Source organism: Chloroflexota bacterium (assembly GCA_016219275.1).
GTDB lineage: Bacteria > Chloroflexota > Anaerolineae > UBA4142 > UBA4142 > JACRBM01.
In genome coordinates, this window is record JACRBM010000052.1 from 57,672 (window position 1) to 115,342 (window position 57,671).

Sequence of the window (57,671 nt, forward strand, 5' to 3'; positions counted from 1 at the left end):
TCGAACGGAATCACATCGCGCATCGCATCGCCGACCGCGTTCAACTTGCCCGGCTTGCCGGTCAGTTCCTTGTGCAAGGATGCTTCAACGCCGGACGAGGGCTTGCGCTCGACGTTCACAAACCCAACGACCGGTCCCGCCAGCGCGCCGGCTGGATAATAGCGCGTGAGGCGCGTCTCGATTTCCAGATTCGTCAGTTTGTATTTTTCTTTGAGCGCGATGATCGCTTCGCCCACCGGCGCGGTCACGTCGCGCGCGAGCCAGTCCGGTTTATCGGACTGGAGTTTGCCCACCACCGTGCCGATCGGTTGACCGAGCACCGCCGCCAACTCGCCCGCGATTTTGATTTGATCTTGCGGGTCGCGCGTCATTTTGTACGTCACGCGAACCGAATACAAGTACCGATCCGCCGCGAGCAACAATCCATCGCTCGTGCGAATACTACCGCGATGCGGCGGAATTTCTGTATTGATCGTTTGTTGTTTGATCGCAAGCGCGTTCAGTTTATCCCATTCGATGATCTGCCAATAGAATAAACGCCCGGCGAGGATGACCCCCACCGCGGCGAGAACGTAAAGCGCCAAGCGCATGCGCGCTGGTGCGCGGGGCAACGTTTGTGCGGACATCCAAACCTCACGGACCGGTTAAAGTCGGTGGACGCGGCGACAAGCCCAGGTTGACGCGCACCGCTTCCAACCAGGTAGTCGAGCGCGCAACCGGCAAGGTCTGCCAACTCGTCAACGGTTGCGGATTCTCGGTCGGAAAATCCTTGATGACCATGTACTGAACCTGGGACGGCAGCGTCGGACGCAAGCCCAACGCCCGCGCGCGTTCCGCAATGCGCGCTGGCGCGGTCAACGCGGCGATGTCAATTTCCAATTGCATATTTTCGCGCTTGATGCGCTCGGTCTCTTGTTGAATTTCGTACGCGCGTTGCCCGGTCAAGGTCGTCTGACTCGCCTGTCGCACGTACATCACCCAAAAGAACGCAAGCACAATCGCGCCGATCATCGCCAGGCGCGCGCTGGTCAAACCAAATGGATTCGGATTCGTTTGTTCGTCGTGCCGTTGAATCGGTTCAGGCATACAACTATTCCCCCTCCCCTGTTGCAAAGCAACGGGGGAGGGCTAGGGTGGGGGTCTTCGCTCCGCCACACGCAACTTGGCGCTGCGACTGCGCGGATTTGCGAGTTCTTCTTCGCGCGTCGCTTGCAACGGATGCTTGGTCAGCACATGCAGTTGCGCGCACGAGCGAAAATAGTTTTTAACGATGCGATCTTCGAGCGAATGGAACGCGATCAATGCGATGCGCCCGCCGACCGCGAGCACATCCACGATTTGCGGTAAAACATGTTCGAGCACTTGCAACTCACGATTCACCGCGATCCGCAACGCTTGGAACGTGCGCGTTGCCGGGTGAATGCCGCCGCGTCGCCCAATGGATTTTTCGATGACCGCCGCGAGTTGCGCCGCGGTCGTGATCGGTCGTGCGTACACAATCGCGCGGGCGATGCGCCGCGAAGCGTGCTCCTCGCCGTACTCGAAAATCAAATCGGCGAGTTCGGCTTCGTCGAGCGAGTTGACCAGGTCGGCGGCAGTCGTTTCGAGATCGGGATTGAAACGCATGTCGAGCGCGCCTTCGCTCGCGAACGAAAAACCGCGCGCCGCATCCGCCAACTGCATTGACGATAATCCAATATCGAGTACAATACCGTCCGCCGGAATAAAATCGTGCGCCGCCGCGACCTCGCGCAAATGTTCAAAGTTCGAATGCACGAACATCACGCGTTCGCCAAAGCGCGCCAGGTTTTCTCGCGCGATAGACAACGCGGCAGGGTCAGCATCCAGACCGAGCAATCGCCCGTCCGGCGCTGACGCATCGAGGATGCCTGCCGCGTGTCCGCCCGCACCCAACGTCGCGTCAATGTAGCGACCGCCGGGATGCGGGGCGAGGTACTCGATGATGGGCTGGTAAAGTACAGGTACGTGCGCCATCGCGACTAGGACTGCGCCGCGCGGTGCATGATGTGCCCCATCCGCTCGGCGACGACCGCCGCATTCGATTCGACCGACAGATTGTTTTCGCGATACTTGGCGGGATTCCAAATCTCGATGCGACTCACGACACCGAGCACGACAACTTCACCGTTCAACTTCGCAAACTGACGCAGATTTTCCGGCAGCAAAATGCGCCCTTGCTTGTCCACTTCGATTTGTTCCGCCATCCCGGCAAGATAACGCGCCCACGCGCGAGCATCCGCAAACTCGATGCCCGCCTGATCAATCTCGGCGGCGATACTTTCAAACTTGGCTTGGGGGAAAACAAAGAGACACTCGTCCAACCCGCGCGTGACGACCACACCGGACGCGAGTTCAGCCCGCCATTTGGCAGGCAACGTCAAGCGACCTTTGTCGTCAATCGTGTGGTGATTCAGACCTAAGAACATACGTTCGGTTTCCCACCGGGCGAACGAAACGCGTGTTCTAGAACTCTATGCGCCCCACTTCGCCCCATTTTTTCCCACTTTCGTGCCCGCATTATCCCACACCATAACCACGATTGTCAAGGGGGGTGAGGAAAGTTTCGGCAAAGTTTAAGGTATTGTAAATTGAACGATAGTGAGTGATTTCGCGCTCCCAGGTGAACACAATGAACCGAATTGCCCTACTCGCCCAGCTCCACACACTCGACCACGAACACGATGAGGCAACCGCGCGCGTCCGCGCGATTGCCGCCGCGCTTGCCGGCGATCCGCTCGCCGCGACGCGCGCCGAACGCGACGCCACCCACAAAAAACTGGGGGAACTCGCCGCCGCGTTGCGCGATCGCGACCTGGAAGCGCAAACGCTCGACGCGAAAATCCGCGAGGTGGAGCAACGGCTCTACAGCGGACGCGTGACAATTCCCAAGGAACTCGACAGCATCGAAAAGGATTTGCAAATGCACCGGCGGCAACGTGGTGCGCTCGACGAAACGCGCTTGGAGTTGATGGACGCGGTCGAGCAAGCGCAAACGCGCGCAGACGAAACCGCGCGCGCGTTCGCACAAGCCGAGCAAACGCGCGCGAACGAAGTTGAGCGGCTCACGCGCGAACGCGATACGCTGAATGCGCGCATCATCGTCGTGAGCACCTCGCGCGAACACACGCGCGCGTCGCTCGATGCGGACGCGTTGCGGCAGTACGATCAACTGCGGCGCGCCAAAGCCGGGCGCGCGGTCGCGCAACTTGTCCGCGATGCGTGCGGAATGTGCGGTGTCACCGTGCCGACTGGCTTGGCTTCGCGCGTGCGGTCGGGGAGCGAACTTGTTTTGTGTCCCAGTTGCGGGCGAATTTTGGCGATGTGATGAAGACGACGGAGGACGGAGGACAAACGACGAGGAACCGGAGTCCAAGCACGTGGAAACGAAATTGCCGCGATTGGTTTCCCGCACCAAGGAGTGCGGGAAGCAAGGCAACGTGAGCATAAACACCCGTGATTCCCGCACTCGTGAGTTCGTGAAAGATAAGTTTGGCGACATTCCATTCCCATTCGAGTTACATCACAGACAGCAGCTGCCAAAGATATAGAGTTGATTGAATATGCCAAGATTCTTTAGTGTACGTCATAATTTCTTTCACACAAGGGGATTCCCCTGGATACGAAGTCTGATAGAAGGTTTTGGTCAAACTTCTTACTGCAAGATCGAAGGACGAACACTTCATTACGCGAGTGGCGACATAGTAGCCTTACTTGAGCGCGACAAAGGTTCAAGGTGGTCAGACGTGTTAGGATGTGGTGCATTCCCGTTTCTCATTGTTTCAGAAAAAACAATCGAGTGCTGGGAGAAAGATGGCGTTGGCACTTTTCCAATTCACAAAGTAAAAATTGCTAACCCATTGCCCAAGAAACTAATGGAAACAACTGCACCAAATTATTTTTGGATTGATGGGATGGAACTCAGGGGAGCATTGATTGAGTTTGAAGCAAGTGGCTTTATGGGAGTGAAGTTTTGCCCAGAATGCGGCACGCGTACCGACAATATATCAGAAACGTTCAACCATCAGTATGCCCGAGGAGTAACATTCTCTTATGTGTTTCGAGAGAATACCTGGAACGGCTTAAATCTCTTCACCACCGATATTTCTCCCACAGCTTTTTTCTGCACGGATTTAGTTGTCGAGTGTGCACGAAAATATAAACTCACAAATTTTCGATTCATCCCAGTCGAAGAAGCAATACCTTCGCCAATCAAAAACTGAATGCAAAATCGTGGGGCAATTTTCCAAAATTGCCAAACAGAATCCGCGTTTGGCGAAGGTGTTGAGAAGGACACGGAATTGGTAAAGGTCTAAAATATTTGTGACGTTGGGGGACGAAACGAGAACTTGCTGAACGCCGCCAAACACACGCTTGCTGATTCCGCCCGGGCGCGCAATTTTTGGCGTCGTAGTTTTTCATCCGCAATGTACGTTCGGCGGAATCAGCAAGCGTTAGCGTTCTACCAACATCTCATTCTGAATACTGACTTCTGGCTTCTGGCTTCTGAATTCTGACTACCGATTCCAACCATGTCCCGTCCTCTCCTCCTCATCGTCACCGGTCCACCGGGCGCGGGCAAGACAACGCTCGCGCGGAAAATCGCACGCGAGTTTCGCTTGCCACTCATCGCCAAAGACGACATCAAAGAAACGTTGTTCGACACACTCGGCTGGAAGGATCGCGAATGGTCGAAGCAGTTGGGCGGCGCAACGTACGAACTGATCTACTATTTCGTCGAGACTCTGCTGTCCGCCGGGCAATCGCTCATCGTCGAGAGCAATTTTTCGGAAGGCGCGACGCCGCGATTCCGTGCGTGGCAAACCAAGTACGATTTGGCGATTTTGCGAATTCTGCTACAATGTGACCGCGCGATTCTGCTCGAACGCTTCAAATCGCGCTGGTCATCCGGCGAACGGCATCCCGGACACGTGGATCACGAGTCGAGCGACGCCGAGATTGCAGCGATCCTCGAACGCAACGAACGCGCACTCGACCTCGACAGTATGTTGATCGAGATTGATACGACGAATTTCGAGGCGATTGATTACGCGGGATTGTTTGATGCGGTGCGACGCGCAATGCTGAGTTAGCAATCTACTGCGGACGGTGCAATATGGAACTCACCTTTGAATGGGACGCCGCCAAAGCGCAAGAGAATCTCGCCAAACACAAAATCAGTTTTTAGGAAGCCAAGACGATTTTCAACGACCCTTTTCTGTGGATGTTCCCTGACCCGGATCATTCTGACGCGGAACAACGTTTCATCAGCATCGGTTATTCTTCACGCAGACGCGTCTTGGTTGTGAGCCACACCGAGCGGGGCAAGAATATTCGAATGAGTAGTTGCCGCAAGGCGACTGCAACTGAACGGAGAGCGTATGAAGAAGGAAATTAAAACCACTCACCCAGCCCGTGACGACATGCGTCCAGAATATGATTTCAAAAACATGCGCAGAGGCGTGCGCGGCAAGTACTACAAGGACTATCGCGCTGGGCATACCGTCAAGATTCATCGCACCGATGGAACGACGCTCGTTCAACACTTCCAACTTGAAGAGGGCGCAGTCTTGCTGGAACCGGATGTACGCAAATACTTTCCTGATTCCCAGGCAGTGAACCAAGCTTTGCGCGGACTCATCGCGTTACTACCCAAAAAACCAAGCCCTAAAACAAAAGCATGAGCCGTTTGTATATTCGCTTTGGGAAACACGCTCGATGAAACTACTCACCCTGTTTCTTTTGCTAACGATGCCCATGCGCATCTACAAAGATACGACGTTGCCGCCGAACGGCGAGTACCGCCAACCCGTCATTATCATGGCGGATAACGTCACGCTCAATTGCCAGAACTCGGCGATCATCGGCGACACGGTGGGCGTGGGTATTTTGATCCAGAATCGGCGGAACGTGACGATTCGCAATTGTCGCGTGCGCGGCTGGGATGTGGGGATGTACGTCGTGCGCGGGAACGGTTTCCGATTCGAGAACAATGATTTCAGCGGCAACTATCTCGACGATAATTCCAACATCGAACACCTCAAACCGATTCCACACGGCGGCATGATCTTGAACGGCATCCAGAATTCACGCGTCGTCGGCAACACGGCGAACGGCAACATCGCGGGCATTCAAATCATCAACTCGCGACAAATTCTCGTGCAGAGCAACACGACGAGTCGCAATCGCGGCTGGGGGATTTTTCTCTACAGCACCACGGTGAGCCAGGTCTACTCGAACACCGTGGACTATAACAATCGCAGTTGTCCCGAATGGGGCAAGGACGCGGGATGCGGCGCGGCGGGCATCGTCCTGACGAACAAAGCGGACCGCAACAAGATCGCGTGGAACTCGCTCAACTATAATGGCGACGGCATTTATCAAGGCAATCTGCCGGAGACCGCGAGCAGTGATCTCGAAATTTTTGGCAACTATATTTCGCACAGTGTCGCGAACGGCATCGAAGCGACGTTTAGTTTTCGCAATTACATTCACCACAATCAAATGATCGAAGACAATTACGGCGGCTGGTTTGGGTACGCGCAACAATTACGCTTTGAGTACAACACCGTCAAAGACGCGAAGGTAAAAGGCGTGCAGTCGGATAACGCGCAAGGTCATCGCTATGTCGGCAACCTGTTCGACGGCAACGGCGTGTTGCTGCAACCGGTCGAAAATGGCACATGCCAGGGAAACACGTTTGAAAAGAACGAACTTAAAGGCGGCGCGATTACCGAGACTCCGGATTGCAAATGAAACGTGAATTACTAGTTACGTTGATAGTCTTTGGCATCCTGGGTCTGTTATTCTGGCTGGGACGCGCGCCCACATCACCAACCCAGGCGCAGGGCGAAGAGCCGACCAAAGCGCCGTACGTTTTTCCAACGCCGATTTTCATCCCGACATTTCCGCCCGACCCTGCCGCAACGACAAGCGCACCCGCACCGACCAGCGCGCCCGCAGCGGCGAACAACCCCACACCCGCCCGCGCCGCCGACCCAGGATCGAGTGATCGCACGTATACGATTGTGTCCGGCGACAGCCCGTGGATCATCGCGCAAAAAATGTACAACGACGGGACCAAGTACAAGATCATTCTCGATGCGAACAACCTCACGACGAGTTCCAAGTTAAAGGTTGGGAGCACGTTGATTATTCCACCGCTTGCCGGAACACCTCGCCCGTCCGCCCCAACCGCGACCAGCGCCGCGCCAACGCTTGCGCCGATTGCGACCGCGCCGACCATTGCGCCCACGATTGCGGCAACAGGTACGCTGACCGCGACGGTCCCGATTACCACAACCGTCGCAACAACGCGCACCGCGACAGGTTTACTTCCGCCCGGCGTCGTATCATTCGCCGCTTCGGCATTCAACGTATTGAGCGTTGTCGCGTTCATCGGCTCGCTCGCGACTGCCGTGCTGGCGCTCCTCGCGTTCGAACGCTCGCGGCGATTCGCGGTCGTCGAATCGCGCAAGGGACGCTTGACGCGACGATTGAGCCGGTAAAAAGGAAGGGACGTTCGATTGAACGTCCCTACAATTTTTCTTCAACCTGCTGCACCGTCGCGCCGCGCACGCGAATCACTTTGCGCCGCGAAGTTTCTCCCACAATGATTTCGACGTTCGAACGCGGCACACCCAGTTTTTCCGCGAGGAACGCGATGAGCGCGTCGTTCGCTTTGCCTTCGACCGGCGGCGCGTTCAAACGAATCTTGACCGCGTCGCCTTCAATGCCCACGATTTGATTCTTGCTTGCGCGCGGGATCACCTTGACCGCGAACGTGACCGCGCCTTTCGATTCGGAAATCATTTGAACAACGCGCCCGTTCCGAAACGGACGACGAGTCCTGCCGCGAGAATCATGCCCCAGCCGATTTGCCCCGTCAACAAAACGAAAATCGCGGCATAGACCGATGCGAACGTCACATAGATCGCGTGCGTGCCGAGCAAAAATGGACGCGGCGTCGTGGATGCCGCGATTTTTTTCAAGCCAAAAACCATGATCGGAATTTCCGCGCCGGCGAACGCGACCAGGATCAAGCCAATGACAACAATGCCAATTGGATGCGCGACGAGCGTGGGAATCTGGGCGCTCGCCGAACTCGCGAGGTAATAGATGCCCGCGCCCATCAGCAGACCAATCGCCCCGGCAATCGCCACGTCGAGTTTCATGGTTTCGTTTCGCGCTCAAACGATTTGAGAATGACGCGGCGCGTCAGGTTGGGCACATCGTACTTGAGCAGTTCATCGCGCGTGACCCAGCGCGCATCCGTCACGTCGCTGTCCGCGTGCAACTCGCCGCGCGTGTGCTGCGCGGCGAAATCCACGACGACATAGTGATACTGCACGCGATTCTCCGCGTCGCGCGTGACAATGTCTACCACCTCGACCACTTCGCCGAGCGCAATCTCGATGCCACACTCTTCACGTACTTCGCGCGCCGCCGCCTCGCGCAACGATTCGCCCAACTCGATTGCGCCGCCGGGCAAGCCCCACATTCCCACATTCGGCGGCTTGCCGCGCTGAATCAACAGCACGCGGTCGTCGTGCCACACAATGACACCGACGCCGCAAATCGGACGGGCGGGGTATTCGCGCGAATCAGTCATGATCAGTATTCAGTATCCAGTGTTCAGTGTTCAGTATTCCGTACTGAATACTGAAGACTGAATACTGTTTCACTGCTCCCCAGGTATCTTGATGTCCTTGACGTTCAACTGCAATTTCGTATCGCCGTTCCACACGCGCGCTTCGAGTTGGTACGCCACGTCAATCGTCTTGGGTAACGAACCAAGCCAGCTCCCCTGCCGAAACGCGATCGCATCCCACACGGCTTGCCCGTCGGTCAACATCAAACGCAAGTGCTCCGCGCCGACGAGCCGCGCATCGCGCACCATGACATTGCGGCTCACAAACACTGGTTCGCGATTACCAAAGCCGAACGGCGCAAGTTGCTCCAACACTTTTTGCAGGTTCCAATTCATCTCACCTAGCCCGGCTTCGGCATCCACGTTCAAGGTCGGCGCGAGATCGGTCGCGCCCAGTTCACGTGCGGCGATCACTTTGAGGCGCGCTTCGAGCGCGGGCAGGTTTTCGTTCCGCACCGTGAACCCCGCCGCCATCGCGTGACCACCGTGACGCACGAGCAAATCGCGGCATTGATCGAGCGCGGACACAATGTTGAACTCGCTGATACTGCGCGCCGAGCCGCGACTTTCCTCCGCGCCAAAATGCACCGCGACCGCCGGACGATAGTATTCGTCGGTTAACCGGCTCGCGACCAAACCGACAATGCCTTCGAGAAATTCCGGCGCGGTCACAAACAACAAGTGTTCGTGCTCCGTCGAACCCGCCACCGCGTCGCGCGCGCGTTGCGCCATTTCGTTCGTCAAGCGTTGGCGTTCGCGATTCGTCTCTTCGAGTTTGCGCGCGAGATTGTCCGCTTCGCCGGGATACTGGGTCGTCAACACATCGTACGCCATCAACGCGTGTTCGAGTCGCCCCGCCGCGTTGAGTCGCGGACCGAGCGTAAAACCGATCGAGCCAGTATCGAGTGTTTCCGGGCGCACGCCCGCTTGACGCAGCAATGCCTGAATCCCAGGTCGTTCCGATTGGCGCAATTTTTCCAAGCCGCGTTTGACGAGCAAACGATTCTCGCCGGTCACCGGCACGAGATCGGCGACCGTGCCAAGCGCGACGAGATCGTACAAATCGCTCTCGGAAATTTCGGCAGGCGATTTGTTGATCGGCGCGCGTTCTTCGACGCGCATCAACGCTTGCGCGAGTTTGAACGCGACGCCCACGCCGGACAATTCTTTCGACGGATACGGGCACCCAGGTTGTTTCGGATTGACGACCGCGAACGCGTCCGGCAATTCGTCGCTCGGGGCGTGATGATCGGTCACGATCATATCGAGTCCGATCTGTTTGCCGAACGCGACTTCGGGCAGCGAACGCACGCCGCAGTCCACCGTTACGACGACGCCGACGCCTTGTTCTTTCAACTGCGCGAGCGCGTCCTTGTTCAAACCGTACCCTTCGTCAATGCGATGCGGGATGTACGGCTTGACGACCGCGCCGAGCGCCTCGAGTGTTTGCACGAGCAACGCCGTGGCGGTCACGCCATCCACATCGAAATCGCCGTAGACCGCGATCGGTTCGTGCGCGCGCATCGCGCGGCGCAAACGTTCGACCGTTTCGTTCATTCCGCGCAGCGTGAACGGATTGCCGACGAGCGAATCGGGAGCGAGGAACACGTCTACCTGTTCGGGGGTGGTGATGTTACGATTATGCAGAACTTGGACGAGCAGAGGATTGAGTTGCGGAAAGCGCGCGAGTGTCAGCGATGACACGCGCGGCGCAATTAGCCAACGTTTTGGTTTGGGCGGCACATCGTCTCCGTTGTGGTTGATTGAAAGCATTGCAAGGCGTCGTGCTGCCCTGCAAGTTGCAGCGGATTTTACCACGATGCGCGTCAAGACGCAAAAAAGTAAAGACCCTTCGGGTTTCGTAAACCCGAAGGGTCTAACGCGAGAATCAAAACAATCCGCGCACCGTGAGCACCAGACCGAACAACGCGATCGGAATTCCAATCACCGCGCCGACAATCGTCAGCGATACGATCACGCCGACAATCATCAACACGATGCCGAGCACCAGCGCAAGCACGCGCCCGGTCAGTTCAAAAATAATCGTGACGAGTCGCCAAATCGCTTTGATGGGCAAGAGCAGAATATCCACATTACTCCATTTCCCAGAGTTCCCTCATTTCCCTCATTTCCGTCCTAGTTCCCGGAGGAAATGTAGGGAACCAAGGGAACTGAGGGAAATAAGAGAAATTATGCACCCGGCGTTTTGATTTCGTCTTTGTACGGCGCGATCCACCACAAGACGAGGTAGACGATGATACCGAATCCACCCCACAACGTCGCGAGCACAAAGACGAGTCGAACCAAGGTCGGGTCAATGTCGAACAGTTCTGCCAAGCCGTCACACACACCGCCGAGCATTTTCTCCGTACGACTGCGATACATTTTGCGAGCCATAGTTACCTCCTCATCCAATATCTACGCAGGACGCGGTGATTGGTTACAGAGTTTGGAGTAGAAAAGTAAACAGGTAGACAAGTAGACACGTCTTCCTTGTCCACCTATCTACCTGTTAACTTGTTTACTTGTTTTCCTCTCTCAACGCGGCGAGCAACGCCGGCAACGCGTCGCCGGATTTCGCGCGCACGACCGCGTCGGCAAGCGGCGAGAGCGGCGTTTCGTCCGGGTTGATCTCGACGACGAACGCGCCGGCTTGCTTGGCAACGCGCGGGAGAGATGCCGCCGGTTCGACGAGCGCGGAGGTGCCAACCGCGAGAAACGCGTCGCACTGCATCGCCGCGCGAAACGCGCGGTCGAGCGATTCTTGCGGCAAAGTTTCGCCGAACCACACAACATCGGGGCGCAAGTACGCGCCGCAACGCGGACACGCGAACATACCGTCGCGCGCACGCGCTTGTGCGCGATCCACGACGATATTTTCGCGCGCGCATTTATCGCGTTCGAGATTGCCGTGCAATTCGATCACCTCGCGCGAACCGGCGCGCTGATGCAAGCCGTCAATGTTCTGCGTGATGAGCGTAAAATCCGAAAACAACGTCGCCATCTCCGCGAGCGCGATGTGTCCTGGGTTTGGTTGTTTGTCGCGGCACAACTCGCGTCGCCACTCGTACCACTCCCACACGAGTTTGGGATTCCGCGCGAACGCTTCCGCCGTGGCAAGTTGCAACGGATCGAACTTGCGCCACAAGCCGGTTTGCGCGTCGCGAAACGTTGGAATGCCACTCTCCGCCGATACGCCCGCGCCGGTGAGCACGGCGACGCGAGACGCAGACCGCAAACGCGCGATGGTGGAATGCAAGTGCAAGATACGTACTCCTAACTCGGACAAGCCGAAACTACACCGGGCAATTTTGAACGCGGCTCGCTTCGCGCGCGGATTTACGCGGATAAATCTTTTGTCTGCGTTTGTCTGCGTTTGTCCGCGTCCAGATTGCTTTTTTTCGCAACGATTCCACTGGATAGTACTACTGCGGCGTCAATCCCGGCAACGGATATCCGCGCCAGTACTTGCGAAGCACGGCGGCGACCGGCTTTTCGGAATAGTCGAGCCGGAAAACGCCAAAGTGATTTTCCGGCGAATCCGTTTGAATCGGAGGATTGCCCGCCAAGCCAATCGGAAAATCTACGAGCGCCCAGAAAACCGAGCCGCACATTTTGTTCTCTTCGAGCGCGGCGAGAATTGTTTCGTAATGCGCGGCTTGATCGCGCTCGGTGAACGCGCCATCCGGTCCAGGTCCGCCAGTCGCCAAACCGAATTCTTGCAGTAGCACCGGCTTGGTCGTTTGCGTTTTGTAGAATTTGAGCAGGTCGTTCATGCGCTCGGCTTTGTCGTAAAAATGAAAACACCAAAAGTCGAGATACTTGTCGAGCGCGGGTATGTACTGCGCGCGGGCGCGATCAATCCAACCGATCGTTTGCAAATGATGCGGGTCGAGTCGGCGAATTTCTTCGGAGACGTGTTTGAAGAACGCGATCACCGCGTCGGCGTTGAATTGACGCAACGCGCGATCCGGCTCGTTCTGCAAATCCCAGCACAGGATACGCGGGTCGTTGATAAAGGGCGGCAGTAATTCTTCGAGGTACGCGTCGGCGATCCAGTGATTCTGCGGCAGATAGAACGACCAGTCCATGCTGTCGAACAGTGTGAAAATCACTTTGAGATTCAATCGCCCGGCGATATCGAGAAACTCGCGCACGTTCGCCATGTACCGCGCTATCGGCGCAAAATAGTCGTCGCGGCGCTGTTGCGCTTTGGTGTTGTCGAGCGACGCGTTGAAATCAATGAACATCCGCACGACGTTCGCACCCAGGTTCGCGCCGAGGATGAGTTCGCGTTCGGTGACGCGCGGCTCCCACTCGCCGACGTTGAACGTGCGCCAGGGATGTACGCGCGGATAATAGTTGAAGCCGCGAATCGGAAACCGCACGCCGCGATCATAGAATTGATCGCCGCGCACTGTGACGAGTGACGACGACTCTTGCGCGGTGATTGGCATCGTCGGCGTGAGCGCGCCGCCTACAAGTGCGGCGGCAAGTTTGAGAAAATCTCGACGGGTCAAAAAGAACCCCCCACGCTAACCCTCCCCCGCTTGGCAGGAGAGGGAGCATTCAATCATCTGGCACGAGCGATTTGATGACGTTCAAATCCATCACCGGCATCCAACCGTACAGGTACGCTTTGGCGTACTCGCGAAAACCATAGCGGCTGACGACGCGGCGAGACATTGGCTCGGCGTGAATCGCGGCGATGTGATACCCGCGCGCGTGCGCGTCCTCCAAGCGTCGCCGCAGCAACGTCGAATAGATTCGGCGGCTGCGAAATTCCGGCAACGTGGACGCACCACCCAGGTAGGCGATGCCCCCGCGCAGAACAATGCGCGCGTCGGCGACCGCCGCGCCACCCAGCCGCGCCAAGTAGTGAATTTCTTCTTCGCGAAACTTGGGATTCTTGAGCCGCTCATACATGCCTGGGCGCCGTTCGTCCACCTGCGCGGGCGTCCAATTGAAACACGTCGCGATGATCCGCAATTTCTCTTCGATCACTCGGTCGTCCGAACCATCCACGAGATCAATCGTCACTTCGGGGTTGACTGGAATATCGAGCCGATCCAATCTCACGCGCGCCATGATCGCTTGATCGCCCGCGAGCGCGAAACCATGCCGCTCCAAGCGTTCGCGCAAATCGAGCGGCGTGTCGAACGGATTGACGAACCAACAAAATCCAATGTGGCGCGCGCGATGATACGCGATCACCTCTTCGATTTTCGCGTCCGCTTCCGCCGCGCTCCAGCGCACATTCGCGATGCCATTACTGCCGGGATGCGCGTCGCCCGAACCCCAACGCGAAGCCGAGAGACTTTGCGTGCCGCTCACGATTGGGGGCATCCATTCGTACACATCCCACGCGTACTGCATCGAATCGAACAGGCGATTGATCTCGTCATCAGTCAGCGTCGCCGGCGCAATCCAATGCTTGTCGCGGCGGGCGCTCGGAATCGGCGCAGGCGCATAGAGATCAATCATCTCGATGCGATCCTCGCGCAGCGTCAAGAACGCCGCGCGATTGTGCTCGACGTAGCGTTCGTGCTCGGTTGCTTGAATGCGAAATTGCATCGCGACGCAATCGCCTTCGCTCACCGCTGAAAGCATTTGGACACGCGCATCGCGCCACATCGCCGATTCGTCGAGCAACCGGCGCACGACGCGTTCGCGCGGGCGATGCGCCTCGCTGCTTGGTACACCGCTGAGGCGCAGACCGGCATCGGGCGCGAGAATCGCGTCGAACCGCGCCGCATCGTTGGCGACGAGCGCGTCGAGAAATTGTTGGGCGATGGATTTGAAATCACTCATTGGTTGATCCTCCTGCAACTCGCGCCGAGTATATCACGCGTCGCGTGGAAAAACAAAGACGCTCGCCTTTTCAGACGAGCGTCCAAGCCAAGTCATCCGCGCGCGGTTCAGCGCGACCGCAAAGCCAGGTTCAGTCCGCCGAGAACGATGGCAAGCGCGCCAACTCCCCAGCACACGCCGATCCACATGTCGGAACCGAATTGCGTTTCGAGACCGGTCACACCCACGGGCGGATGGCGCACGCCCTTGCCGCTGATCTCGACATCCTCCAACTGATAGTAGTACGTTTGACCCGATTGTACGTCGTTATCGAAATATTTGTACGTGCCGCCAATTTTCGCGTCGTTGACGGCGGGAATGAGTTGGGCGTTGATGCGCGCGTACGGTCCATCCGCGCGCGCGCTCCGATAGATGTTGTAACCGGCAGTATGGACTTCGCTCGTAGTTCGCCACGTAAGTTCTCCATGACTGGTTACGCCTTGACGCACGACGCGCGCGTTGAACGCGACAAGTGTGACCGCCGCTTGCGCCGATGTACTCACCGCGCTCAGAGACATTATCACGCCACCCAGGATCGCGAACAAAATAATCAGCAATGCTCGGCTTGCCATATTCCTCTCCTTCCAATAAAGACAAAGACGTTGCCAAGGCAACGTCTCTGCATTGAGAACGTTCGTGATGAGTTGTGCTGCGCCAGTTCGCTTGATCGCGCGCTGTCCGCAACTCATGCGGCGACACACCCAATATTTTTCTAACTTGATTATCCGCGCTTGATCTTGCAAAGCCGTAACAATCCAAGTAACAAAATCGTAACAAAAAAGCCCCGCGTGGTCGCTGGCGGCGGAAACCTCGCGGGGCTGATCGGTCTAGGCGACATGCTAAAAATTCGTCAGAGAATAACTTTTCAGATCATGGATTGGAACGCTTCGGCGCGCGTTCGCTACATATCCGTTTCCTTGCTTTGAAACTTGTACCCCACGCCGTGAACCGTCACGATATAACGCGGGTTCGACGGGTCATGTTCAATTTTGCGACGCAGGCGCGAGATGGCGACCTTGACGACCTCGTCGTTCTCGTCCGCTTCATAACCCCACACCGCCGCGATAATATCCGACGCGCTGAGAACCACTTCGCGATTCCGCATCAAGTAGTGCAGCAAATCGAACTCGGTGCGCGTCAGTTGCGTTGCCGCACCAGCCACGCTCACCTCGCGCGCGTTGGGGTCGAGTTTGATGTCGCCCAACGCGAGCGGCAACGCCATTTTGGGCTGGCTGGTGCTGTCGCTCGTACTGCGCCGCAACAACGACTGTGCCCGCGCGCGCAACTCGCGCGGACGAAACGGCTTGACGAGGTAATCGTCCGCGCCGAGTTCGAGCGCGCTAACGACGTGATCTTCATCACCCAACCCGGTGAGCACGATGATCGGCACATCGCCGTCGCGCCGTGCGTCTTTCAGCACTTCCATGCCATTGCGTTTCGGCATCATCAAATCGAGTACGACGAGATCCGGCGCTTCGGCTTTAAGCGCGCGCAGAGCCATCTCGCCGTCGAACGCGGTGACGACGGAATAACCCGCGCGTTGAAACGTGTAGCGCAACAAATCCACCAAGTCGCGATCATCGTCCGCCAACAATACTTTCATCGCGTTACGCCTTTTTGCTTTCGGGCGACTCGACGCGCGGGAGACTGAACCAGAACGTCGTGCCTTCGCCCACGCGACTCTCCACGCCGATTTGACCGCCGTGCAACTGCACGATTTCGCGCGCGAGCGCCAAGCCCAAGCCGATGCCAATGCCTTCTTCCTCGGCGCGTCTGCCGCGATAAAATCGTTGAAAGAGCCGCGACTGTTCTTCGGGTTGAATGCCCGGTCCGCGATCCGTCACGCGAAGCGTGACGAAACTCTCGGCGTTTTCCGCCGTGAAGGTGATCGGTTCGCCTTCGGGACCGTACTTGCTCGCGTTCGTCAGCAAGTTGATGAGCACCTGCGTGATGCGCGCCCGATCCGCCAAAACGATACACCCCGCCAAACTCTCCAACCGCACCTGCGCCGACTGCGCGCGACCTTGCAAGAGCGGCGTCATTTGATCGAGCGCGTCTTCGATCAGACTGCTCAAGCGTACCGGCATGGTCCGCACGCGAAAGCGCCCGGCTTGGATGTTCCCCACGTCAATCAAATTCTCGACCAAGCCCTGGAATTTGACGACCGCGCGTTGCATCGCGCGCAACATCACACCCAGGTCTTGCTTGCTCATCGTCGCGTAATCTTCGGCAAGCAATTCGATGGAGGCGCGGAGCGAGGCAAGCGGTCCGCGAAATTCGTGCGCCGCGTTCATGATGAATTCATCTTTCGCGCGCACGAGTTGTTCTTGCGTCGTCGCGTCGTACAGAATATGCACAAAGCCCGCCGCCGCGCCGTCCAACTGAACCTGGGTCGAAATGACGTCGAGCTTGAGTTGCGGTCGCGCGCACAAGGGAAACCGTCCGCGCACGACTAACTCGTGTTCGTTGGTCATGTCCACTTCGCCTAACGCCCACGTCGTTGCGGACGCGCCATTGGCTTGTCCGTCCGCGCAAAACACGTGGTGCCACCGTTGTCCGATCAAACTCGCGCGACTCTGCTGGAGCAACGCTTCCGCCGCCGAGTTGACCGCGGCGATGACCAAGTTGTGATCGCTGATGATCGCCGCCGCGCCCATGCTTTGAATCACCGCGGCATAACGATTGTGCTCTAACGTGGCAGTTTGCAACGCGTGGCGCAACTGGTCGCGCGTGCGATCTAATTCGCGCGCCAGGTCGCCCAGTTCATCGTTCCGCGCCAAACGGATGGGATTCGACAGATCGCCGTGCGCCATTGCGCGCGCCGCGCCGCTCAACTGGCGCAGCGGTCGGGTCAAGTGGCGACTGAATAGGTACGCGCCTACACCTAACCCAATCGCAATCACAATAATGCTAATGCCAAACGTTCTGAAGAGATTCGCGCGCAAAGTATCTATCGCGCTCGCTGAAACGCCGATCCCGTACATTCCCCCGTTCGTCGCCGCAAATTGCATCGGTTTGAACTTGAACAAATAATTGCCAATGTCCGTTTCCACGGTTACGAAACCGCTGGCGCGTCCCTCACGCTGCGCTTTGAGAATCGCCGCGGGCGCGGTCTTGCCGCCCCAGACAAGCCCCTGCACATCCGTCAGCGTGATAATGTACAAGTTGTCGTGGTAAACAATCGCGATTTCTTGATCCAGCTTGCGGAAGCGGTACTGGAGAAAACTACGGTCGAGGTAGAAACCCAAATACAGTGTACCACTGGGCAACGATTTTCCGTTCGCATAAATTGGCAGAATCACGCGTCCCTGCAAACGCCCGGCATTATCCTGCGCCAAACCCGCCACGCGTTTGCCCTCGCGCGCGTCCGCCATGCCCGGCAAATCAAGACCGGTGGTGTGCGTCAACGCCGCGTACTCGCCGAGACGCACCAAGGACCTGCTCTCGGTGTCACAAACCAAAAGGGAATCTACAATGTTCACTCCAGTCCACGGTTCGAGATATTTGGCGAGCGTCGCGCTATCGCGCGCGTGGACAAGCTCGTTGAACGTCTTTTGCTCCACGAGCCAATCACCGAGCGTCGTCAATTCGCGCGTCGCGCGCACCAGGTCGGTTTGAAAACCATCTAGCCCGTCTTCGATCTCGATCTCGGCTTGGGCGCGCGCTTGTTGCCCGGTTTCCAGCCACGCCGCGCTTTCGGCGATTAGCAACGCGAGCGCCAGCGCCAAGACACCCAGATAGATTTGCGCCGCAATCCCCACGCGTGGGAGACGGAATCGGTGGGGCGACGGGGATGAATCATCATTGCGATGTTCGACCATGGTTCCACTCACAGACGCACAGGTCTGATCGAAAAAAGTTGTCCCAGAACACGATTGCATTTTCGACGGGATTCGTCAAAATGTCAATGGGAGAAAACCCTCGACATTGGGCGTTCTCCCAAACGCGGCAGGTGATTTGATTGCGGCAAGATTTATTTGATGACGAACGGCAACGAGACGCTGAAGGGAGCCAATTTGATACCGCCACCGCCGCTGGGGGTCTTTATCGGCGTAGCAGTCGGTGTGCGCGTGTTCGTCGCGGTCGCGGTTGCGGTCGCGGTTGCAGTTGGCATCGCGGTTGGCGTGCGCGTGTTCGTCGCGGTTGCAGTTGGCATTGCGGTTGGCGTGCGTGTGTTCGTCGCGGTTGCAGTTGGCGTGCGCGTGCTCGTCGCCGTTGGCATCGCGGTCGGCGTGCGTGTGTTCGTCGCAGTCGCAGTTGCAGTTGCGGTCGGTGTGTTCGTCGCGGTTGCAGTTGCAGTTGCGGTCGGTGTGTTCGTTGCAGTCGCGGTTGCAGTTACGTTCGCGGTTGGCGTGTTCGTCGCAATTGCGGTCGGTGTCGGCGTGGGCGCGCTTGCGCCGGGCGTGACGATGCGCGTGGCTGGATCGCCAAAGAGCATGAAAACATCAATTGAATCGCGATACGCGCCGCCGGCGTTCTGCCACAAATTCGTTTTGCCGTAAATCGCGGCTTGCCCGATCTGCGTGAGTCCTTGTTGACTGATCGCTTCGAAGAAACCGCGATCCAGAAAATCCTGACCCGCCGCCAAACCCAGTCCGGCGGAGGACCAACTGGCGAGCATTCCTTTTCCGGCAACGCGCACACTCGACTCGCCCAAACTGGAAAAGCCGGGCATGTGAAAGTAGCCGACATAGCACGAGAGCGACAACATCACCGGAAATTTGTCCGTGTTGGTTAGCGCGTTCAAATCGCTCACCTGGAAAATGTACTCGGTTGCCCACGAACCCATAAAGCCATGCCCGACATAGTTGACGACGACATCGCCGCCGCTAATGTCCGCGATCAAGGCGTCGCGCGCCGCCGCGCCGGTCGTGTACGGCGATTGATTGTAGTAGATGCGACTCGCGGTGTACGGCGCGGGCAAGTACCACGCATCGGTCGCGATCAAATCGGAATACAACCAAAAATTGCCCGCGCTGTCCGGGTTGTCGGTCACGAATGTGACCTTGTTCCGCCAATCGCCGGCGGGCGGGTTTTGTTCGTTGCTCAGAATTTTCGCAACCATCGCGTCCACATCCGCCGCGCTGTTCGCCGGCAATCGTCCGATTGCCATGTTCGGCAAATTGTTGTCGGGATTGAACGTCACGTAACGATTGTCGCTCGCCGTTTCGCCGATCCACAAATCCACAAATTTCATGTACGGCGGAATCCAGTTTGGCTCGTTCGTACCGAGATTGTTTTTGAAATCGTAATGTCCATCGCCGACCAACAACACGAATGCCGGCGCGGGCGCTTGCCAATTCGCGTACGTGTAGGCGAGAAAATCATAGATCGCTTGCGCGTCCAGCAAGCCATCGCTAAATTCATCGTAGATGTCTTGAACATCTACGACGCGCACGCGCATCGCTTGCGTCGCGCGAAATGCCGCGAGCGGTTGAATGTTCGCGCTGAACGCGCTAGGCGTGATCGCGATGTAATCCGCGCCGTTGCCTGGGTCGCGCAAGTTGGACGGCGTGTCGAGTGTGAGCCAGACCGGCGTTTGGCGTTGTGCGTTCGTCAGCGCGAGGTACTCGCGCGGCGAAGTGACTGAATCGGCGAACGTCGCGGTGTACGGCGCGCCCACCGAGCTAATGCTTGCGCCCGTGATGCGCGCGACATTCGCGGGGTCGCTAATGTCGAACACCGCGATATTCGCGTTGCTGAATCCGCCGGCGGCGTACTGCCAGGTTCCATTCGTCGCGATGCGAAAACGCAACGTGTCGGTGACCGCCGTGAATGCGCTGGCGTAACTCAAATCGAAATTGTTGATGAACACATTACTGCCCGAACCGATCTCGTTGACGCGCAACGTGTTCGTGCCGGCGACTAACAACGTGTGCGCGACGGACAACGTGACTGTGCGTTCGGTGATGCCCCACCAGGTCGCATCGTCGAGCAGGGTACCGTTCAACGAAATCTGCGTTCGATGCGCGATATTGTTCGCGCCAGTCAGCCGCACTTGCAACGTATCGGAGTACGTGCCGCTCGCCAAATTCGCCAGGTCGAATGGATAGTCGGCGTACGTTGTGCCGTTCGGCACATAATTCCAAAACCAATGATCCGCGCCGTCCACCATCGGAATGCCGGAACGAAAGAGTTTGTCTTGTTCGAGATGCGTCGTCGCGGTGAAGGACGCCGCAGGCGTTCCCGCGCCGCTGTTGTTGCGCGTTGTCATACGTTTGCCCGCGCCGTCGCCAAACGTGAGCCAATAGATGTTCGTATTCGTGTAACGCGTCTGCGCCGCTTGTCCGAAAAATTCGACAACGCCGTCGCCCGCGCCGCTGCACTGCCCGCTCATCGCGATCGCGAGTTCGCCATCATTCTTGAAAATCTTGAGCGTGTTCAAGTCGAGTGTCGCCGTATTGATCCCCGCGCTCTGCAATTGCGCGCAGGTGATTTGATAAATGCCGTCGCGATTGACCGCGATCTTGTACCACGCCCCGCCGGACTGCGTTACGCGCGGCGATGCCGGCGCGCGCGCGGCGCGGGGGGCGCGCCAACTTTGCGCGCTCGCATAGTTGACGAGCGTTTTCTGGAAAATCGAATCGAACGCGCCTTCGCTCACCGCGCTTGCCGGCGCGCGGTACGCGCCGCCTGGATACGTGAACGTGATCTCGACGCGCACGCGGCGATGGAACGCGAGTTGGCGCGTCGCGGGATTGTATTGGAACGGGCGAATCTCGATGGAGGCGAATGCTTGGCTGCGCCACACACCAGTCGAACCGATGCGCGCGACATTTGCCGGATAGAATTGATTCGCCGCGTAGGTCGCGGCATCGGCGATGTACGCGCTACCTGTGCGAACCGGCAACGGCTGGCTCGGCGCGTATTGAATTTGGTCGGTCGGGACGGGCAAGACCGGATTCACGAGCGTTACGTTTTGCGCGTCGTCGGCAGTGATTTTAAGCGACGGCTGCGCGCCGGGGGGAATGCCGATGAGCGCGCCTTTGGTCGGCAATTGCGGCTTGCCGCTTTCGAGCATGAAATCCAAATCGGGAACGGAGAGAAACGTGTAGTTCGTGCTACCAACCTGACGTGTACTCGTGTCATACCCACTCACCGTCAGTTCGAGCACGACACGGCTCGTATCGGATTGCAGAACGCGCAACTGGGCTGGGGTCGCCGCGCGTGCGGTCGCAGGAGAGAAGGTGAGCCACGCGCCAAAAATCAGCGCCACAAACATCCCGCGTTTGAATATCCCACGGGCGCGGCTAGAAAAAATCGCCATTAGATTATCCCTCGCATGTAAAATTAAAGTAACCGTTCAGTCAACCTTGCGAAGGTTCAGAAATAATCTTGCGACTAAATGTGCGTTGGCATCCCCGGTATCATCGAATTCCCAGGTGCTACACAACCTTCGCAAGATTCTGAACCCTTACAAATAAAAATCCGCTCCGAACAACCGAAGCGGACATCAAACGAACAAGAACAAGTCAATGGCAAATGGTCTACAACGACAACCAATATTGAGATGGGCGTTCTCTTCGGCAGCTCGGCGACCATCGTCTTGCGACCTTAGGTCCGTAGCTTTGCGTCACCGGCTTTCGCCGGGTTTGCCTTTGTCGGAGGGATCTTTTTAATGTTCGGCTATATTCTAATGGGCTTGCGCGGTCTGAGCAATGGGATTACGCTCCCCCGTTACTCTGGTCACCCATACGCGTCGCACACGTGCGGTTACAAAAACCCGCAAGGTCTGGTAGACCCTGCGGGTTTGCTTCTCTAGCGTCGCACGTGATCCAGGATTTCAGCAAACCACGCGGCGAGATCGAACGTTGGCGCAGACGGCGACAAGACTCAAAACATCTGCCTTTCAGTCATGTTTGGTAGACTCGCTACCGCCAGATTCCTCCGGCGTGGATGGAATTACGCCTTGAATCAACTTTTCGCAAGCCACCAAAACTTGGCGGGCTTTGCCTAACGCCGACTCGGCATCGTCTCCATCATACAACTCACTTGGTCAATACCTTCGCCAAACGCGGATTCTGTTTGGCAATTTTGGAAAATTGCCCCACGATTTTGCATTCAAGTGATAATGGCGGAGCTCCAAGTGGCGTTCGGCATCTTCCAGGCGCAGTCTGGCATCCTGTAACTGATGATAGGCAAGATTCGGCAGGTTCATATTTCGACCTTTTCACCCAAGGCGGCATCGGGCTTGAGCAACCAAAACCAATGTCCATCGTCGAGATACACTTTTTGCGAGCCAAGTTCGCGCAAACGCGCGCGTAAACGATTGGCACATTTTGAAAAAATTGGTCGCGATCATACAGCAGAACCGCGTCGGTCGTTAGATCGAGATAATAGAGGCTGGTGCGTTGCGCCTCTGCGCGCGTCTTGCGGATGAGACTGAAACCGTGCCAATGCGCGTCGCCAAAATTGCCCGGCACACTCTCGGCGACCTCTTCTTCGAGAGCGCGCGTTAACACGTAACGCTCACCGCGTCGCGGCGGCAATGTTTCAAAGACCACAAGCAGGTCAATGTCCGAGGTGGATTTGAAATCGCCGCGTGCGACCGAGCCATACAACACAATTGAGACGAGATCTTTTCCAAATGTCGCGCGCGCGCGTTGAGCAAACCGCTCTACAAGTGTCTGTACCATTTCTCGATCATTCATCTGTTTCACCATGCAATTTTTACATCAAGTCGCACAGGCACGCAAAGTATATCTGGACAAAGCGCAAAAACCCGAAGGGTCTTAAAGACTCTTCGGGTTTTTGCGTAGCATCATAGCAACTTGCCTTGCTTACTTTTTTTCTTTTCCGTTTTCGCTTGCTTGAAACTGACCGCGCCGCGCGATAAATCCGGATAGCGCGGCGATTCACTTCCGTTGAGCAATCCTTCAATCGTGAGGATTTGTATTTTGGGGAACGCGCCGCTGTGCGGTGATTCGTAAAAGCCCGCGCTCGCGGCTTCGGTCTGCATCGGCTTGGTGGGCGCGGACAATGTGACGAAAAATCCGATTTGCGCTTTTTCGCGCTCGACGGAATTTTTGAGATCCGCGATCATCGTGCGCGTGACGTTCTCGCCGCCCTTGACCGAAACGATGATCTTGCGCGCAGCGGCGGCATCTTTGCTGTCTTGAAAATAAAGAATGCCGTCAATCCCAGAGTCCGCACCTTTTTTGCCGCCGCGATACGGTTGCGCGCCAACGCGCGCACATGCCCAGAATTGGAATTGGTACTTGTCGCGTTCCGCGAGTTCGCGCGCGCCGTCCAAATCTTTTGGCGTACCTTCGACCGCAAACGCGAGATCGGGAAATGCTTTTCTCATGCGCTTTTGATGAGGTCTATCGCGAGCGGCGTGATGTCAATGCCGATCCATCGCCGACCCAGGTTTTGCGCGGCGTGAATCGTCGTGCCGCAACCGCAAAACGGATCGAGCACCAGGTCGCCGGGATTGGACGACGCGGCGATGATGCGCTCGTACAGCGCGAGCGGTTTTTGCGTGGGATAACCCATTCGCTCGTCAGAAACGTCGTGCAACGGTTGAATGTCATTCCAAACGTTCGTGACGATTGAACCTTCTTGCTCGTTCAAATATCGTTTGAGACGCGGACGTTTTGAAAAATCAAAAGAACCATCAGATTTGCGAGGATACCAAACGCGCCCTTCGTCGTGGAGTTTCTGCATCGTTTCGCGTTGATATCTCCAACCTTTTGCCGGGTATGGGAAACCCATCCATTCATACATCATATTCGGGCGTGGATTTGGACTAGCCATGTCCGCAAGTTGATACGAGCCGCGCCCATCGTTATCATCAAAGCGATAAAATTTTTCAAGGTATTCTGGATCATGCTCGCCGTACTGTGGAATAAATTTTGTGCCTCTGGACCTGGCATAGAACAAAATTGTATCAGCAACATCCGGGAATTTTGTCTTGGCGTCGCTATGCGCTGATTGTCGTTTCCAAGTAATCTCATTCCGAAAATTGTCCGCGCCAAAAATCGCGTCAAGAACAATTTTCAAATAATGGCTCGCGGTCGGGTCGCAGTGCAAGTACAGCGAACCAGTCGGTTTCAGAACGCGGTGCAGTTCGAGCAAACGATTCGCCATCATCACGAGGTACGCCATCATATCGCTCTCTTTGAGAAAGCGGCGCAACGATTCAATCATCGCGGCGACATCCGTGTTCGATTGATGCAGTAACTCGGCAAACTCGCGCTCGGCTTTCTCGCCCCAGTGCCACGAATCCTCGAACGCGGTAATCTGCGCGTCGGACTCATGACCCTTCGGCGTTTTGAACAGCAAATTGTAATCGCGTTTCGAGTTGAACGGCGGATCGAGACACACCAGGTCAATCGTCGCGTCGCCGATGTGCGCGCGCAAAATGTCGAGGTTGTCGCCAAAGTAGAGCGTGTTCGGTTGCGTGGTTTGCGTCATTGCGTTTGCTCCATAATCGGGTGGTAGGGGCGAGGCATTCGCCTATGCCGTTTCTTTTGCCAGGTGACTGGTCAATCACGCGCTCAGTTTAACCTGGATATCCTGGCAAATGCCTCGCCCCTACGGACATTACCGCGATTCTAGCACAGCGCGGCAAGTGCGTCAAACAAAAAGACCTGGAAGGTTTCGCGCGAGCGCCTTCCAGGTCTGGGTTACGCGGCATATTCTGGCAAACGTGTCATCACACGCGGATTGCGCAAGCGCGATTTGATCGGTGCGAGCCGTCCCACTTGAACGTAAATGACCGACCGCGCCGGCTTGTCATCGTGTTTGAGATATTTTTTGACGCGGCGGAGGTTCTCGCGGTTGAACTCGGGATCGTTTTTATCCAATAGCACGACGAGCGCATCGTGCGGAATTTGCTTGGCGAACCCAGGGCGCTCGACCACATAACGCGTAAACTCGGTGAACAATTCATCGTATTTCTCGGCAAAGCGGGTATTCATTTTCGCATCCTCATTTCCTTTTCGTACTGCGCGCGGTATTTTTTCCAATTCTTGCGAATATCATCTTGCCCAAACGTGAGGACTTCGGCGTTGGTATAGTACGGAAATTCCTCTTTTGCCGTCGTACCGTCAGGATGAAGCAAATCTTTATGCGGTCTGTTGTGCGCGGTATCATACCGTACGATCTCGCGCCACTGCTCGTCAATCTCTGCCTCGTATTGAATCGTGAATGCCGTGATCACGTCTTTTTCTAAAACGTGATAATGCCTGTACCGATCCGTTGGACTGCCTTGCAAAGGCACAGTGAATTGTGTTATCGGCATCCGCGTTTTCCTTCAATCAAGATTCTATCACAGCGCTGGATTCACGTCAAACAAAAAGACCTGGAAGGTTTCGCGCGAGCGCCTGCCAGGTCTGGGTTACTTATTCTGCCAACGGTCGCCGATCCAACAAATGGCATACCTCGATGCCATCGTCCAGCTCATCCCAGTAAATTACATCGCCCCAGGAATCAATGCGCCAGCGTTTCCGTTGTTGCGGTGTTGCCTGTGCGAGCCATCGCAACCATTTCGTTTTGAGTGACACGCCCACTTGACGCCCGTCGCTCAACGCGACGTACAGCATATCGTTCGCGAAACGCACTGCCGTGGCTTGGACGTTATCTACCGTTGATTTATGCTTTACCGAAATGCTCACTCCACACCTCCAATAATAGCAACCGACTCACGAATCAAGCGAAGAATTTCGGTGAGTTCGGATTGATTATAGCCGCGACTCCACTCGACCTCCAGTTTGACCAGCCATACTTTGGCGCGTTTGTCTCCGCGATAAACGTGAACGTGGGGCGGTTCCATCACGTCACTGGAAAAAAATCGAAACGCGTATTTCCCTGCGCCTCTACCTTTGAGTGGAATGGTCGGCGACATGAATTACCCCGGTGACATAGGAATTTGTTCTTTCGTCAGGATTCTACCACAGCGCGCCGAGTGCGTCAATCAAAAAGACCTGGAAGGTTTCCAAAACCTTCCAGGTCTGCTCCTTCATTCATAACAAACTTGCCCATGCTGTATCCTCTTCGGGACGATCCCAGTCTCGACGCAGAATCGCTTCCGATGCAAACGCAGTCTGATAACTTTCGGAAAGTGGTTCGCGCAATGCCGTGAACTTGGCGCGATCCCTCAAGTAGGAAACGAAATCATACACAACCGCCAGTTTGTCTGCCGGTAACTCACGCAGTCGTTCTTCAATTTCAAGAATCGTCACAGGTTGCATAACCGTTCCTCCTCACTTGCAAGTCTACCCCGCTTTGCCCGCGCTGTCAACGACCTCGCCCAACACGCGCACGACATCGAGCAATTGCTGTCGCCAGCGCAGGTTGCTTTCCGGTCCGGGCAACCACGCGCGGTCACGCGCAACCTTGACGCGATCCTTGAACCGCGCGGTAAGCCGGTCGGCGCGCGCGCCATCTTCGCGACCAAAGCGAATCAAGATACGCCCATCATCAATCGCGATGGCGGCAAGCCGCGCGTGCCACGCCGCGACTTTGAGCCGCAGCAAGTACAGCAAGTTTTCCACTTGCTCTGGCGGCGCGCCGAACCGATCCGCCAACTCGCGTGTGATCTCGTCCACCTGCGCGTCCGCGCGAATGTCCGCGAGCCGCCGATACAATTTCAAACGCAAGCCCGCTTCCGGCACGTACTCCTCCGGAATGTGCGCCTGCACCGGCAAATCAATCGTCGGCGCAAGACCCAGGTCGGCATCTGCGCTTTCTACTTTTGACTTTACACTTTTCGCTTTTAACTTGGAGGATTCGATCGCGCTCGCCAGCAAACGACAGTACAAATCGAAACCGACCGCGGCAATGTGCCCCGATTGCTGCGCGCCCAGAATTTCGCCCGCACCGCGAATCTCCAGATCGCGCATCGCGATTTGAAAGCCCGCGCCCAGTTCGCTCGCCTCCGCGATGGTTTGCAAGCGCGCGTGCGCGTCGGCGCTGAGTGGATGCAGTTTGTCGTGCAAAAAGTACGCGTACGCGCGCGCCGCGCTCCGCCCAACGCGCCCGCGCAATTGATACAACTGCGCGAGACCGAACTTGTCCGCGTGATTCACGATCAGCGTGTTTGCGTTCGGAATGTCAATCCCGCTTTCGATGATCGTCGTGCAGACGAGCACATCGTAATGCCCCGCCGCGAATTCCGCCATCATCTGTTCGAGTTGCTCGTCGTTCATTTGCCCGTGTCCGATGCCGACCACTGCTTCGGGCACGAGTTTGCGAATCTGCTCGGCGAAGATGTGAATGCCGCGCACGCGATTGTGAACGAAAAACACCTGCCCGCCGCGATCCAACTCGCGCAGGATCGCTTCGCGCACCAGGCGCTCATCGTACTCGGCGACGTACGTGCGAATTGGCAAACGATCTTCGGGCGGAGTTTCAATCGTGCTCATATCGCGCGCGCCGCTCAACGACAAATAGAGCGTGCGTGGAATCGGCGTCGCAGTGAGCGTGAGCACATCCACTTCTTGACGCAACTGCTTCAAGCGTTCCTTGTGCACGACGCCGAAGCGTTGCTCTTCGTCAATGATGAGTAGACCCAGGTCTTTGAAAATCACATCGCTCGAAAGTAACCGATGCGTGCCAATCACAATGTCTACCGCGCCGGTCGCAAGTTTGTCCACGATGTCGGTTTGCTCTTTATCGGAACGAAAGCGCGAGAGCATTTCGACCTGGAGCGGAAACGCGGCGAGTCGCTCGGTGAACGTGTTGAAATGTTGTTGCGCGAGCACGGTCGTCGGCACGAGCACGGCGACCTGCTTGCCGCTCGTCGCGGCTTTGAACGCGGCACGCAACGCGACCTCGGTCTTGCCGTACCCCACATCGCCGACGATCAAGCGATCCATCGGACGCGCGCGTTCCATATCCGCTTTCACCTCATCAATCGCGTGCAGCTGATCCTCGGTCTCGACGTACGGAAACGCCGCTTCGAGATCATGTTGCCATTGATCGTCCGGCGGAAACGCATGTCCACTTACAACCTCGCGCGCGGCGTACAGTTCGAGCAACTCGTCCGCGATGTCCGCAATCGCTTTGCGCGTGCGTTCCTTGACCTGCGACCATTCCGCTGTGCCGAGACGATTCAACGTTGGCGCGTGTCCGCCCGGCGCAACGTAGCGACTGAGCCGATCAATTTGATGCACCGGCACGAACAGTTGATCGCCGCGCGCGTATTCGAGCGACAAGTACTCGCGCTCGGGTCCATTCAACGCGATGCGCGAGAGTCCGCGAAACACGCCGACGCCGTGATCAATGTGAACGATGTAATCGCCAATCGCGAGATCGGCAAAGAACGCTTCGGGCGAGGCGGTGCGCGCCTTGGCGACGCGATGCGGCTTGGGGCGCGACCAGCCGAAGAGTTCAGCATCAGTCAGCAATTGGAGGTTGGAGGTTGGAGGTTGGAGGTTGAAAGTTCGAGAGTCTCCAACCTCCAATTTCCATCCCTCTGCCAACGCGCCGTGCACGAGCGCGATATTTCCTGGGTCGGGTACGTGCGCCAAGGTGTCGGTCGGCTTGATGAAAATATCGCGTTCGCGTAAAAGATTGGAGAGCCGGTCGGCTTGGCGCGTGACGACAATCGTCCGCGCGCCTTCGCGTTGCGCGTTCAACAATTCTTCGAGAACTTTTTTGAGTTGCCCGCCGTAGCGCGGACCAGGCGTGAACGGCAGTTGAAGCGAATCGCCGGGCGACGCGTAATCGAACAGCAAGCGTTTGCGCGCGAGCAAATGTTCGCGCAACGCGTGCCACGTCCAGTACGGCGCACTGACACCAGACGGCAATTCGCGGCGCGCTTGTAGATCGGCGCGCACTTCTTCCGATTGAAATTCGAGCGCCCCCGCGGCGGCTTCCACTTCGTTCCAATCTTCGACGACGAGCAATCCCGTGTTCGGCAAATGATCCACCAACGACGCGGGTTGCGAATAGAGGTACGGCAAATAAAATTCGATGCCGTTGAAACGCCGACCATCTTCGAGCGCGGCGAAATCCTGGCGAAACGCGGACGCGGCAATTGGATGGCACGCGTCCAAATCCCAGGCGCTCAACTGCGCGATGAGATCGCGTCCGCGCGCGGGCAATGCTTCGCTTGCCGGGACGAGCGTGATCGCGTCTACGGCTTGCGCCGAACGTTGCGTCGCTGGGTCGAACGCGCGCAGCGATTCGATTTCGTCGCCGATCAACTCCATGCGAATCGGATGTCCGCACATCGGCGTCCACACATCGAGGATGCCGCCGCGCCGGCTGAACGCGCCCGGCATTTCGACGACGGCGGCGTACTCGTAACCGAGCGTGACGAGCGCGGTCATCAACTCGGTGAGATTCACGCTTTCATCGCGATGCAACACGCGTGCGCCCGCGCGAAAATCGCCGGGCGGGATCGTGCGTTGCAAAACCGCGCGCGTCGAAGTGACGATGATCGGCGCGGACGCTTGCGCGTTCGCGAGCGCGGACAACGCGCCTAGTCGCGCGGTAATCGTTTCCGCGCCCCAGGGCATCCGCTCGTAGAACAACGGCTCGGGTTCGGAAAAGAGAAACGCGTTGTCGCTCGTCAACCACACGCCGAGTTCATCCGCGAGTTGCTTGGCGCGATCCGCGCGCGCGGTCAGCACGACGATGGGCACGCGCAACGTGCGCGACAATGCCGCGAGCATCGGCGCGCGCGCGGATTCGATCACGTCCGCGCTGACCGTGTTCTGGTCGCGCAACGCATCCGTGAGTCGCGTGAATGCGGTGAGTGATTCGATCGGAGAAAGAAGAGCAGATAGATTCATAATTCGTAATTCGTAATTCGTAATTCAAAATTCAGACGCGTTCGAATTCCGAATTTAGAATTTCAATTGAACTTGTTCATCGCCGCGTTCAGCCCTTCGCGCAGCCATGCGTCAATCGCATCCGCGGCGCGCGCGAATGTTTCGTCCATCAGCGCGCGTTCGTCGCCCTCGAAATCGCCGAGGACGTGATCCACATCCGCGTTCGGGTCGGGACGACCGATGCCGACGCGCAAGCGCGGAAAATCGGACGTGCCGATGCGCGCGATGATGGATTCCATCCCGTGATGTCCGCCCGCGCCGCCTTTTGGTCGCATCCGCATTTTGCCGAGCGGCAGATCGAGATCGTCGTAGATGACGAGCAAATCGTGCGACGCGATTTTGTAGAACGCGAACAATTTGCCGATCGCGTCGCCGGCCAAGTTCATAAACGTTTGCGGTTTCGCCAGCATCACGCGCCCACCGCCGACCGACCCTTCCGCGATTTCCGCGTTGAAGCGTTTACGCGCGAACGACAAGTCATGCGCGCGCGCGAATCGCTCGACAATCATAAAGCCGACATTGTGACGACTGCGCGCGTAGCGCGCGCCGGGATTGCCCAGCCCGGCGATGAGCTTGATTTGCGTCGGCGCATCTGCCGCGCCGTGACGAAGTAACCAGCGTAAAGAAGGCATCGGGGATTTTTGATTTCTGATTTTCGATTTACAATTCGCTAATCGCTATTCGCTATTCGCCTCACGCGTGCGCGCGACAATAACCAGGAATTCTTTTTGCGCGATCTCCACATCGCCAAAGCGCGGATAAAATTCAACGTTCGAAAAACCGGCTTCGGTCAGCAACGCGCGATATTGTTCTTCTGTGTACGCTTGTGTGCTCGCGGTACAGCGCGTCACCGCGCCGCTCTCGGCGTCCACGATAAAATATCGCTTGGTTGCGACGGCTTGCGCGTCGTCCCAGAAACTTTCAAACAGCCCAAGGTGCGGACGATCCGAGAACAAGCCGCGCTCGGACGAGTACCAGCCCGACAGTCGCGAGCCGATGTTGCGAACGCCCTCGAACGTGGAGACTTCGAGCAAGAGCCGACCATCCTCCGCCATCGCGTTGCGCGCCTTGCGAAGAATTCGTCGCGCGTCGTCCGGGCGAAAGGCGTTCAACTCGCCAAAGACGAACATCACCAGACCGTACCTCGCGCCGAAATCCAACGCGCGCAAATCTGCTTCGATGTAACGACACGCCAATCGCTCCGCCGCCGCTTGCTCGCGCGCGTACGCGATGGACGCGGGCGAAAAATCAATTCCGACACATTCGTGTCCGCGCCGCGCCAAACGACTCGCGTACAAGCCCGGTCCGCAGCCCAAATCGAGAATGCGTGTCGGCTGATTCTCCAGGAGGTCGTGATGAATCCACGCGACGTGTTGCTCGATCACCGGCGTTCGGCGACTTGCTGCGTCGTGCTGTTGCGAAAGATGCTCGTTCAACATGCGCGCGCTAAACGCGGGTTCGTGCCACGGTATTTTTTCGCCTTCCACCCACGGCATTGGCGTCGGCTGGCGACGTACCACATCAAGCAAATTCATCGTAATGGGTTCCTTGTCCGGCAAATAGCCACAATAGTAGCAATTTACGAGTTTACCATCATTCGGCAAATCGCGCAAACGGACCCCGTAAAAATCGAATTGACAAGCATTCGTCAAATGTTATAATGCGCCCGTTCGTTCACTGCGCCAATCCAAGGAGACAGTTTTCGCGTGGCAATTCAAGATTTTTTGCAACAACTTTCCGAAGCGACCGGCGTCTCGGGCTATGAGCATACGATCCGCGACCGCGTGATCGCCGAGTTTCGCCCGTACGCCGATGAAATCACCGTGACGCCGATGGGGAGCGTGATCGCTCTCCAGCGCGGCACGCGCGATGCGAAAGACAAAACACCTGCGTCCAAAGTCCTCATCGAAGGGCACATGGACGAAATCGGTTTGATGGTGACGGACATGGATCACGGCTTGCTGCGCTTTACCCAAGTCGGCGGATTCGACGTGCGCGTACTCCTCGCGCAACAAGTCGTCGTGCATGGCAAAGCGGATTTGCCCGGCATCATCGGCTCGCGTCCGCCGCACGTCCTCACCGCCGAAGAACGCGACAAGGTCATCCCGATGTCCGAATTGTTCGTGGATGTGGGCTTGCCCGAAGACCGCGTGCGCGAATTGGTCGCGGTCGGCGATACGATCACGATTGCGCGCAAGATCGTGGCGCTGAAAAATAACCTCATCGCCGGCAAAGCGTTCGACGACCGCGCCGCGGTCGCCGTCGTCGCGCAAGCGTTGAAAAATCTCGCGGCGATCAAACACACCTGGGACGTGTACGCGATTGCGAACGTGCAGGAAGAAACCGGCGCGGGCTATCTTGGCGCGCTGACGACGACGTACAAGATCAATCCTGATGTCGCGCTCGCGATTGACGTGGGGCACGCCGATCAACCCGGCGCAACCGAAGTCAACGCGGTGCCGCTCGGCGAAGGCATGGGCATCGCGCTCGGTCCGAACGTCCATCCGTTGGTCCACCAGCAACTCACCGAGACCGCGAAAGCAAACAACATCGGCTACAAAATAACCGCGTACCCGGGCGCGACCGGGACGAACGCGTGGGCGATGCAAGTCGTCCGCGAAGGCATCCCGACCGGCTTGATTGACATTCCATTGCGTTACATGCACACGTCCGTCGAAACGCTGAGTCTCACCGACCTGGATCAGGTCGCGCGCCTGGTCGCATTCTTTTGCGCGTCGCTCGACGACGCATTCTTGCGCAAGTTGCGCGGCGAGACGAATCACATCGCCGAAAAACCGGCGGTGAAACGCGTTGCACCACGACGAAGGACGAAAGACAAAAAACGAAAGTAGCAACGTTCGTCTGTTGTCTTTCGTCCTTCGTCCTCGATCACTCTTCTGAGGAATCCAATGCTACTCGAAAAACTTGCCAACGCGCGCGGCGTATCGGGCGACGAATCCGAAGTGCGCGAGTTGCTTATCGAAGCGGTCAAGGGGCTTGTCAGCGAATATCGCACTGACACGTTGGGCAATCTCATCACGCTGAAAAAAGCCAAAGGCGCGCGCCGCGCCAATCTCAAAGTGATGCTCGCCGCGCACATGGACGAAGTCGGCTTGCTCATCGTCCATCACGACGCGAACGGTCACTTGCGTTTTCGCAAAGTCGGCGGCATTGACGACCGCGTGTTGTTGAGCAAGGTCGTGTTGATCGGCAAAGACAAAATTCCCGGCGTCATCGGCGTCAAACCGATTCACCTGCTCAAAGCGAAAGAACGCGAGCAAGTGATAGATACGGACTCGCTGACGATTGACATCGGCGCAAAATCGCGCGAGGAAGCTCTGGGCGCGGTCAAGCTGGGCGATTACGCGACCTTCGCGACCGAGTTTGGCAAGCTGGGCGATGGACTCGTCAAAGGTAAATCACTCGACGACCGCACGGGATGCGCGGCGCTCGTCGAAATCCTGAAACGCGATTATCCGTTCGACGTGTACGGCGTGTTCACCGTGCAGGAAGAAGTCGGCGCGCGCGGCGCGCGGGTCGCCGCGTACGCCATCGAACCGGATTTTGCGTTCGCGCTCGAAAGCACCGTGTGCGACGATTCGCCGAAAAAGAAAGATGTGTCGCCAACGACGCGCATCGGCGCGGGTCCCGCGATCACGATTGCGGACAACTCGGCGATGTCGGATCGGCGCTTGGTCAATCTCCTGGTCGCGACCGCGCAAGAAAATCGGATTCCATTTCAATTCAAACAACCGATGGTCGGCGGCACCGACGCGGGGCGCATTCACCTTGCGAAAGAAGGCGTACCTTCCGTCGCCGTCGCCGTGCCGACACGATACATTCACTCGCCGGTCAGTCTACTCAGTCTGCGCGATTTCGATCACACGATTGCGCTGATGACTAAAGCGCTGCCGCGTCTTGTAAAAATCTAGACGAAGGGTGTCACATGGTAACTGCAATCAAAACCAACCACTTTCCGAATTTCGATAATGGCAACGAGGCGAAATCGCTGCCGCCGCTCAAATCGCTCGTCAAGCGATTGACCGAAACCTGGGGACCATCAGGGCACGAACATGCCATGCGCGATTTGATTCGCGAAGAAATCAAAGGGCTTGTGGACGAGATGCGCGTGGACGCACTCGGTAATTTGATCGCGCACAAAAAAGGCGCTGGTGCGGGTCCGCGCAAAAAAGTGATGCTCGCCGCGCACATGGACGAAATCGGCGTGATGGTAACGCACGTGGACGAAAAAGGATTCTTGCGCTTTGCGTCCATCGGCGGCGTGTTCCCAAACACGCTCGTCGGTCATCGGTGCCGATTTGAGAACGGCGTCGTCGGCGTATTCGCGCAAGAGAAAAAAGACGGCTCGCGCACCGAAGTGAAAATGGACAAGTTGTTCATTGACGTCGGCGTGAGCGATGCGAAAAGCGCGCCGGTCGGTGTGGGCGATGCCGCCGGATTTTGGCGCGAGTTCGCCGATCTCGGCAATCGGCTGGTCGCGAAAACGATGGACGACCGCGTCGGATGCGCCGTGCTCATCGAAACTTTGCGCCAGTTGAAAAAATCGCCGCACGAAGTGTACGCGGTGTTCACCGTGCAGGAAGAAGTCGGCGTGCGCGGCGCGATGACCTCGGCGTTCGGCGTCCAACCGGACATTGCGATCGCGCTCGACGTGACCGACACCGGCGACACGCCGGAATCGAACACGATGGCAATCGCGCTCGGCAAGGGTCCAGCGATCAAGGTGAAAGATTCGGGCATGCTCGCGCACGTCGGCGTCAAGAACGCGCTCATCGAGACTGCGCGCGAAAATAAAATCCCGTACCAACTCGAAGTGCTGGTCGGCGGCTCGACCGACGCGATGGCGATGCAGATTTCGCGCGAGGGTGTGCCGGCAGGCGTCATCTCGGTTCCGACGCGTTACGTTCACACGCCGTCCGAAATGGTGGATTACGAGGACGTGCAAAATGCCATCAAGTTGCTGGCGGCATTCTTGAGCAAGCCAGTCAAGTTGGATTAGAGCAATAGTTCGATAGTTCGATAATGCGATAGTTGGCATCGAGCGCAACTATCGCACGATCGAACTATTGAACTACTTTAACTGCCCCACTGCTTCCATCCACTTGAATCGTTTCCCCCTCGCGAATTTCGTCCACGATTCCCGGAATCCCCGCGACGCCCGGCACGCGATACTCGCGCGCGACGACTGCGCTGTGCGACAACACGCCGCCGCGTTCGACGACGAGTCCGGCGATACGCGCAAACACCGGCGTCCAACCTGGGTCGGTTGCCGGCGCAACGAGAATCTCGCCGCGTTGCACGCGCGCCAATTCGTTCGCGGATCGCACCACACGCGCGACACCACGCGCAATGCCCGGACTAATCGCGCGCCCGCGCCATTGATGCGGCTGGGCAACCACAAGGGTTGCCCCTACGCGTTCTAACGGTACATCGCCGCGCAGAAACGCGGGATACGATGCGGTTGGCGATTCCTCGAATTCGCGTTGATATGCGCGCCATTCGGCTTGACGCATTGCGATCATGCGCGCTAAATCTGTCTTGGGTAACTCATCGTCAAAATACTTGAGGAGTTCGTCGTGCGTCGCGAAAAAAATCGTGCCGCGTTCGGCGATCACTCCATGCGCGACGAGACGATCCGCCAGCAACAGGTACAACTGCCGCGCCGCCGCAAGCGACTTTTGCCAGTAGTAACGTTGGTCTTCGCGGAGCGCGACGTACCGACGCGCGAGTGGGAGAATCGCCTTCACGCCGAACGACCGCAGACCACCGATGGCTGACCGCGATTTATCTTGAGTGTCAGTGGTCGGTAGTCGGTCGTCGGCGGTCGTCATCAGCCGCTCCACCTGCGCCGGGTCTTCCGCGAATGTCGGCGCGGCGATGTCGAGCGAGAACGAGCGATGCCCGTGCTTGGCGAGAAATTGGGCGCGCGATAATTGACGCAAGTCGGCGTCTACTTCGAGCGTCTTGTTCGGCACGTCGGCAAGCGCGCGCGCGGCATACTCCGCGTCCTCACCGGCAATTCGCTTGAGCAAACCGAACGTCAAATCGGCGTGCGTCAAACTCCAGCGATGGATGCGGAGCACCCCGCGATGCGCGCGTTCGGTATCACGTAGCGCGTCGAAAATCGCGTGCGGGTCGGCATCACGCAACGCCGGCAGACGCGCGCGCAAATCGGCGACGCGCGCATCGTGCTCGCGCGTATACCGCGCCCAGACGCGATAATTGTGCAACGTCGAAAAGTTTTGCCAATCGCGTGCGAACGCGCGCACAATCGAGACCAGAAATCGCGGAGAATAAATCGACGAGGGATAGGGCGCGGTTTTGCGCGCGCTCACATCACCGTCCGGAAAATAACGGTACGCGTCTTCGGGCAGAAGAAAATCGGGAAAGCATTTGTAGAAAATCTGAAAGGCGCGCACATTCGCGTACGGATGCCCACGCCACAAACGCGTCAGCGGAATCGTTTCGGCGTGCGGATAACCCAGCCATCGCAACGGCTCGCGCAACGCCAGTTCTTCGACGAAGGGTCCGATGTGCGACCAACCCAACGGCGAAATCGGCGCGGGCAAACGTTCGTTGATAAAACCGCTCGTCCACAGAATTTCATTTTCCATCGGTTGAATTATACGCGGCAAGCGATGTTTGACAAACACGTTGAATAATCTATAATGGCGTGGAAGTTGGATGTTGGAAATTGGAAATTGGAAATTAGAACGTGGCGAACGTAAGCTCTACACTCCAATCTCTAACTTCCAACACTTGGGCGAATAGCTCAGTTGGTAGAGCGCTTGCTTTACACGCAAGATGTCACGGGTCCGAGTCCTGTTTCGCCCACCTGGTTCAAAGGACGAGCGAGTTGGCGCACTCGCTCGTTTTTATTTGGCGAAACTTGACGTTGCCGCGAATGTAGACTACTATCGCCGCAATTCGTCGAACGGAGAAATCGCTTATGCAGACACCGGCGCTCTTGGCGCTTGAAGATGGAACGCTGTGGCGCGGCATTGCCTTCGGCGCGCGCGGCGAGCGGACCGGCGAAGTCGTCTTCAACACTTCGCTCACCGGTTACCAAGAAGTTCTCACCGACCCGTCGTATTATCAACAAATCGTCGTGATGACCGCGTCGCACATCGGCAACACCGGCGTCAACGACGATGACGACGAATCGGCGCGCACCTGGCTTGCTGGGTTTGCGATTCGGGAAGCGAGTTTGCGCGTGAGCAATTGGCGCGCCAACGCGTCGCTCGACGAATACTTGTGTGTGCGCGCGGTCGTGAGCATTTCCGAGATTGACACGCGCGCGCTCGTGCGCCATCTGCGATCCCAGGGTGCGATGCGCGGCGCGCTATCGAGCGTCAACACCGATCCCGCGCGCTTGATCGAAATGGCGCGCACCTCGCCCTCGATGAACGGCGCCGACCTGGTTCGCTACGTGACGTGCGCCGAAACATACCTTTGGGATCAATCCACGCACGCGCTATGGTATCCACTTTCCAACTTCCACGCGGAGCGTCCAACCTCCAACCTCCACGTCGTCGTTTTCGATTACGGCATCAAACGCAACACGTTGCGCTCGCTCACCACGCGCGGCTGTCGCGTGACCGTCGTCCCGGCGAATTTCTCGGCGCGCGAAACATTGGAGTTAAAACCGGACGGCGTTTTGCTCGCGAACGGTCCGGGCGATCCTGCCGCCGTCACGTATGCGATTGAAACGACGCGCGATTTGCTGGGTCGCGTGCCAATCATGGGCATCTGCCTGGGACATCAAATCCTGGGTCTCGCGCTCGGCGGCGATACGTACAAACTCAAGTTCGGTCATCGCGGCGGCAATCAGCCGGTCAAGAATTTGCTCACGGGGCAGGTCGAAATCACATCGCACAATCACGGCTTTGCGGTGCGTGCCGATAGTTTGCCCGGCGATGTCGAGGTGACGCACATCAATCTCAACGATCAATGCGTCGAAGGTTTGCGCTCGCGCCAGCAACGCGCGTTCAGCGTTCAGTTTCATCCCGAAGCCGCGCCCGGACCGCACGATGCGATGAACTTGTTTGATGAATTTATTGAATCTATGGAGGAAAGTCGCCAGTCGTCAGTCGCCAGTCGTCAGTAATTTTTTACTGTCTACTGTGGACGGTCTACTCTGGACTGTTGACTATGCCAAAACACACTGACATCCATTCCATTCTCATTCTTGGCGCGGGTCCCATCGTCATTGGGCAAGCGTGCGAGTTCGATTACTCCGGGACGCAGGCATGTCGCGTGTTGCGCCGCGAGGGCTATCGCATCATCCTCGTCAACTCGAATCCCGCGACGATCATGACCGATCCGGAATTTGCCGACGCGACCTACGTCGAGCCGCTCGTCCCGGAAGTGATCGAAAAAATTATCGCGCTCGAAAAACCGGACGCGATCCTGCCGACCGTCGGCGGGCAGACCGCGTTGAATCTCGCGGTCGCGTTGGCGGAGCAAGGAATTTTGGAACGCTACGGTGTGCGACTGCTCGGCGCGTCGCGCGAGACGATTGACCTCGCCGAAGATCGTCAGAAATTCAAAGCCGCGATGCGCGCGGTTGGGCTGGATGTGCCGTCGAGCGACGTGGTTATTTCGGTGGACGGTGCGCTCGCGCTCGCCGACAAAATCGGCTACCCGGTTTTGGTGCGTCCCTCGTTCACTCTCGGCGGATCGGGTGCGGGCATCGCGCGCGATGCGAACGATCTGCGCGAGGTCGCCGCTCGCGGTCTGCGCGCGAGTCCGGTGACCCAGGTTTTGATCGAAGAATCCGTCCTGGGTTGGAAAGAATTCGAACTCGAAGTGATGCGCGACCGCGCGGACAATTTCGTCGTCGTCTGTTCGATTGAGAATCTCGACCCGATGGGCGTGCACACGGGCGACAGCATCACCGTTGCGCCGGCGCAGACACTAACCGACCGGGAGTATCAACGTTTGCGCGACATGGCGCGGCTCGTGATGCGCGCGGTCGGCGTCGAGACCGGCGGCAGTAACGTGCAATTTGCGATTCATCCGCAGACGGGTCGCGTTGTCGTCATCGAAATGAATCCGCGCGTCAGTCGCTCGTCCGCGCTCGCATCAAAGGCGACCGGGTTTCCAATCGCGAAAATCGCGGCATTGCTCGCGGTCGGTTACACGCTCGACGAAATTCGCAACGACATTACGCGCGTCACGCCCGCGAGTTTCGAGCCGTCGCTCGATTACGTCGTCGTGAAAATTCCGCGCTGGGCATTCGAAAAATTCCCAGGGTCGGATACGACGCTCGGTCCGCAAATGAAATCGGTCGGCGAGGTGATGGCGCTCGGCGCAACCTTCCGCGAGGCGTTTCAAAAAGCATTGTGCAGTTTGGAGATTGGCGTTTACGGATTGAGTAAGGGAGCAAGCGACCATTCTCCCTCACTCTCCCGCTCCCTTGCTCCCTTGCCCGATCGCGTCTTTGCTATTGCGAATGCATTGCGAAATAACGCGACCATCGAAGCCATCGCGTCTACCACCGGCTTTGATCCCTGGTTCGTCGCGCAACTCGCCGCGCTCATCGAAACCGAAAACGCGCTGTGCGAGTACTCCATCGAATCATTACCGGCCGATTTGTTGCGCCGCGCGAAACGCGAAGGATTCAGCGACCGCGCGCTTGCCGATTTGCTCAACGCGAGCGAGAACGACGTGTACGCGAAACGCGAATCCTGGGACATACATCCGGTCTATCAGCGCGTGGACACGTGCGCGGCGGAATTCGAAGCGTTCACGCCGTACCTGTACAGCACGTACTGCGGCACGCAAGACGAAGCCGCGCCGACGACGCGCCGCAAAGTGTTGATCCTGGGCGGCGGACCGAATCGCATCGGGCAGGGCATCGAGTTCGATTATTGTTGCGTGCACGCGTGCCTTGCGCTGCGCGAGATGAATATCGAAACGATCATGCTCAACTGCAATCCCGAAACGGTTAGCACCGATTACGACACCGCCGACCGCTTGTACTTTGAGCCGCTCACGTTCGAGCATGTGATGCAAGTAATTCGCGTCGAAAAACCGGACGGCGTGCTCGTGCAATTCGGCGGACAGACGCCGCTCGGTCTCGCGCAAAAACTCGCGCGCGCCGGCGTGCCGATATGGGGCACGTCGCCGGACGCGATTGATCGCGCGGAAGACCGCGAACGGTTTGGCGCGTTGTTGCGCGAGCTGGATATTCCGCAACCGGAAAACGGCATCGCGCATTCGCTTGCTCAAGCGCGCGCGGTTGCCGCGCGCATCGGCTATCCACTCCTCGTGCGCCCGTCGTACGTCCTGGGTGGTCGCGCGATGGCAATCGTGTACGACGAATCGGAACTCACGCACGCGGAGCGCATTGCCGAAGCAATCGCCGCCGCGCCCGATCATCCGATCCTGATTGATCGCTACATCGAAGACGCGTTCGAGTTGGACGTGGACGCGGTGTGCGATGGAACCCAGGTCGTCATCGGCGGCATCATGCAACACATCGAAGAAGCCGGCGTGCATTCCGGCGACAGCGCGTGTGTTCTGCCGCCGTTCAAAATTTCCCAGTATCATCTCGACATCACGCGCGATTACGTCACGCGCATCGCGCGCGCGCTCGGCGTGCGCGGCTTGATGAACGCGCAATTTGCGATCAAGGACGACATCGCGTACGTCCTCGAAGTGAATCCGCGTTCAAGCCGCACCGTGCCGTTCGTCAGCAAAGCGGCGGGCGTGCCGCTCGCGCGCATCGCCGCGCAAATCGCGTCCGGCAAAACACTCGCCGAGATCGGCTTTCACGACGAGCCGCGCGTGGATGGATTCTTCGTCAAAGAAGTCGTCTTGCCGTTCGACAAACTCGAAGGCGCACCGATTCGGCTCGGTCCCGAAATGCGGAGCACCGGCGAAGTGATGGGACACGCGTCGAGTTTCGGTCACGCGTTTGCGAAAGCGGAATCGGCGGCAGGCGCGCGTTTGCCGGCGGACGGTACCGTGTTCATCAGCGTCAACAATTTCGACAAGGGCGCGATCGTGAAACTCGCGCGCGATTTCGAACGGCTGGGTTTTCGTTTATTGAGTACGCAAGGTACCGCGCAGTGGTTGCAGCAAGTCGGTTTGCGCGTGGATGAGATCAACAAAGTGTCGCAAGGTTCGCCGCACATCGTCGAGGCGATGGCGCGCGGCGAAATTCAACTCGTCGTGAACACACCGCTCGGTCGGCAAGCGCACAGCGACGGCGAAGAAATTCGCCGCGCGGCGGTGCGCTATAAAATTCCATTGCTCACAACGCTCTCGGCAACCGCCGCCGCCATCGGCGCGATTCGCGCGGTGCATACTAAAGACTGGCAAGTCAAAAGTTTGCAAGCGCATCACGCGAAACCCTCACCCTAACCCTCCCCCGTTTGCCAAAACCGGGCAAACAGGGGAGGGGACAAAACTTCCTCCCCTGTTCGGCGCACTTTGCCGAACGGGGGAGGGTTGGGGTGGGGGTTTGAAAACTTGCGCGTATTTGAAAACATTCGACGAGTCGGGTATAATGGCGCGCACTGGAGTCTGCAAAGAATGACGCTCTCTCATCTCGACGAACAAGGTCGCGCGCAAATGGTGGACGTGAGCGCGAAGACGGATACGGAACGCACCGCGATTGCCAAAGGTGAAATCACGATGCGCGCCGAAACGCTCGCGTTGATTCGCGCCGGCAAAATCGAAAAGGGCGAAGTATTTTCCGTCGCGCGCGTCGCGGGCATTCTCGCGGCGAAACGCACGCACGAACTCATCCCGATGTGCCATCCCTTGCTCCTCACCGATGTCGCGGTTGATTTCGAAATTCTCGCCGAAGGCAACGCGAACGAACGCGCGCGCGTCGGCATCATCGGCACGGCGAAGAACGTCGGCAAGACCGGCGTCGAGATGGAGGCGCTCGTCGCAGTGACGACCGCCGCGCTGACGATTTACGACATGGCAAAAGCCGTTGACCGCGCGATGCGAATCGAAGACGTGCGCTTGGTGTTAAAACGCGGGGGCAAGTCCGGCGAGATTCGATTAGAATGACCGAAGCAAAAAAAATTCGTCTCACATCCTACGCTATGTGCGCGGGCTGAGCGTCCAAACTCGGCGCGTCCGAACTGGCGCAAGTTGTGCGTCCACTCAGTACTATTTTCAAACCGGCAGATTTTCCGAATCTCCTCGTCGGGCTGGGTCAGCCGGACGATGCCGCCGTGTACCGCATCAACGACACGACCGCGATTATTCAAACGATGGATTTCTTTCCGCCGGTCGTGGACGATGCGTACGCGTTCGGTGCGATTGCCGCGGCGAACGCGATGAGCGACGTGTACGCGATGGGCGGCGAGGTCTTGCTCGCGCTCAACATCGCGGCGTGGCGCGAAGAATTGCCGCTTGAGTTGTTCAGCGAGATTTTGCGCGGCGCGGCGGACAAGGTCGCGGAAGCCGGCGCAGTGATCGCCGGCGGTCACACGATCACCGACGACGAACCAAAATTCGGTCTATCCGTCACCGGCACGGTGCATCCCAATCACATCACGCGTAAAGGCGGCGCGCGCGTCGGCGATATGCTCGTCCTGACCAAACCACTCGGCAGTGGTTTGATCACGACCGCCGGCAAAAACGGCGTCGCGTCCGACGCGCATTTACAAAACGCGATTGCGTGGATGACGCAGTTGAATCGCGGCGCGGCGCAAGCGATGCGCGACGCGGGCGCGGAGTGCGCGACCGACATCACTGGCTATGGCTTGCTTGGACACGCGTATGAAATCGCGGATGCATCGTCCGTCGCGCTGCGTTTTCACGCAGACACGTTGCCGGTGCTCGACGGCGCACTTGAGTACGCGCGGCAAAAACAAATTCCCGGCGGCGCGGGACGCAATCGTTTGTATCTCGACGACAAGGTGCATTTCGCGCGCGAATTCGCAGAGGATTTGACGGAAATTTTCTTCGACCCGCAAACGTCCGGCGGACTATTGATCGCGGTGTCGCCAACTCAACTCGACACGTTGATTCGCTCGCTCGACGCGCGGCGCGTCGCGCACTGGGTCGTCGGCGAAAGCATCGCGCACGAACCCAACGATAACCGAAGAATTGTGGTAGACTGATTTTCTAATGCGATGCACTGTCATTTCGAGCGAAGCGAGAAATCTCGGCTCGCGAGAAAGATTTCTCCTCGCTTCGCTCGTCGAAATGACAGGATTGCATGTAGTGTTTTTTTCGCTTTCTTTTTTCATCTCTCATCTCTTCACAAGGAGTCGTCCAATGTCGGACAACGCTCGGCGCGTAGTCGTAACTGGAATGGGGGTCGTGACCCCGCTCGGCAATTCGGTCGAAACGATGTGGTCGAATTTACTTGCCGGCAATTCGGTGATTCGCCGCATCCAAAATTTCGATCCGACCGGGTTTGCCGTGCAAATTGCGGCAGAGATTGTTGGTTTCAACATCGAAGAGTACGCAGAGTACATTGATCGCAAAGAAGCGCGGCGGATGGATCCCTTTCTCTTGTTTGCCGTCGCCGGGACCGCGCAAGCGATCAAGCAAGCCCGGCTGACAATTGACGAATCGAACACGCACGACATCGGCGTGTTGATTGGTTCGGGCATCGGGGGCATCGCCATCATCGAGCAAGGCGTCACGACGCTCGTCGAAAAAGGTCCGATGCGCGTCAGCCCATTCACCGGACCGTACATGATTCCGAACATGGCGGGCGGTCAGGTCGCGATTGCCTTTGGCGCGCGCGGTCCGAATTTCTCGGTCGCGTCCGCGTGCGCGACCGGCGGCAACGCGGTGGGCGAGGCATTCGAAATCATTCGCCGCGGCGATGCGGACGCGATGATCACCGGCGGCGTCGAATCGGAATTGACGCGCTTTGGCTTGGCGGCGTTTCATCGCACCGGCGCCATGTCCACGCGCAACGACGATCCCACTCGCGCTTCGCGTCCGTTCGACGCGCAACGCGATGGCTTTGTGTTCGGCTCCGGCGGCGGCGTGATGATCCTGGAAGAACTCGCGTTCGCCAAAAAGCGCGGCGCGAAAATTCTCGCCGAGATGGTCGGCTATGGGACGACCGACGACGCGTTCCATATCAGCGCGCCAGCGGCGGATGGCAGCGGCGCGGTGCGCGCGATCCGGCGCGCCTTGAAAAAAGCCGGCTTGGAACCGGACCAAGTGGATTACATCAACGCGCACGGCACTTCGACCCAGCTCAATGACGCGGCGGAAACTGCCGCGATCAAAACCGTGTTCGGCGAACGCGCGTACAAAATCCCGGTCAGTTCGTCGAAATCTATGCTGGGTCACTTGCTCGGCGCGGCGGGCGCGGTCGAAGCGATTGCGGTCGTCAAGACCATCGAGACCGGCTGGATTCATCCGACGATCAATTATGAATTCCCGGATCCGAAATGCGATCTCGACTATGTGCCCAACCAGGCGCGCCAAGCGAACGTGAACGTCGTGATGTCGAACTCGTTCGGCTTTGGCGGACACAACGCGGTTGTGCTTTTCAAGAAATACGAAGGATAAGTAGAAATGGAAACAGGTAAACAAGTAGACAAGACCTGTTTACCTGTTTACCTGTTTACCTGCGAAACATGAACCCGACTGACCTTGAATCAATCCTCAACATCGCGTTTCGCGACAAGTCGCTCCTGACGCGCGCCCTCACGCATCGGTCGTACCTCAACGAGAATCCGGACTTGCCGTACCTCGACAACGAGCGACTCGAATTTCTCGGCGATGCGATCTTGGATTTCGTCGCCGCCGAATTCTTGTACCAACGTTTTCCGGAAATGAGCGAAGGCGAGTTGACGTCGTTGCGCGCCGCGCTCGTCAAAGGCGATACGCTCGCGCGTTACGCGGTCGAAGCGAACCTGCCGCCGCATCTGTTGATGTCGCGCGGCGAAGACGCGGCGCATGGACGCGAGCGCGCGCCGCTGCTTGCCGGCGCATTCGAGGCGCTGATCGGCGCGTTGTACCTCGACCAGGGCTTGGACGCGGCGCGCGCGTTCGCGATGCGCTTTCTGCCCATCGAAGCCGAACGCACGCACGATCAACGGCTCGACCGCGACGCGAAAAGCATGTTGCAAGAGTTGAGTCAGGGCAAACTCCAAGTGACGCCCCTGTATCGTCTCGTCGAAACGCGCGGACCCGACCACGCGAAAGAGTTCACCATCGCGGTCATCATCAAGGAGCGCGAGTACGGACGCGGCGGCGGACGCAGCAAACAAATCGCGGAACAAGAAGCCGCGCGCGTCGCGCTCGAAACGTTGCAGGAAGAAATTTCGCGCACCGATCACGCGGCATTGATTGCGCTGAAGGGCGAAGTGGAATAGTTGGATCGTTCAATGGTGCGATAGTTCAATTGTGCGTTAGTCCGATGGTCGAGCTTGAGACCTAAAACTATCGCACTAACCCCACTATCGCACTATCGCACTAACAAACCATGAACCTTTTTGTAACTGGCGGCAGTGGTTATCTAGGCGCAAGCATCTTGCGACGCGCACCAAAAGAATGGCATCTCGCGGCGACGTACGTCTCGCACCCGATCGAGCAAGGCAACGTCGCCGCGTTTTATTTGGATGTGCGCGACGCGGATGCGGTGAATCGCGTCATCGCCGAAACGCATCCCGATGTGGTGATTCACACTGCCGCGCGGATGACCGGCGACGCGATGTTCGCGGTGAACACCGAAGGGGCACGCCACCTCGCGCGCGCGACGCATAAAATCGGCGCGCGCTTGATTCACCTGTCGTCCGATGTGATTTTCGACGGCGAGCAAGCGCCGTACAACGAATCCGCCGAACCGCAGCCACTCATTCCATACGCGATCTCCAAAGCGCAAGCCGAACAAATCGTGCGCGCCGAATTTCCGGACGCAATCATCGTCCGCACATCGTTGATCTACGGATTCGATCCCATGGATCCGCGCACACGTCAAGTGTTGAACGGCGACATGCCGCGCTTGTTCACCGACGAGTATCGTTGTCCGATTTTTGTGGACGACCTCGCGGACGCGCTCGTCGAACTCGCACAGAAAGAAACCCGGTTTCTGGGAAAACTAAACCTCGCCGGCGCGCAAAAGTTGAGTCGGTACGATTTCGGCATCGCGCTCGCGCGCGCGTATCGCGTCGAACCGAAATTCGCGCCGGCGCTCTCCGCGTCGCATCCCATACCGCGCCCGCGCGATTGCGCGCTCGATATTTCGCTCGCGCAACGAATCTTGAATATCCGCTTGCGCGGTGTAGATGAGGTCCTCACCCAAACAAACAAATGAACAATCCGTTTCTCCGTTTCTCCGTTTTTAATTCGTTTCCCTGTTTTTGATTCGTTGCCTCTCTTGTTGTATACTGCTCCAAATTCCAACATCCAATTTCCAACTTGCAATTTCTAATCTCAAAACACATGTTTCTAAAACACCTTGACCTGCACGGTTTCAAAACCTTTGCCAATCGCACCGATTTCGAATTCGACCTGGGCGTGACCGCGATTGTCGGTCCGAACGGTTCGGGCAAATCGAACGTTGCCGACGCGGTCCGCTGGGTAATGGGCGAACAATCGTTCAGCGAACTGCGCGTCAAGAAAACCGAAGATTTGATTTTCACTGGCAGCGCTTCGCGCGCGCGCCTCGGCATGGCAGAGGTCTCGCTCACATTCGAGAATCCGGATCCGTGGAAAGAAGAACTCGCCGCGACGGGCGAAAACAAACCGGGACGTCTCGATGCCGTGCTCGAATTGATGCGGTCGAATCCATCCGAAGTGACGATTGCTCGACGCGCGTTTCGCGATGGGCAGAACGAATATTTTCTGAACGGCACGCGCGTGCGCCTGCGCGATATCCTCGAATTGCTTTCGCGCTGGGGACTCGCGCGCAACACGTACGCGGTTATCGGGCAAGGTCTCGTTGACCAGGCACTGTCGTTGCGTCCCGAAGAACGCCGCGCGTTGTTCGAAGAAGCCGCCGGCATCGGACTGTATCAGAGCAAGCGCAACAACGCGCTCGACAAACTCGCCGAGACGCAACAGAACCTCGTGCGCGTCAACGACATCGTCAACGAAATCGCGCCGCGGCTGCCGTCGCTTGCGCGGCAAGCCGAACGCGCGCGTAACTACGACGGCGTCGTGCAATCGCTCGACGACCGACTACGCACGTGGTACGCGTTCCAGTGGTCGCGCGCCCAAGGCGTCATTCAAGAGATGGCAACGCGCGAAAAGAACGCCCGCGACATTTTGCACGCGCGCCGCGGCGAAGTACAAGCGAACACTGCGCGCCTCGCGCAACTGCGGCGTCAGAGCCAGGAATTGCGCGCGCAACTCGCCGAAGGTCGCCGCCAACGCGCCGCGCTCGAAAACGCGCACGGCACGCGCCAACGGGAACTCGCCGTGCTCGATGAACGCTTGCGCTTGCTGACCCAGCAACGCGATGAAGCCACGAGCGAACTTGCCGCGCTGAACGAATCGCGTCAGACCCAGGTTGCTAAAATCGAGTACGCGTCTGCCGCGCGGCATACGAAAGAACAGGAACGCAACGCGCTCGCTGAACAATTGGCGAATGGCGAAAAGGAATTGCGCGAGTTGGAACACCGCGCCGCGCACGCGGAAACATTGCTTGAAGAGAACGAGCCGCAGATTCGCGAACTGGCGCGCAAACTCGCGACGCTGCGCGATAACCTGGGTGTGTTCGAGGAAGGTTTACGCACCGCCGCGTCGTTGAGCGCGCAAGCGGACATGCTCACCTCGTTCGAAATCAAACGCGCCCAAGCCGCCAGCGCGGTCGAAGCGGCGCGCGCGCGCCTGGCGGAATGGCGCGCCGCGCTCGCGATTGCCGAACGCGATGTCGCGGGGGCGCGCGCGGCGGAAAATTCGGCGCGCGAATCGGTGCGCCAACTCGACGCGCAAATCCACAGCAAAAAGCAACGCGCGGATACGCGCACACGCGAAGTGGATTCGCTCACGCTGCAACGCGATCAAGCCCACGCGCGCGTGGAGGACTCGACGCGCCAACTCGCCGAGATTGATGCGCGCGTCGCGCCGGCAGACACCGGGCTTGCCCAAACGGAAAAAGCGCAGGCGGAACTCGAAGAGCAGGAAACGCTGTTGCGGGCGCGGCTCGCCGAATTTGAGGAGGCGCACAATCGCGCGGTGCTCGAAATGGAACGCGCGCGCGTGGACGTGGCGCGGCTCGAAACCGAAATCGAGGACGACCTGGCTTCGGGGCGCATCGTCACCGAAATCAAGGTCGGCGACGAGAACGGCGACGCGCCGCGCGAAAGCGTCATCGCGCTCAACACCGATTTGCCGCAACAACTTGCGTTACGCCTCGGCGATGAAACTGTCACGTTGCCCGTTGTCACTCATGTGCCCGAAGGTCTCGAAAAAGAAATTCGCAAGTTGCGGAATCAAATCAAGTACATGGGCACAGTGAATCCGAACGCGCCGCAAGAGTACGACGAATTAAAAGCGCGGCACGCCTTTCTCACCGAGCAAGCCGCGGACGCGGCGCACGCGATTGAAAGTTTGAACAAGGCGATTGCGGAACTGGATGAAATCATGCGCCGCAAATTTGAAGAGACGTTCAAAGCGGTCAACGTCGAGTTCACCAAATTCTTCACGCTCTTGTTCAACGGCGGCGCCGCGCGTCTGGAACTGACTGACCCGGAAAATATCGCGCAGACCGGCATTGACGTGATTGCGAAACCGCCGGGCAAACGCGCCGCGCACCTTGCGATGCTCTCCGGTGGCGAACGCGCACTGACGGCGACGGCGTTGTTGTTCGCGATTCTCAAAGTGTCGCCGACGCCGTTCTGCGTGCTCGACGAAGTGGATGCCGCGCTCGACGAAGCGAACGTGGGACGGTTCCGCGACGCACTCCGCACGCTCGCCTCCGAGACCCAGTTCATCGTCGTCACGCACAACCGGACGACGATGGAGAGCGCGGACGCGGTGTACGGCATCACGATGAGCGACGACGGTGTGTCGCAAGCGATTTCGTTAAGGTTGGATACGGAGAAAGCGGAAGCGGGGAAGTAGCCAGTAAGCGGAAAGCAGAAAGTTGTATGCCAAGGTCGGATGGCATTAACAGAGAGAATCTTCGAAAGCAAAAGGAGCATCAAATGCCTGGCCCACAATTTGCTAAATATTTTCCCCACGTGATCGAAGCATTGAAAGAACTGGGTAATTCAGGTACTCCCTCCGAAGTGCGCGAAATTATCGCACGAAAACAAAAACTGTCGGATGAACAGCTTGAGGAACAAACGCAAAGCGGGACACCACGTTTTGAGAACAAGGTCAACTGGGCAAAGTTTTACCTCTCGAAAGGTGGTTATATTGATTCATCCAAACGCGGCGTTTGGACTTTAACCGAAAAGGGAATTGCCGCTGAAATAAAAGAAAATGAAATTCAAAAACTCTTCAGAGAAATCCACAAACAATTCGAAGGCGAGCCGGATAAATCAGATGAAGACCTTGACCAACAATCCGCTCCATCAGATTCGGTGCCAACCCAACCCATTGATTATCGCTCTGAGTTAATTGAAATCATTCGGACTCTACCTCCGGCAGGATTTGAACGACTCTGCCAAAGACTATTGCGCGAAGCCGGATTCCAGCAAGTCGAAGTCACTGGTCGCTCAGGAGATGGCGGCATTGACGGCAAGGGCATTCTGCAAATCAATCCTCTCCTGAGTATCCAAACTGTTTTCCAAAGTAAGCGTTACGCGGCAAATAACCTAGTTACTGTTTCCCAAATTCGCGATCTCCGCGGCGCGATGGCAGGTAGAACAGACAAGGGAATTTTTATTACGACCAGTGGATTCACCGCGGATGCACGCAAAGAAGCATTACGCGAAGGAGTCCCACCAATCGAGCTGGTAGACGCAGAAAAACTCGTTGCGATGTTTGAGAAATTGGAACTCGGTCTTGTACCCAAGCAGATATTCGAGGTGGATAGACGATTTTTTGAGGAATTTGCTTAGAGTGGAGTAGCTACAATAACACAATTCAAATCAAAAATCACACGCGAATAATGGTAACCTAATCTACCCTTCCACGTAGATATCATTGCAACCCAGCGGAAGAGGAGAATTAGAAATGCGAACCTTTACACTTGCAATCATCGCCGTCTTGACGATGGCACTTGCGGCTTGCAGCACCGTCGGCGATTACCTCGCGCGACCGCAAGTCGTCGGGTCGGGCAAATTGCTGACCAAGAATTTCCAGTTCAACGATTTCACCGAGGTACAAGTCGGCAACGCGTTTCAGGTTGAAATTACACGCGCCGACACCTTTAGCGTTTCGGTCACGACCGACGACAACCTGTTCGATCATCTGCGCGTCGAAAAGCAAGGCAACGCTCTACGCATCTTTTTCGCGCCCGATATCACCGTTCGCCAAATGTCGCGTGAATCGCAAGCAAAAATTACTCTGCCCGCGCTCGAACGATTGAACCTGAGCGGTGCGACAACTGGCGCGATCAGCGGATTCAAATCGGCGCAGAGTTTCGATGCGAACATCAGCGGCGCGAGCAAATTGTCCGGCGACATCGAAGTCGGCAATGCGCGCATCGAGGCATCTGGCGCAAGTAGCGTCACGTTGAGCGGGTCGGCAAAAAATACGACGTTGATTGCATCCGGCGCAAGTCAATTGAATCTTGCCAATTTCGCGATTGAAAGTGCGAGCGTTGAATTGAGCGGCGGCTCGAATGGAACGATTAACGCGCAAAGCAAATTGGATTATTATGCGAGCGGCGCGTCGCACCTGACGTACTCGGGCAAACCGAGCATCGGCAAAAGCCAAACGACCGGCGCATCATCCGCGACGCGGAAATAACACGCGGGAGACTGTCTCATTTGTTCGGTCGCGCTTTACACATCATCGGATTTGCTCTAAAATAAAAACAAACAGGAATCTGTATGCCCACCGCTCTGCTACTTGGACCGTACCGTTTCTTTTTTTACGCCAACGACCGTCGCGAACCGCCCCATATTCACGTCGAACGCGAACGCAAGAAAGCCAAGTTCTGGCTTGATCCAGTGCGACTCCAAGACAGTGGCGGTTTTAGCCGGACTGAAATCAATCGCATCGAAGAATTGGTAGCGGAAAATCGCGATCTGTTTTTGAGGAAATGGGATGAATGCTTTAACGATTGAACTACGCGCATGCCGCGCGCTTCAAGTCAATATTACAGACGACTCTTTAATCGTTGACCTTGACGATGGACGCACAATTTCGGTTCCACTCGCATGGTATCCGCGTCTCTCGCACGGGACTAGTTCCGAACGAAAAAACTGGCGCTTGATTGGCAACGGTGAAGGCATCCATTGGCCCGATCTGGACGAAGATATTAGCGTTGAAGGACTGGTCGCCGGATTTCCTTCAGCGGAAAGTCAACGTTCCCTCAAGCGCTGGCTTGACGAACGCGCCGCACGTAAAACAAATCCCACTCAACTGGAGCAGGAATGACTCTCAAAATTCAAGGCGTCTTTCCACCCATCCCCACCCCGTTCGATGTGGACGGAAACATTCTGCACGACAAATTGAAATCGAACATCACGCTGTGGAGCAAGACCGGCTTGCACGGTTTTGTCGTCCTGGGTTCGAACGGCGAGTTTCCGTTTCTGAGTGAAGCGGAGAAAATCGCGGTGTTTGAAACCGCGCGCGCGGCGATTCCGCGCGAGCAACTCTTTCTCGCCGGCGCAGGCGCGGAATCTTCGCGCACCGCGCTGATGCTGGCGAAACGCGCGGCAGAATGCGGCGCGGATGCCGCGCTCATCGTCACGCCGAATTACTACAAGGCGCAGATGAATTCGGCGACGCTCATCAACCACTATCGCGTCATCGCCGACGCGGCGCCGGTTCCGATCGTCGTGTACAACATGCCGGCGGCGACCGGGATTGACATTGACGCGAACACGGTGATCGAACTCGCCAAGCATCCGAACATCGTCGGCATCAAGGATTCCGGCGGCAACGTAACGAAATTCGGCGAAATGATTCGCGCAGTGCGCCCCGATTTCGCGGTGATTGCCGGGTCGGGCAGTTACTTTTATCCGTCGCTCGTCATCGGCGCGAAGGCGACCGTCGCCGCGCTCGCCAACGTCGCGCCGCGCGAGACGGTTGCGCTGTACGACGCGTTCCGCGCCGGTCGTCACGACGAGGCGCGCGAAATGCAACTGCGTTTGATTCCGCTGAACGCGGCGGTGACCACGCGCTGGAATATTCCCGGATTGAAAGCGGCAATCGAAGAATTGAACGCGGGGTATTACGGCGGACCGCCGCGCCTGCCTCTGCGTCCGCTCGACGACGAGAACCGGCGTTTGTTGCGGCAGGTAATGAAAGACGCGGGGGTGATTTGAATTTTATGGGACGCGGATGAACACGGACGAGCGCGGACGGGAAAAAATAGAATCCGCGTTCATCCGCGTCCCAATTCACACCCACGCGCGGATGTGGGCGACCGCGCGGGCAACTCCATCCTCTTGTTCAATCGCGTGCGCGATCTCTCGCGCGCGCGATTTCATTTCCGCATCGCGCGTCACGCGCGTTAACGCGTCCGCGAGCGCGTCCGCGGTAAGCGCGTCGTACGCGATTGAGCGCGCGCCGACACCCAGGTCGGCGATGCGCTGTGCCCAGAAAAATTGATCCACCGCGAGGGGAATCACGATCGCGGGCAAACCCGCGCGCAATCCTGCCGCCGTCGTCCCCGCCCCGCCATGATGCGCGAGCGCGGACATGCGCGGAAACAACCACGCGTGCGGCGCATCGCCAAGCAGGAAAATCGTCTTGGGTAACTCGTCGCCGAGGAATTCGCGCGGGAATGCGACGACCGCGCGCACCTTGGCTTGCTCAACTGCGCGCAACATCGCCGCGACCGTTGCGCGCATGCGGCGCACGGTCAAACTGCCAAAGCCGAGATACACCGGCGGATCGCCCGCAGCGAGAAAACGCGCGAGGTCGCGCGGCGGCGACCACTCGCGCGCGCGCGGGAGAAACCAATAACCGGTGACAACCTGGGACGCCGACCAATCGGGAGGACGCGGCACGACGTGATCGCTGAACGCGTACAAGGTTGGTGCATCGTCGCGCGCGAACGGCGCGGACCACGCCGCGGGTTTCAATTGCAACGTATCGCGTCGCCAGCGATTCACGACGCCGCGCCACGATTGCCAAATCGTCTGATGCACGAGCGCGTACGTCGCGCGATTGTACGCCGCGCCGAGCGAGAAGGTGAACGGCAAAAGCGGGCAAGGGAACGCGCGCGTGCGCGTGAACGGTTGCAGATAACCGCGCACGCACGGCACGCGCAACGCCTCGGCGATGTGAACACCCCACAGCGTCGCCAAGCCGATGACGAGCGCGTCGCTGCCCTGGCACGCGCGCCAACCGCTGACGAGCAACCGCTCGAAAAGTGGTTGGGCATCACGCCAGAACTGCATCGTCGCGCGCAGACTGCGCGCGAGATTGCCGTCGAGCCGCAACGCCGATTCGCCGCCGGGTCGCGCGAACAAGTCGCTGGGATTGTCGTCGAGGCGCGCGAACGTCAAACCGGTTGGCGCGACGAGCGGCGCGAAATTCGCGTGGGTCGCGATGCGAATATCGAACCCCGCCTCGCGCAAGCCGAGACCGAGCGCGAGGTACGGTTGGACATCGCCGCGTGTACCGCTCGCAAGGAGCGTAATCGTGCGCGTCATTTCAATCTCGCGCGAGGAAAGATTTACCGCAGAGGGCGCAAAGAACGCAGAGAATTCTTTTTTTCCTCTGCGCTCTCCGCGTGCTCTGCGGTAAAATTAAAGCGGGTGGATCGCATTATGATTTTTCAAACACGAGGAAACGGTACTCGATCAAGTTCTGCTTCAAGCATTGTTGCAACGCCAGACTGCCCAGCATACTCGGCACAATCGCGTGCCAGGCGGGGACACGTTCGCCCATCGCGCGGAGCGCGGCGGCGAACCAATTCGGCAACGCGCGCAATTTGAGATACGGCGTCAGGTCGTCGTTGCGGACACAATTCAAATCGTGCTCGCTTGCCAGCGCCTGGGCGGCGACATACGTTCGCAAATTCGGCACATGCCAACCTTTTTGGTACGCCGCGAGCCAGCGTTGTGCGGCTGACCCTGCCTCACGCGCAAGCGGCGAAAGAAAATCATCGCACAAGATCAACTTGCCGCCGGAGGCGAGCACGCGCGCGGCTTGCGCGAGAAACATCTCCGGTAAAGTCGCATGGCAAAACGCTTCAATCGAATACGCGATGCCTAATCCATCCGCGAGCGGGGGCGCGAGAAAATCGCCTTCGACAAACCAACACGCGCGAGTCAAGTCCAATCGTCGCGCGTGTAGTTGTGCCAGTTCGGCTTGCACGCGACTAATCGTCACGCCAACCGCGCGCACGGGAATCGCGAGGCGCGGCAAGAGGTAGAACAAACTACCGCCGATGCCGCAACCCAGGTCGGCGATGCGCACGCGCGCGAATTCGTGTTGTTCGATCCACGCGTTGATTTCGCGCAGGACGAGTTCGTTCGTAAAGTCCAGTGCGCGTGTCAACGAGTCCACGCCGTCACCCCACACCGCGCGATGAATCGTTTGCGTCTCGGCGCGCGCGAACCGCAAAAAGAGCGGCGTGTTCTGTTCATAATAGCGCCGAATCGCGTCGCGGTCGCGCGCGGCAAGGTCATGCGCCGGAGGCGAGGGTGGGGATTTCATTTGCCCACATTATAGCAGACGCGCCGCGTTTTGAAAACCATCGCGCATCATCCTCGTGGTTTTCGAAAAGGTGATCTGTCATTGCGAGGCGCGGTTTTCGCGCCGAAGCAATCCCCAAGTGGCTCGGCGATTGCTTCGCACAAACCGCTCGCAATGACAGTATAGAGTTTTGGATAATCACCAGCGCAACATCGCGTTGACATGGCGCGACGATGCCACTATAATCGCGGCGATGAAAAGTCAACACGAATTCGAAGCCGTGGTCGCGCAAACTCTGGATGATCTGCCGCGCGATCTGGCGCGCCACATCGCGAACGTCGCCATCGTCGTCGAAGAAATCCCGGACGACGATACGCTCGACGCGGCAGATGTGGATGACCCGCTGACCTTGCTCGGTTTCTATCACGGCATTCCGCTCACCGAACGCACGCACGATTACGGCTTGGTCCCGCCGGACAAGATCAGCATCTATCGTCAACCGATTCTCGCGAGTTGCCTGGATGATAACGCGGTGCGCGCGTGCATTCGCCGCACCGTGCTCCACGAACTCGCGCACTATTTTGGCATTGACGACGACCGTCTGGAAGAACTGGGAGCGTACTGATACGAATTGCGAAGTGCGTAATTTGGGAGGATTATGGACAAGTTTCAGACTTACATCAACGACAACCGCGAACGTTTCGTCGTAGAGCTGCAAGACTTGTGTCGCCAGCCGAGCGTCGCCGCGCAAAACTGGGGCATGCGCGAAACGGCGGACAAAGTGCTCGCGCGTTTGCAAAAGCTGGGCGCGAATGCGCGTCTCATCCCCATCGAAGGCGGCGCGCCGGTCGTGTACGGCGAAATCGGCAGCGGCGCACGCACGCTGATGATTTACAATCATTACGACGTGCAGCCACCCGAACCGCTCGAACTGTGGGAGAGCGGACCCTGGGATGCGGCAATTCGCGACGGCAAGTTGTTCGCGCGCGGCGTCTCGGATAACAAGGGCAACTTGATGTGCCGCATCCAAGCCGTCGAAGCGTACCTCGCCGCGTTTGGCGCGCTGCCGCTCAAGATCAAATTCGTGTACGAGGGCGAGGAAGAAATCGGTAGTATTCATTTGCCGCAATTCGCGCGCGCACATCGCGATTTGCTGCAAGACGCGGATGGTTGCTTGTGGGAAGCCGGTTACAAAGACGTGAACGACCGTCCGTTACTTTCGTGCGGGGTCAAAGGCATCATCTACGTCGAATTGCACGCGCGCGGCGCGAAACGCGATCTGCATTCCGCCTCCGCCGCCATCGTGCCAAATCCGGCGTGGCGCTTGACCTGGGCGCTCGCCACGCTCAAAGACGCGGATGACAATATCTTGATTGACGATTATCAAACGCACGTGCGTCCGCCGACCGACGCGGAGATGGACGCGCTCAAGGCAATTCCGTACGACGAGGACAAGGTCAAAGCCGACCTGGGAATTCCGGCGTTCATCAACGGTCTCACCGGCATCGCACTGCTCAAAAAATATCTGTACGAGCCGACCTGCACGATTTGCGGATTATATTCCGGCTACATTGGCGAGGGATCGAAAACAGTTTTGCCGAATCACGCGTTCGCCAAGATTGATTTTCGTCTCGTGCCGAATCTCACGCCCGATCTCGTTCTCGATCTGCTCAAAAAACATTTGGCGCGCCGCGGCTTTGACGACATCGAGGTGATCTTGACCGAAACCGGCGAGGAGGTCGCGCGTTCGCCGCTCGATTCGGCGCTCGTGCGCGCGGCAGTCGCCGCGGCAAAAGCCGTCTACCCCACCGCCCCGATCCTCTATCCGACGATGGCGGGGAGCGGTCCAATGTATCCGTTGTGTCAAGCGTTGGGGATTCCGGCGGTCAGCGCGGGGTGCGGCTGGCACGATTCGCGCAATCACGCGCCGAACGAAAATATTCGGCTGGCGGATTATTTCGAGCACATGGCGTTCATGCGCGAATTGATCGCTCGGTTCAGTCGCGCGACCACATGACAACTTGATCGCGTCCGCGCGCTTTGGCGCGATACAACGCGCGATCCGCGCGGTCAATCAATTCGTCCACGGTATGCGCGGTTTCCGGGACGGTTGCAATGCCCTGGCTCACAGTGGGCGGCGGGATGCGTTCACCGTCGTCATTCGCAATTTCGGTTTGAGCCAGGGTCGCGCGAATCCGTTCGGCGACCCGGGCGGCGTGGGTGCTGTTCGCGCCGGGCAACGCGATGCCGAATTCTTCGCCACCCCAGCGACCGACGAAATCGTTCTGCTTGATGTGCGCCCGAATCGCTTGCACCGTGACGGTGAGCACGTGATCGCCTGCTACGTGCCCATACGTATCGTTGTATTGTTTATAGTTATCCAGGTCGAGCATGATCAAGGCGAGTGGAGCGTATCTTTCGCCGACTCGGCGCAACTCCTCGATGAACGCGCCATGATTCAGCGCGCCGGTCAAACTATCGTGCCGCGCCTGCTCGCGTAATTCCTCGCGCAAGCGCGTATTTGCGATGGCGACGGCGGCGTGATTGGCGAACGCCATAACCAGGTCACTGTGCTCACGCGCAAACGCACGCGCGGTTGCGCTGAACATACCAATCTGCCCGATCACCTCCCCGCGCGCGATGAGCGGCGCGCCCATCCATGCCTGCTCCAACTCCAAGCCAGCCACATTCAC

At 57.8% G+C, this 57,671-nt stretch carries 54 protein-coding genes, 1 tRNA gene, 2 pseudogenes and 1 riboswitch (2 of these 58 cut by a window edge); of the genes and pseudogenes, 26 read left to right on the forward strand and 31 right to left on the reverse strand.

Annotated features, from left to right (window positions below; translation table 11 throughout):
- The 4 genes in view from HY868_13360 to mraZ are tightly spaced (at most 42 nt apart) and all read right to left on the reverse strand, a layout consistent with a single transcriptional unit that may run on beyond the window.
- Positions 1 to 626 carry the beginning of a penicillin-binding protein 2 gene (locus HY868_13360; GenBank protein ID MBI5303117.1) on the reverse strand. Its footprint begins 1,105 nt before the window's first position, so only the first 626 of its 1,731 coding nucleotides appear in the window; the start codon lies at positions 624 to 626; the stop codon falls past the left edge of the window.
- A gap of 7 nt (positions 627 to 633) precedes the next feature.
- Positions 634 to 1,086, reverse strand: coding sequence for a cell division protein FtsL (locus HY868_13365; protein ID MBI5303118.1), 453 nt, complete (start codon positions 1,084 to 1,086; stop codon positions 634 to 636).
- A 42-nt stretch (positions 1,087 to 1,128) separates the two neighbouring features.
- Positions 1,129 to 1,995 carry a 16S rRNA (cytosine(1402)-N(4))-methyltransferase RsmH gene (gene rsmH / locus HY868_13370; protein MBI5303119.1) on the reverse strand — a complete coding sequence of 289 codons (867 nt, stop codon included), beginning with the start codon at positions 1,993 to 1,995 and terminating at the stop codon, positions 1,129 to 1,131.
- 5 nt (positions 1,996 to 2,000) lie between these two features.
- Positions 2,001 to 2,447 (reverse strand): division/cell wall cluster transcriptional repressor MraZ, encoded by a 447-nt coding sequence (gene mraZ / locus HY868_13375; protein MBI5303120.1) that lies wholly within the window; start codon positions 2,445 to 2,447, stop codon positions 2,001 to 2,003.
- Positions 2,448 to 2,650: 203 nt separating this feature from the next.
- Here mraZ and HY868_13380 point away from each other — a divergent pair, with 203 nt between their 5' ends.
- The 7 genes and pseudogenes from HY868_13380 to HY868_13410 all read left to right on the forward strand — a co-directional run bounded on the left by HY868_13380 (position 2,651) and on the right by HY868_13410 (position 7,526).
- Positions 2,651 to 3,346 (forward strand): hypothetical protein, encoded by a 696-nt coding sequence (locus HY868_13380; protein ID MBI5303121.1) that lies wholly within the window; start codon positions 2,651 to 2,653, stop codon positions 3,344 to 3,346.
- Positions 3,347 to 3,764: 418 nt separating this feature from the next.
- The gene (locus tag HY868_13385) at positions 3,765 to 4,241 is read left to right on the forward strand and encodes a hypothetical protein (GenBank protein ID MBI5303122.1); all 477 of its coding nucleotides are present in this window, start codon (positions 3,765 to 3,767) and stop codon (positions 4,239 to 4,241) included.
- A 309-nt stretch (positions 4,242 to 4,550) separates the two neighbouring features.
- A complete protein-coding gene (locus HY868_13390; GenBank protein MBI5303123.1) occupies positions 4,551 to 5,111 on the forward strand; it encodes an ATP-binding protein in 561 nt (186 codons plus the stop codon).
- A 23-nt stretch (positions 5,112 to 5,134) separates the two neighbouring features.
- A pseudogene (locus HY868_13395) lies at positions 5,135 to 5,416 on the forward strand (BrnT family toxin).
- Positions 5,400 to 5,702 (forward strand): hypothetical protein, encoded by a 303-nt coding sequence (locus tag HY868_13400; protein ID MBI5303124.1) that lies wholly within the window; start codon positions 5,400 to 5,402, stop codon positions 5,700 to 5,702. Before HY868_13395 ends, HY868_13400 begins: the two are co-directional and overlap by 17 nt.
- A 34-nt stretch (positions 5,703 to 5,736) precedes the next feature.
- Entirely contained in the window at positions 5,737 to 6,774 is a 1,038-nt protein-coding gene (locus tag HY868_13405; protein MBI5303125.1) for a right-handed parallel beta-helix repeat-containing protein, read from the forward strand.
- Entirely contained in the window at positions 6,771 to 7,526 is a 756-nt protein-coding gene (locus HY868_13410) for a LysM peptidoglycan-binding domain-containing protein (protein ID MBI5303126.1), read from the forward strand. Before HY868_13405 ends, HY868_13410 begins: the two co-directional genes overlap by 4 nt.
- Positions 7,527 to 7,554: 28 nt before the next feature.
- Here HY868_13410 and HY868_13415 read toward each other — a convergent pair whose 3' ends face one another.
- From HY868_13415 to HY868_13525, 23 genes and pseudogenes are all read right to left on the reverse strand, one after another.
- A complete protein-coding gene (locus tag HY868_13415) occupies positions 7,555 to 7,830 on the reverse strand; it encodes a YggU family protein (protein MBI5303127.1) in 276 nt (91 codons plus the stop codon).
- Positions 7,827 to 8,192 (reverse strand): hypothetical protein, encoded by a 366-nt coding sequence (locus HY868_13420; GenBank protein ID MBI5303128.1) that lies wholly within the window; start codon positions 8,190 to 8,192, stop codon positions 7,827 to 7,829. The genes HY868_13415 and HY868_13420 overlap by 4 nt, the downstream gene beginning before the upstream one ends.
- Complete coding sequence (locus HY868_13425) at positions 8,189 to 8,629, reverse strand: NUDIX hydrolase (protein MBI5303129.1); 441 nt, start codon at positions 8,627 to 8,629, stop codon at positions 8,189 to 8,191. The genes HY868_13420 and HY868_13425 overlap by 4 nt, the downstream gene beginning before the upstream one ends.
- A 69-nt stretch (positions 8,630 to 8,698) precedes the next feature.
- On the reverse strand, positions 8,699 to 10,411 hold the full coding sequence (recJ, locus tag HY868_13430) for a single-stranded-DNA-specific exonuclease RecJ (protein ID MBI5303130.1): 1,713 nt from the start codon (positions 10,409 to 10,411) through the stop codon (positions 8,699 to 8,701).
- A gap of 145 nt (positions 10,412 to 10,556) precedes the next feature.
- Positions 10,557 to 10,760 carry a hypothetical protein gene (locus HY868_13435; GenBank protein ID MBI5303131.1) on the reverse strand — a complete coding sequence of 68 codons (204 nt, stop codon included), beginning with the start codon at positions 10,758 to 10,760 and terminating at the stop codon, positions 10,557 to 10,559.
- Positions 10,761 to 10,858: 98 nt separating this feature from the next.
- Positions 10,859 to 11,065: a PspC domain-containing protein gene (locus tag HY868_13440; GenBank protein MBI5303132.1), complete on the reverse strand. Its 207-nt coding sequence runs from the start codon at positions 11,063 to 11,065 to the stop codon at positions 10,859 to 10,861.
- 124 nt (positions 11,066 to 11,189) lie between these two features.
- A complete protein-coding gene (locus tag HY868_13445) occupies positions 11,190 to 11,906 on the reverse strand; it encodes an NAD-dependent deacylase (protein MBI5303133.1) in 717 nt (238 codons plus the stop codon).
- Between the two features lie 187 nt (positions 11,907 to 12,093).
- Entirely contained in the window at positions 12,094 to 13,188 is a 1,095-nt protein-coding gene (locus HY868_13450) for a cellulase family glycosylhydrolase (protein ID MBI5303134.1), read from the reverse strand.
- Positions 13,189 to 13,237: 49 nt separating this feature from the next.
- Entirely contained in the window at positions 13,238 to 14,479 is a 1,242-nt protein-coding gene (locus HY868_13455; protein MBI5303135.1) for a GNAT family N-acetyltransferase, read from the reverse strand.
- Between the two features lie 107 nt (positions 14,480 to 14,586).
- Positions 14,587 to 15,090, reverse strand: a complete 504-nt coding sequence (locus HY868_13460) for a hypothetical protein (protein MBI5303136.1) — start codon at positions 15,088 to 15,090, stop codon at positions 14,587 to 14,589.
- A 329-nt stretch (positions 15,091 to 15,419) separates the two neighbouring features.
- Positions 15,420 to 16,121: a response regulator transcription factor gene (locus tag HY868_13465; GenBank protein MBI5303137.1), complete on the reverse strand. Its 702-nt coding sequence runs from the start codon at positions 16,119 to 16,121 to the stop codon at positions 15,420 to 15,422.
- 4 nt (positions 16,122 to 16,125) lie between these two features.
- Positions 16,126 to 18,339: a HAMP domain-containing protein gene (locus HY868_13470; protein MBI5303138.1), complete on the reverse strand. Its 2,214-nt coding sequence runs from the start codon at positions 18,337 to 18,339 to the stop codon at positions 16,126 to 16,128.
- 152 nt (positions 18,340 to 18,491) lie between these two features.
- Positions 18,492 to 21,785 carry a hypothetical protein gene (locus HY868_13475; GenBank protein MBI5303139.1) on the reverse strand — a complete coding sequence of 1,098 codons (3,294 nt, stop codon included), beginning with the start codon at positions 21,783 to 21,785 and terminating at the stop codon, positions 18,492 to 18,494.
- Between the two features lie 255 nt (positions 21,786 to 22,040).
- Positions 22,041 to 22,125, reverse strand: a riboswitch (cyclic di-GMP riboswitch).
- Between the two features lie 381 nt (positions 22,126 to 22,506).
- Positions 22,507 to 23,169: a nucleotidyltransferase domain-containing protein gene (locus HY868_13480; GenBank protein MBI5303140.1), complete on the reverse strand. Its 663-nt coding sequence runs from the start codon at positions 23,167 to 23,169 to the stop codon at positions 22,507 to 22,509.
- Between the two features lie 110 nt (positions 23,170 to 23,279).
- Positions 23,280 to 24,934 (reverse strand): annotated as a pseudogene (locus HY868_13485) (restriction endonuclease).
- A gap of 212 nt (positions 24,935 to 25,146) precedes the next feature.
- Complete coding sequence (locus HY868_13490) at positions 25,147 to 25,440, reverse strand: hypothetical protein (GenBank protein ID MBI5303141.1); 294 nt, start codon at positions 25,438 to 25,440, stop codon at positions 25,147 to 25,149.
- On the reverse strand, positions 25,437 to 25,763 hold the full coding sequence (locus HY868_13495) for a hypothetical protein (GenBank protein MBI5303142.1): 327 nt from the start codon (positions 25,761 to 25,763) through the stop codon (positions 25,437 to 25,439). The genes HY868_13490 and HY868_13495 overlap by 4 nt, the downstream gene beginning before the upstream one ends.
- A 100-nt stretch (positions 25,764 to 25,863) precedes the next feature.
- Positions 25,864 to 26,064 carry a DUF2442 domain-containing protein gene (locus tag HY868_13500; protein ID MBI5303143.1) on the reverse strand — a complete coding sequence of 67 codons (201 nt, stop codon included), beginning with the start codon at positions 26,062 to 26,064 and terminating at the stop codon, positions 25,864 to 25,866.
- A gap of 68 nt (positions 26,065 to 26,132) precedes the next feature.
- The gene (locus HY868_13505; GenBank protein ID MBI5303144.1) at positions 26,133 to 26,366 is read right to left on the reverse strand and encodes a DUF4160 domain-containing protein; all 234 of its coding nucleotides are present in this window, start codon (positions 26,364 to 26,366) and stop codon (positions 26,133 to 26,135) included.
- Positions 26,367 to 26,484: 118 nt separating this feature from the next.
- Entirely contained in the window at positions 26,485 to 26,712 is a 228-nt protein-coding gene (locus HY868_13510) for a hypothetical protein (protein MBI5303145.1), read from the reverse strand.
- A gap of 24 nt (positions 26,713 to 26,736) precedes the next feature.
- Positions 26,737 to 30,261, reverse strand: coding sequence for a transcription-repair coupling factor (gene mfd / locus HY868_13515; GenBank protein ID MBI5303146.1), 3,525 nt, complete (start codon positions 30,259 to 30,261; stop codon positions 26,737 to 26,739).
- Positions 30,262 to 30,323: 62 nt separating this feature from the next.
- Positions 30,324 to 30,878: an aminoacyl-tRNA hydrolase gene (locus tag HY868_13520; protein MBI5303147.1), complete on the reverse strand. Its 555-nt coding sequence runs from the start codon at positions 30,876 to 30,878 to the stop codon at positions 30,324 to 30,326.
- A 99-nt stretch (positions 30,879 to 30,977) separates the two neighbouring features.
- Positions 30,978 to 31,835 carry a class I SAM-dependent methyltransferase gene (locus HY868_13525; protein MBI5303148.1) on the reverse strand — a complete coding sequence of 286 codons (858 nt, stop codon included), beginning with the start codon at positions 31,833 to 31,835 and terminating at the stop codon, positions 30,978 to 30,980.
- A 171-nt stretch (positions 31,836 to 32,006) separates the two neighbouring features.
- Between HY868_13525 and HY868_13530 the strand changes: the two genes are divergently transcribed.
- From HY868_13530 to HY868_13540, 3 genes are read left to right on the forward strand one after another with little or no spacing between them, the layout of a single operon-like run.
- Positions 32,007 to 33,152 (forward strand): M42 family peptidase, encoded by a 1,146-nt coding sequence (locus HY868_13530; protein ID MBI5303149.1) that lies wholly within the window; start codon positions 32,007 to 32,009, stop codon positions 33,150 to 33,152.
- Positions 33,153 to 33,209: 57 nt separating this feature from the next.
- A complete protein-coding gene (locus HY868_13535; protein ID MBI5303150.1) occupies positions 33,210 to 34,232 on the forward strand; it encodes a M42 family metallopeptidase in 1,023 nt (340 codons plus the stop codon).
- Between the two features lie 14 nt (positions 34,233 to 34,246).
- The gene (locus tag HY868_13540) at positions 34,247 to 35,320 is read left to right on the forward strand and encodes a M42 family metallopeptidase (protein ID MBI5303151.1); all 1,074 of its coding nucleotides are present in this window, start codon (positions 34,247 to 34,249) and stop codon (positions 35,318 to 35,320) included.
- Positions 35,321 to 35,384: 64 nt separating this feature from the next.
- Here HY868_13540 and HY868_13545 read toward each other — a convergent pair whose 3' ends face one another.
- Positions 35,385 to 36,935, reverse strand: coding sequence for a hypothetical protein (locus tag HY868_13545; GenBank protein MBI5303152.1), 1,551 nt, complete (start codon positions 36,933 to 36,935; stop codon positions 35,385 to 35,387).
- Between the two features lie 147 nt (positions 36,936 to 37,082).
- Here HY868_13545 and HY868_13550 point away from each other — a divergent pair.
- The 14 genes from HY868_13550 to HY868_13615 all read left to right on the forward strand — a co-directional run bounded on the left by HY868_13550 (position 37,083) and on the right by HY868_13615 (position 52,655).
- A tRNA-Val gene (locus HY868_13550) sits at positions 37,083 to 37,155 on the forward strand.
- Between the two features lie 115 nt (positions 37,156 to 37,270).
- Positions 37,271 to 38,428, forward strand: coding sequence for a glutamine-hydrolyzing carbamoyl-phosphate synthase small subunit (gene carA / locus HY868_13555; protein ID MBI5303153.1), 1,158 nt, complete (start codon positions 37,271 to 37,273; stop codon positions 38,426 to 38,428).
- Between the two features lie 44 nt (positions 38,429 to 38,472).
- The gene (gene carB / locus HY868_13560) at positions 38,473 to 41,691 is read left to right on the forward strand and encodes a carbamoyl-phosphate synthase large subunit (protein ID MBI5303154.1); all 3,219 of its coding nucleotides are present in this window, start codon (positions 38,473 to 38,475) and stop codon (positions 41,689 to 41,691) included.
- Between the two features lie 171 nt (positions 41,692 to 41,862).
- The gene (gene moaC / locus HY868_13565; protein ID MBI5303155.1) at positions 41,863 to 42,351 is read left to right on the forward strand and encodes a cyclic pyranopterin monophosphate synthase MoaC; all 489 of its coding nucleotides are present in this window, start codon (positions 41,863 to 41,865) and stop codon (positions 42,349 to 42,351) included.
- A gap of 86 nt (positions 42,352 to 42,437) precedes the next feature.
- On the forward strand, positions 42,438 to 43,412 hold the full coding sequence (selD, locus tag HY868_13570) for a selenide, water dikinase SelD (protein ID MBI5303156.1): 975 nt from the start codon (positions 42,438 to 42,440) through the stop codon (positions 43,410 to 43,412).
- 157 nt (positions 43,413 to 43,569) lie between these two features.
- Positions 43,570 to 44,829, forward strand: coding sequence for a beta-ketoacyl-ACP synthase II (fabF, locus tag HY868_13575; GenBank protein MBI5303157.1), 1,260 nt, complete (start codon positions 43,570 to 43,572; stop codon positions 44,827 to 44,829).
- Positions 44,830 to 44,897: 68 nt separating this feature from the next.
- Positions 44,898 to 45,638 (forward strand): ribonuclease III, encoded by a 741-nt coding sequence (rnc, locus tag HY868_13580; GenBank protein ID MBI5303158.1) that lies wholly within the window; start codon positions 44,898 to 44,900, stop codon positions 45,636 to 45,638.
- A 110-nt stretch (positions 45,639 to 45,748) separates the two neighbouring features.
- Positions 45,749 to 46,579, forward strand: a complete 831-nt coding sequence (locus HY868_13585; protein MBI5303159.1) for an NAD(P)-dependent oxidoreductase — start codon at positions 45,749 to 45,751, stop codon at positions 46,577 to 46,579.
- Positions 46,580 to 46,707: 128 nt separating this feature from the next.
- Positions 46,708 to 49,332, forward strand: coding sequence for an AAA family ATPase (locus tag HY868_13590; GenBank protein ID MBI5303160.1), 2,625 nt, complete (start codon positions 46,708 to 46,710; stop codon positions 49,330 to 49,332).
- An 83-nt stretch (positions 49,333 to 49,415) separates the two neighbouring features.
- Positions 49,416 to 50,276, forward strand: a complete 861-nt coding sequence (locus tag HY868_13595; GenBank protein ID MBI5303161.1) for a restriction endonuclease — start codon at positions 49,416 to 49,418, stop codon at positions 50,274 to 50,276.
- 115 nt (positions 50,277 to 50,391) lie between these two features.
- Positions 50,392 to 51,129 carry a DUF2807 domain-containing protein gene (locus HY868_13600; GenBank protein ID MBI5303162.1) on the forward strand — a complete coding sequence of 246 codons (738 nt, stop codon included), beginning with the start codon at positions 50,392 to 50,394 and terminating at the stop codon, positions 51,127 to 51,129.
- A gap of 83 nt (positions 51,130 to 51,212) precedes the next feature.
- Positions 51,213 to 51,449 carry a DUF4160 domain-containing protein gene (locus HY868_13605; GenBank protein MBI5303163.1) on the forward strand — a complete coding sequence of 79 codons (237 nt, stop codon included), beginning with the start codon at positions 51,213 to 51,215 and terminating at the stop codon, positions 51,447 to 51,449.
- A complete protein-coding gene (locus HY868_13610) occupies positions 51,430 to 51,762 on the forward strand; it encodes a DUF2442 domain-containing protein (GenBank protein MBI5303164.1) in 333 nt (110 codons plus the stop codon). The genes HY868_13605 and HY868_13610 overlap by 20 nt, the downstream gene beginning before the upstream one ends.
- On the forward strand, positions 51,759 to 52,655 hold the full coding sequence (locus HY868_13615; GenBank protein ID MBI5303165.1) for a dihydrodipicolinate synthase family protein: 897 nt from the start codon (positions 51,759 to 51,761) through the stop codon (positions 52,653 to 52,655). Before HY868_13610 ends, HY868_13615 begins: the two co-directional genes overlap by 4 nt.
- Positions 52,656 to 52,730: 75 nt before the next feature.
- Here HY868_13615 and HY868_13620 read toward each other — a convergent pair whose 3' ends face one another.
- Together HY868_13620 and HY868_13625 are read right to left on the reverse strand one after the other, a co-directional pair.
- A complete protein-coding gene (locus tag HY868_13620; protein MBI5303166.1) occupies positions 52,731 to 53,990 on the reverse strand; it encodes a glycosyltransferase family 1 protein in 1,260 nt (419 codons plus the stop codon).
- 115 nt (positions 53,991 to 54,105) lie between these two features.
- Positions 54,106 to 54,999 (reverse strand): methyltransferase domain-containing protein, encoded by an 894-nt coding sequence (locus HY868_13625; protein ID MBI5303167.1) that lies wholly within the window; start codon positions 54,997 to 54,999, stop codon positions 54,106 to 54,108.
- Between the two features lie 232 nt (positions 55,000 to 55,231).
- Here HY868_13625 and HY868_13630 point away from each other — a divergent pair, with 232 nt between their 5' ends.
- Positions 55,232 to 55,603 (forward strand): metallopeptidase family protein, encoded by a 372-nt coding sequence (locus HY868_13630; protein MBI5303168.1) that lies wholly within the window; start codon positions 55,232 to 55,234, stop codon positions 55,601 to 55,603.
- Between the two features lie 33 nt (positions 55,604 to 55,636).
- Entirely contained in the window at positions 55,637 to 56,995 is a 1,359-nt protein-coding gene (locus HY868_13635; protein ID MBI5303169.1) for a M20/M25/M40 family metallo-hydrolase, read from the forward strand.
- On the opposite strand, the gene HY868_13640 is transcribed toward HY868_13635, so the two are convergent.
- Positions 56,976 to 57,671, reverse strand: the final stretch of a protein-coding gene (locus tag HY868_13640) for a GAF domain-containing protein (GenBank protein ID MBI5303170.1). The gene runs 1,818 nt beyond the window's last position; 696 of the gene's 2,514 nt are visible here — the last part of the coding sequence; the start codon falls outside the window, past its right edge; its stop codon occupies positions 56,976 to 56,978. The two genes, HY868_13635 and HY868_13640, sit on opposite strands and share 20 nt — an antisense overlap.

Bases quoted from the DNA above. Each gene is read 5' to 3' on its own strand.
- HY868_13365 (MBI5303118.1), bottom strand. From the start codon at position 1,086: ATGCCTGAACCGATTCAACGGCACGACGAACAAACGAATCCGAATCCA.
- rsmH (MBI5303119.1), bottom strand. From the start codon at position 1,995: ATGGCGCACGTACCTGTACTTTACCAGCCCATCATCGAGTACCTCGCC.
- mraZ (MBI5303120.1), bottom strand. From the start codon at position 2,447: ATGTTCTTAGGTCTGAATCACCACACGATTGACGACAAAGGTCGCTTG.
- HY868_13380 (MBI5303121.1), top strand. From the start codon at position 2,651: ATGAACCGAATTGCCCTACTCGCCCAGCTCCACACACTCGACCACGAA.
- HY868_13390 (MBI5303123.1), top strand. From the start codon at position 4,551: ATGTCCCGTCCTCTCCTCCTCATCGTCACCGGTCCACCGGGCGCGGGC.
- HY868_13400 (MBI5303124.1), top strand. From the start codon at position 5,400: ATGAAGAAGGAAATTAAAACCACTCACCCAGCCCGTGACGACATGCGT.
- HY868_13405 (MBI5303125.1), top strand. From the start codon at position 5,737: ATGAAACTACTCACCCTGTTTCTTTTGCTAACGATGCCCATGCGCATC.
- HY868_13410 (MBI5303126.1), top strand. From the start codon at position 6,771: ATGAAACGTGAATTACTAGTTACGTTGATAGTCTTTGGCATCCTGGGT.
- HY868_13415 (MBI5303127.1), bottom strand. From the start codon at position 7,830: ATGATTTCCGAATCGAAAGGCGCGGTCACGTTCGCGGTCAAGGTGATC.
- HY868_13420 (MBI5303128.1), bottom strand. From the start codon at position 8,192: ATGAAACTCGACGTGGCGATTGCCGGGGCGATTGGTCTGCTGATGGGC.
- HY868_13425 (MBI5303129.1), bottom strand. From the start codon at position 8,629: ATGACTGATTCGCGCGAATACCCCGCCCGTCCGATTTGCGGCGTCGGT.
- HY868_13440 (MBI5303132.1), bottom strand. From the start codon at position 11,065: ATGGCTCGCAAAATGTATCGCAGTCGTACGGAGAAAATGCTCGGCGGT.
- HY868_13455 (MBI5303135.1), bottom strand. From the start codon at position 14,479: ATGAGTGATTTCAAATCCATCGCCCAACAATTTCTCGACGCGCTCGTC.
- HY868_13460 (MBI5303136.1), bottom strand. From the start codon at position 15,090: ATGGCAAGCCGAGCATTGCTGATTATTTTGTTCGCGATCCTGGGTGGC.
- HY868_13465 (MBI5303137.1), bottom strand. From the start codon at position 16,121: ATGAAAGTATTGTTGGCGGACGATGATCGCGACTTGGTGGATTTGTTG.
- HY868_13470 (MBI5303138.1), bottom strand. From the start codon at position 18,339: ATGGTCGAACATCGCAATGATGATTCATCCCCGTCGCCCCACCGATTC.
- HY868_13475 (MBI5303139.1), bottom strand. From the start codon at position 21,785: ATGGCGATTTTTTCTAGCCGCGCCCGTGGGATATTCAAACGCGGGATG.
- HY868_13480 (MBI5303140.1), bottom strand. From the start codon at position 23,169: ATGAATGATCGAGAAATGGTACAGACACTTGTAGAGCGGTTTGCTCAA.
- HY868_13490 (MBI5303141.1), bottom strand. From the start codon at position 25,440: ATGAATACCCGCTTTGCCGAGAAATACGATGAATTGTTCACCGAGTTT.
- HY868_13495 (MBI5303142.1), bottom strand. From the start codon at position 25,763: ATGCCGATAACACAATTCACTGTGCCTTTGCAAGGCAGTCCAACGGAT.
- HY868_13500 (MBI5303143.1), bottom strand. From the start codon at position 26,064: ATGCTGTACGTCGCGTTGAGCGACGGGCGTCAAGTGGGCGTGTCACTC.
- HY868_13505 (MBI5303144.1), bottom strand. From the start codon at position 26,366: ATGTCGCCGACCATTCCACTCAAAGGTAGAGGCGCAGGGAAATACGCG.
- HY868_13510 (MBI5303145.1), bottom strand. From the start codon at position 26,712: ATGCAACCTGTGACGATTCTTGAAATTGAAGAACGACTGCGTGAGTTA.
- mfd (MBI5303146.1), bottom strand. From the start codon at position 30,261: ATGAATCTATCTGCTCTTCTTTCTCCGATCGAATCACTCACCGCATTC.
- HY868_13525 (MBI5303148.1), bottom strand. From the start codon at position 31,835: ATGAATTTGCTTGATGTGGTACGTCGCCAGCCGACGCCAATGCCGTGG.
- HY868_13535 (MBI5303150.1), top strand. From the start codon at position 33,210: ATGCTACTCGAAAAACTTGCCAACGCGCGCGGCGTATCGGGCGACGAA.
- HY868_13540 (MBI5303151.1), top strand. From the start codon at position 34,247: ATGGTAACTGCAATCAAAACCAACCACTTTCCGAATTTCGATAATGGC.
- HY868_13545 (MBI5303152.1), bottom strand. From the start codon at position 36,935: ATGGAAAATGAAATTCTGTGGACGAGCGGTTTTATCAACGAACGTTTG.
- carA (MBI5303153.1), top strand. From the start codon at position 37,271: ATGCAGACACCGGCGCTCTTGGCGCTTGAAGATGGAACGCTGTGGCGC.
- carB (MBI5303154.1), top strand. From the start codon at position 38,473: ATGCCAAAACACACTGACATCCATTCCATTCTCATTCTTGGCGCGGGT.
- moaC (MBI5303155.1), top strand. From the start codon at position 41,863: ATGACGCTCTCTCATCTCGACGAACAAGGTCGCGCGCAAATGGTGGAC.
- fabF (MBI5303157.1), top strand. From the start codon at position 43,570: ATGTCGGACAACGCTCGGCGCGTAGTCGTAACTGGAATGGGGGTCGTG.
- rnc (MBI5303158.1), top strand. From the start codon at position 44,898: ATGAACCCGACTGACCTTGAATCAATCCTCAACATCGCGTTTCGCGAC.
- HY868_13585 (MBI5303159.1), top strand. From the start codon at position 45,749: ATGAACCTTTTTGTAACTGGCGGCAGTGGTTATCTAGGCGCAAGCATC.
- HY868_13590 (MBI5303160.1), top strand. From the start codon at position 46,708: ATGTTTCTAAAACACCTTGACCTGCACGGTTTCAAAACCTTTGCCAAT.
- HY868_13595 (MBI5303161.1), top strand. From the start codon at position 49,416: ATGCCTGGCCCACAATTTGCTAAATATTTTCCCCACGTGATCGAAGCA.
- HY868_13600 (MBI5303162.1), top strand. From the start codon at position 50,392: ATGCGAACCTTTACACTTGCAATCATCGCCGTCTTGACGATGGCACTT.
- HY868_13605 (MBI5303163.1), top strand. From the start codon at position 51,213: ATGCCCACCGCTCTGCTACTTGGACCGTACCGTTTCTTTTTTTACGCC.
- HY868_13610 (MBI5303164.1), top strand. From the start codon at position 51,430: ATGAATGCTTTAACGATTGAACTACGCGCATGCCGCGCGCTTCAAGTC.
- HY868_13615 (MBI5303165.1), top strand. From the start codon at position 51,759: ATGACTCTCAAAATTCAAGGCGTCTTTCCACCCATCCCCACCCCGTTC.
- HY868_13620 (MBI5303166.1), bottom strand. From the start codon at position 53,990: ATGACGCGCACGATTACGCTCCTTGCGAGCGGTACACGCGGCGATGTC.
- HY868_13625 (MBI5303167.1), bottom strand. From the start codon at position 54,999: ATGAAATCCCCACCCTCGCCTCCGGCGCATGACCTTGCCGCGCGCGAC.
- HY868_13630 (MBI5303168.1), top strand. From the start codon at position 55,232: ATGAAAAGTCAACACGAATTCGAAGCCGTGGTCGCGCAAACTCTGGAT.
- HY868_13635 (MBI5303169.1), top strand. From the start codon at position 55,637: ATGGACAAGTTTCAGACTTACATCAACGACAACCGCGAACGTTTCGTC.